The sequence below is a fragment of the Sulfitobacter sp. HGT1 genome (genome assembly GCF_013282155.1).
Taxonomy (GTDB): domain Bacteria; phylum Pseudomonadota; class Alphaproteobacteria; order Rhodobacterales; family Rhodobacteraceae; genus Sulfitobacter.
The window spans coordinates 402319-448580 of sequence record NZ_BLWI01000001.1 but is presented as its reverse complement, the minus strand read 5'-3'; the positions used below and the strand labels follow the sequence as shown (position 1 = coordinate 448580).

General features: G+C 58.3%; 42 protein-coding genes (1 of these 42 running past the window's edge). 14 read left to right on the top strand and 28 right to left on the bottom strand.

Annotated features, from left to right (window positions below):
* Positions 1-646: 646 nt before the first annotated feature.
* Positions 647-1072: a response regulator gene (locus tag HGT1_RS02110; RefSeq protein ID WP_176248314.1), complete on the top strand. Its 426-nt coding sequence runs from the start codon at positions 647-649 to the stop codon at positions 1070-1072.
* An 86-nt stretch (positions 1073-1158) separates the two neighbouring features.
* On the opposite strand, the gene HGT1_RS02105 is transcribed toward HGT1_RS02110, so the two are convergent.
* From HGT1_RS02105 to HGT1_RS02095, 3 genes are all read right to left on the bottom strand, one after another.
* Positions 1159-4074, bottom strand: coding sequence for an ATP-binding protein (locus HGT1_RS02105; RefSeq protein ID WP_217902964.1), 2916 nt, complete (start codon positions 4072-4074; stop codon positions 1159-1161).
* A 257-nt stretch (positions 4075-4331) separates the two neighbouring features.
* On the bottom strand, positions 4332-5048 hold the full coding sequence (locus HGT1_RS02100) for an LrgB family protein (RefSeq protein WP_176248312.1): 717 nt from the start codon (positions 5046-5048) through the stop codon (positions 4332-4334).
* The gene (locus tag HGT1_RS02095) at positions 5041-5388 is read right to left on the bottom strand and encodes a CidA/LrgA family protein (protein ID WP_176248311.1); all 348 of its coding nucleotides are present in this window, start codon (positions 5386-5388) and stop codon (positions 5041-5043) included. Before HGT1_RS02095 ends, HGT1_RS02100 begins: the two co-directional genes overlap by 8 nt.
* A gap of 315 nt (positions 5389-5703) precedes the next feature.
* Between HGT1_RS02095 and HGT1_RS18265 the strand changes: the two genes are divergently transcribed.
* Together HGT1_RS18265 and HGT1_RS02090 are read left to right on the top strand one after the other, a co-directional pair.
* Positions 5704-5832: a hypothetical protein gene (locus HGT1_RS18265; RefSeq protein ID WP_255200061.1), complete on the top strand. Its 129-nt coding sequence runs from the start codon at positions 5704-5706 to the stop codon at positions 5830-5832.
* A 155-nt stretch (positions 5833-5987) separates the two neighbouring features.
* Positions 5988-6269 (top strand): hypothetical protein, encoded by a 282-nt coding sequence (locus tag HGT1_RS02090; RefSeq protein ID WP_176248310.1) that lies wholly within the window; start codon positions 5988-5990, stop codon positions 6267-6269.
* A gap of 65 nt (positions 6270-6334) precedes the next feature.
* Here HGT1_RS02090 and HGT1_RS02085 read toward each other — a convergent pair whose 3' ends face one another.
* The 9 genes from HGT1_RS02085 to HGT1_RS02045 form a co-directional block, all read right to left on the bottom strand.
* The gene (locus tag HGT1_RS02085; RefSeq protein WP_255200060.1) at positions 6335-6850 is read right to left on the bottom strand and encodes a hypothetical protein; all 516 of its coding nucleotides are present in this window, start codon (positions 6848-6850) and stop codon (positions 6335-6337) included.
* Between the two features lie 204 nt (positions 6851-7054).
* Positions 7055-9379, bottom strand: coding sequence for a Tex family protein (locus HGT1_RS02080; RefSeq protein WP_176248309.1), 2325 nt, complete (start codon positions 9377-9379; stop codon positions 7055-7057).
* A gap of 203 nt (positions 9380-9582) precedes the next feature.
* Positions 9583-10497, bottom strand: a complete 915-nt coding sequence (locus HGT1_RS02075; RefSeq protein ID WP_176248308.1) for a sugar kinase — start codon at positions 10495-10497, stop codon at positions 9583-9585.
* A gap of 57 nt (positions 10498-10554) precedes the next feature.
* Positions 10555-11745, bottom strand: coding sequence for an L-dopachrome tautomerase-related protein (locus HGT1_RS02070; protein ID WP_176248307.1), 1191 nt, complete (start codon positions 11743-11745; stop codon positions 10555-10557).
* A 78-nt stretch (positions 11746-11823) separates the two neighbouring features.
* Positions 11824-12474 (bottom strand): RraA family protein, encoded by a 651-nt coding sequence (locus HGT1_RS02065; RefSeq protein WP_176248306.1) that lies wholly within the window; start codon positions 12472-12474, stop codon positions 11824-11826.
* 46 nt (positions 12475-12520) lie between these two features.
* Positions 12521-13507, bottom strand: a complete 987-nt coding sequence (locus tag HGT1_RS02060; RefSeq protein WP_217902962.1) for a C-terminal binding protein — start codon at positions 13505-13507, stop codon at positions 12521-12523.
* Positions 13508-13511: 4 nt separating this feature from the next.
* The gene (gene dctP / locus HGT1_RS02055) at positions 13512-14525 is read right to left on the bottom strand and encodes a TRAP transporter substrate-binding protein DctP (protein ID WP_176248305.1); all 1014 of its coding nucleotides are present in this window, start codon (positions 14523-14525) and stop codon (positions 13512-13514) included.
* 19 nt (positions 14526-14544) lie between these two features.
* Positions 14545-15831 (bottom strand): TRAP transporter large permease, encoded by a 1287-nt coding sequence (locus HGT1_RS02050; protein WP_176248304.1) that lies wholly within the window; start codon positions 15829-15831, stop codon positions 14545-14547.
* 2 nt (positions 15832-15833) lie between these two features.
* Entirely contained in the window at positions 15834-16340 is a 507-nt protein-coding gene (locus tag HGT1_RS02045; protein ID WP_176248303.1) for a TRAP transporter small permease, read from the bottom strand.
* A 122-nt stretch (positions 16341-16462) separates the two neighbouring features.
* Here HGT1_RS02045 and HGT1_RS02040 point away from each other — a divergent pair, with 122 nt between their 5' ends.
* Both HGT1_RS02040 and HGT1_RS02035 read left to right on the top strand, forming a co-directional pair.
* On the top strand, positions 16463-17134 hold the full coding sequence (locus HGT1_RS02040) for a GntR family transcriptional regulator (protein WP_176248302.1): 672 nt from the start codon (positions 16463-16465) through the stop codon (positions 17132-17134).
* 192 nt (positions 17135-17326) lie between these two features.
* On the top strand, positions 17327-19351 hold the full coding sequence (locus HGT1_RS02035) for a PAS domain-containing protein (RefSeq protein ID WP_176248301.1): 2025 nt from the start codon (positions 17327-17329) through the stop codon (positions 19349-19351).
* Positions 19352-19409: 58 nt separating this feature from the next.
* On the opposite strand, the gene HGT1_RS02030 is transcribed toward HGT1_RS02035, so the two are convergent.
* The 8 genes from HGT1_RS02030 to HGT1_RS01995 form a co-directional block, all read right to left on the bottom strand.
* Positions 19410-20936, bottom strand: coding sequence for a class I adenylate-forming enzyme family protein (locus HGT1_RS02030; protein ID WP_176248300.1), 1527 nt, complete (start codon positions 20934-20936; stop codon positions 19410-19412).
* A gap of 7 nt (positions 20937-20943) precedes the next feature.
* The gene (locus HGT1_RS02025; protein ID WP_176248299.1) at positions 20944-22284 is read right to left on the bottom strand and encodes a TRAP transporter large permease; all 1341 of its coding nucleotides are present in this window, start codon (positions 22282-22284) and stop codon (positions 20944-20946) included.
* A 12-nt stretch (positions 22285-22296) separates the two neighbouring features.
* The gene (locus HGT1_RS02020; protein WP_176248298.1) at positions 22297-22791 is read right to left on the bottom strand and encodes a TRAP transporter small permease; all 495 of its coding nucleotides are present in this window, start codon (positions 22789-22791) and stop codon (positions 22297-22299) included.
* Between the two features lie 84 nt (positions 22792-22875).
* Positions 22876-23907 (bottom strand): C4-dicarboxylate TRAP transporter substrate-binding protein, encoded by a 1032-nt coding sequence (locus HGT1_RS02015; RefSeq protein ID WP_176248297.1) that lies wholly within the window; start codon positions 23905-23907, stop codon positions 22876-22878.
* Positions 23908-24060: 153 nt separating this feature from the next.
* On the bottom strand, positions 24061-25038 hold the full coding sequence (locus HGT1_RS02010) for a nitronate monooxygenase family protein (protein ID WP_176248296.1): 978 nt from the start codon (positions 25036-25038) through the stop codon (positions 24061-24063).
* A gap of 21 nt (positions 25039-25059) precedes the next feature.
* On the bottom strand, positions 25060-26214 hold the full coding sequence (locus tag HGT1_RS02005) for a CaiB/BaiF CoA-transferase family protein (RefSeq protein ID WP_176248295.1): 1155 nt from the start codon (positions 26212-26214) through the stop codon (positions 25060-25062).
* A gap of 55 nt (positions 26215-26269) precedes the next feature.
* Positions 26270-26749, bottom strand: coding sequence for a MarR family winged helix-turn-helix transcriptional regulator (locus HGT1_RS02000; protein ID WP_176248294.1), 480 nt, complete (start codon positions 26747-26749; stop codon positions 26270-26272).
* A gap of 70 nt (positions 26750-26819) precedes the next feature.
* Positions 26820-27722 carry an SDR family NAD(P)-dependent oxidoreductase gene (locus HGT1_RS01995; RefSeq protein WP_176248293.1) on the bottom strand — a complete coding sequence of 301 codons (903 nt, stop codon included), beginning with the start codon at positions 27720-27722 and terminating at the stop codon, positions 26820-26822.
* A gap of 121 nt (positions 27723-27843) precedes the next feature.
* Here HGT1_RS01995 and HGT1_RS01990 point away from each other — a divergent pair, with 121 nt between their 5' ends.
* The 3 genes from HGT1_RS01990 to HGT1_RS01980 are packed head-to-tail and all read left to right on the top strand — an operon-like array spanning position 27844 to position 31393.
* Positions 27844-28998: an acyl-CoA dehydrogenase family protein gene (locus HGT1_RS01990; protein WP_176248292.1), complete on the top strand. Its 1155-nt coding sequence runs from the start codon at positions 27844-27846 to the stop codon at positions 28996-28998.
* Positions 28995-30599, top strand: a complete 1605-nt coding sequence (locus HGT1_RS01985) for a long-chain-fatty-acid--CoA ligase (RefSeq protein WP_176248291.1) — start codon at positions 28995-28997, stop codon at positions 30597-30599. Before HGT1_RS01990 ends, HGT1_RS01985 begins: the two co-directional genes overlap by 4 nt.
* Positions 30596-31393, top strand: coding sequence for an enoyl-CoA hydratase/isomerase family protein (locus HGT1_RS01980; RefSeq protein WP_176248290.1), 798 nt, complete (start codon positions 30596-30598; stop codon positions 31391-31393). The genes HGT1_RS01985 and HGT1_RS01980 overlap by 4 nt, the downstream gene beginning before the upstream one ends.
* Positions 31394-31491: 98 nt before the next feature.
* Here HGT1_RS01980 and HGT1_RS18210 read toward each other — a convergent pair whose 3' ends face one another.
* From HGT1_RS18210 to HGT1_RS01945, 7 genes are all read right to left on the bottom strand, one after another.
* Positions 31492-33951: a CoA transferase gene (locus tag HGT1_RS18210; protein ID WP_217902961.1), complete on the bottom strand. Its 2460-nt coding sequence runs from the start codon at positions 33949-33951 to the stop codon at positions 31492-31494.
* Complete coding sequence (locus HGT1_RS01970; protein ID WP_176248289.1) at positions 33944-34729, bottom strand: SDR family oxidoreductase; 786 nt, start codon at positions 34727-34729, stop codon at positions 33944-33946. Before HGT1_RS01970 ends, HGT1_RS18210 begins: the two co-directional genes overlap by 8 nt.
* Entirely contained in the window at positions 34726-35871 is a 1146-nt protein-coding gene (locus HGT1_RS01965; protein ID WP_176248288.1) for a thiolase, read from the bottom strand. Before HGT1_RS01965 ends, HGT1_RS01970 begins: the two co-directional genes overlap by 4 nt.
* Entirely contained in the window at positions 35868-36275 is a 408-nt protein-coding gene (locus HGT1_RS01960) for a Zn-ribbon domain-containing OB-fold protein (RefSeq protein ID WP_255200059.1), read from the bottom strand. Before HGT1_RS01960 ends, HGT1_RS01965 begins: the two co-directional genes overlap by 4 nt.
* Positions 36276-36308: 33 nt before the next feature.
* A complete protein-coding gene (locus HGT1_RS01955; protein ID WP_176248286.1) occupies positions 36309-37169 on the bottom strand; it encodes a MaoC family dehydratase in 861 nt (286 codons plus the stop codon).
* 141 nt (positions 37170-37310) lie between these two features.
* Positions 37311-37859, bottom strand: coding sequence for a YaeQ family protein (locus HGT1_RS01950; RefSeq protein ID WP_176248285.1), 549 nt, complete (start codon positions 37857-37859; stop codon positions 37311-37313).
* 160 nt (positions 37860-38019) lie between these two features.
* The gene (locus HGT1_RS01945) at positions 38020-38961 is read right to left on the bottom strand and encodes a LysR family transcriptional regulator (RefSeq protein WP_176248284.1); all 942 of its coding nucleotides are present in this window, start codon (positions 38959-38961) and stop codon (positions 38020-38022) included.
* An 84-nt stretch (positions 38962-39045) separates the two neighbouring features.
* Here HGT1_RS01945 and HGT1_RS01940 point away from each other — a divergent pair, with 84 nt between their 5' ends.
* The 6 genes from HGT1_RS01940 to HGT1_RS01915 all read left to right on the top strand — a co-directional run bounded on the left by HGT1_RS01940 (position 39046) and on the right by HGT1_RS01915 (position 45235).
* Positions 39046-40230 carry a CaiB/BaiF CoA-transferase family protein gene (locus HGT1_RS01940; protein WP_176248283.1) on the top strand — a complete coding sequence of 395 codons (1185 nt, stop codon included), beginning with the start codon at positions 39046-39048 and terminating at the stop codon, positions 40228-40230.
* Positions 40227-41180, top strand: a complete 954-nt coding sequence (locus HGT1_RS01935; RefSeq protein ID WP_176248282.1) for a hydroxymethylglutaryl-CoA lyase — start codon at positions 40227-40229, stop codon at positions 41178-41180. Before HGT1_RS01940 ends, HGT1_RS01935 begins: the two co-directional genes overlap by 4 nt.
* 25 nt (positions 41181-41205) lie before the next feature.
* A complete protein-coding gene (gene dctP / locus HGT1_RS01930; protein ID WP_176248281.1) occupies positions 41206-42192 on the top strand; it encodes a TRAP transporter substrate-binding protein DctP in 987 nt (328 codons plus the stop codon).
* A gap of 12 nt (positions 42193-42204) precedes the next feature.
* On the top strand, positions 42205-42729 hold the full coding sequence (locus tag HGT1_RS01925; protein WP_176248280.1) for a TRAP transporter small permease: 525 nt from the start codon (positions 42205-42207) through the stop codon (positions 42727-42729).
* The gene (locus tag HGT1_RS01920; RefSeq protein ID WP_176248279.1) at positions 42726-44012 is read left to right on the top strand and encodes a TRAP transporter large permease; all 1287 of its coding nucleotides are present in this window, start codon (positions 42726-42728) and stop codon (positions 44010-44012) included. The genes HGT1_RS01925 and HGT1_RS01920 overlap by 4 nt, the downstream gene beginning before the upstream one ends.
* Positions 44013-44248: 236 nt before the next feature.
* Positions 44249-45235, top strand: a complete 987-nt coding sequence (locus tag HGT1_RS01915; protein WP_176248278.1) for a LysR substrate-binding domain-containing protein — start codon at positions 44249-44251, stop codon at positions 45233-45235.
* 7 nt (positions 45236-45242) lie between these two features.
* On the opposite strand, the gene HGT1_RS01910 is transcribed toward HGT1_RS01915, so the two are convergent.
* Positions 45243-46262, bottom strand: partial view of a TRAP transporter large permease gene (locus HGT1_RS01910; RefSeq protein WP_176248277.1) — the 3' portion only. 237 nt of this gene lie beyond the right edge of the window; the window shows 1020 of its 1257 coding nt (coding positions 238-1257); its start codon lies off the right edge, out of view; it ends in the stop codon at positions 45243-45245.

The window sequence follows — 46262 nt, the reverse complement described above, 5'->3', positions numbered from 1 at the left end:
ATACCCGCAACCCCTTTTTTGCACCTGCAGCACCTTTTTTCGTCTCGGTCAGCTTTTTAAGGTTTTGCGTGGTGATTTTTCAGGCAGGAAGACGCCTGCATGTCATTGCAATAGTGACCGACAGACGCCTCCGGCCACAGATCACGCTATACAGCAGACTAATATATACATCAGACGCGCAGATTCGATGCCAGCGATTCCCCCGACAGGCGGAATCAAAACCGGCTGCCGGACATATCCACCCTGCGCGCCGCGTGGCTTGGCCGCCATAAAGGCATTTCGCCGTTTGCTGCCGCCTCGGAAAGCGCGCCCGCATCCGCTTGGGGCGCGTGGAACCACCTGTCAGATGGCCGACGGGCCCGGGGCCTCTTATCCAACGTCACCCAATACACCCATGGCGATTTCTTAACCGTTTCTATACCAACCTCCCTCAGGGTTCCGGCCAGTCAAAGCAGTCAGGGTATGACGTGACCCAATGCACCATATGGAGTTTCAACCGATTGCGCGTAAGTCAACCAAATCGGGCCTTCGTTGGCCAGCTGCATTCAGCCCGCACATCCTTGGAAACAACAAGATACTTAAATAAAATCATTATACCTGCTATAGTGCTTTCACATAGCGTTTATCTGGTGGTGAGGTGACACTAATGACCACTTTAGCTTCAAGCCGGCGCGATCGAGGTCTGCGGGCCCTTCTGGTCGACGACAATCTGGAATTTCGCACAACCCTGACGCGGCAGCTTGAGAAGATGGGGTGTTGTGTTGACAGCTCATCGGAGGCGGTGGGTTTTCTGTCAAATCTGGTGACGTCAGCGTTGACCTATGACTTTGCTGTGGTTGACCTTCATCTGCCGGACCTCCACGGCGACAAGATCATAAGCTGGCTGCGCGAGAGTGAATTGCGAGAAGTGCAATCCTTGCCCGTGCTTATTGTCACTGGGTTTCCCAATGACCTGTCAGATACATTTTTCATTGATGACGTAAAGATCGCCCTTCTGACCAAGCCCTATCGATATAACCAGCTTGTCGAAGCGGTATCCCGGCTACTTGTGCGCGGCGAAGGGATCAACTGAAGACAATCCGTTGTTCAGTTCATCTGCATGATGCCGACCATGTTCCATGCGGTATCCCCCCTGCCCCCGAAATCCCGCCACTTCACCTATGTGACCCCCCCAAGCTTCAGCACCTCCTGGATCGACTGGACCAAATCTGCCCGGCTCACCGGTTTGCTCAGCTTGATGTCGTCAGGCCGAAGGCCGTTTCCGTGAACCATCGCTTCATCGGCATATCCGGACATGAAAATAACCGGAAGGTCTCTCCGAATATCCCGCAGGGCTTTTGCCAGATGCGTTCCCATCAGCTCTCCCGGCATGACGATATCCGTGAGCAAGAGACTGAAATCAGGATCAGTCTGGAAAATCTTTAGCGCTTCATCCCCGTTTGCAGCCAAGGTGACCGAACTGCCCAGCCGTTCGAGGATCATTGCGATGACCTTTGCCACTTGGATATCATCTTCGGCGAGCAGGATCTTAACCCCGGTCAGGGCATCTTTTGTTTCGGGTTGGGCCTTTAGCAGATTGGGCGCGGGTTCATGCTTTGAGGCCCTGAAGTAGATCTTGAAGGTCGTGCCGATATCCTGCTCTGAGTAGACATGAACGGTGCCGCCCGATTGCTTGATAAACCCACGGATCATCGCCAGCCCCAGGCCCGTTCCCCTGCCTGTCGCTTTGGTCGTGAAAAACGGCTCGAAAATGCGGTCCAGAATATCTCTTGGAATGCCATGCCCCGTATCGCTTACGGACAGAACCACATAATCCCCGTGCAACAGGGTTTCATTGGGGGCCTCAATGATGTCGGCGTCTATCGTTTTGTTGGCGGTTTCTATCGTCAGATCCCCACCTTGGGGCATCGCATCCCGCGCGTTCAGAATAAGGTTCAGGATAAGGCTTTCGGTAGAACTGTGGTCGACCATGATCTCCCACAGGTCGGGGGAAAGCTTTGTCCGGATCGAGATGTTTTGCGGAAGGGTGCGATTGATCCAGCTTTGAACACCAAGGATATTCTCGTTCAGGTCAAGCGCCGCCGGCTCTAGCCGGGCTTGTTGCGCAAAGTTCAACATCTTTTTGGTCAGGTCTGACCCGCGTAGGGTCGCTGTAATTGCCGTATCGACAAAATCGGTATGAAGCGGATCATGCAATTCGTCCCTCAACAACTCCAAATTCCCCAAAACGACGGCCAGAAGGTTGTTGAAATCATGCGCAATGCCGCCTGTCAGCTGGCCCACGGCGTCCATCCGCTGGCTTTGAATAAGCGCCTCTTGGGCCGCGTGCTTTTCGGTGACGTCAATCAAGACGCCTTCCAGCTCGTATTCTCCGTCCGCGTTCAAAATGGGGCGACCGCGCTCGAACAGCCAGACCGGTTCAGTAGCACCCTCACGGAAAACGGGGTATTCGAACTCGTAGGGGCTCCCGTTCTTGATGGCTTGGGCGACCTTTTCCTTCACGTTCTCCATGTCGGCATCACGCAACACATTTTGATATTCCAGTCGCGCGGCTGCGGGGCCTTCATCGCCCGGCGATTTAAACCCAAAGAGTTCGTCAAACCCCGCACTTTTGTAGATCGGCGTCCAGTTTTCGTCGTTTTTCACACGATAAAGAGCGCCTGGAATGTTATCCATGAGGTTGGCAAGCTGTTCGCGGCTTCGCTTGAGCTCATTCTTTCGGGTTTCGGTATCCGTCATATCGATCAAGACACCGGTGGTCGCCACGAAACGCCCATCATCACTGAATACAGGCTCGGCCAGTTCATGTAGAACTCGGATCGACCCGTCATCGCGCACGATACGGGTTACCGTCTCGTACCCCGTCGCCATTTGGTGGGCACGTTCAACCACCTTCCGGTAATGCTCTCGGTCATCGGGGTGGACCCAACTCAGGTCTTTTTCATAAGGCGGCACCCCTGGGTCTCGGACCGTATCCTCCGGCAGGTTAAAGGCGACGGTCCGCTCGATCAGTTCTTCGGGTGTGATGCCGTAAATATCGGCCAATTCGGGAGAACAATAGGTAATCCGCCCTTTGACTTCGTCCCAGACCCACGACCCCACTTTGGCAAGCCTCGCGGCGTTACTGTGAATCTTCAGGATGGATTGCAGTTCGTTCTCGCGTTGCAGCTTTTCCGTGATGTTCTTTGCAACGCCCCAATATCCCGAAAATTTATCATTCTCGTCAAAAATAGGACGGCCCGAAAGCTCGCTGTAGATGATTTCACCGCCGCCCAGCTTCATAGAGATAATAAAGTGGTCCAGCTTTAGCCGATTGTCGAAATTCGCCTTAAGGTCATCCCAAGTCGTATCGACTGGCGTGATCCAGTCGAGTTCCCAGATGGGTCTGTTCCAAACCTCTTGGTAATCGCGCCCGATATCCAGATCATGCCCCAAGACCTCAATGACGTCATGGTTTACATCGGTTTGCCACTGCCAGTCAGACACAAGGTTTCTGTAGAACTGGAGCCGCTTCGTCTGGCGGCTCGTCTCTGCTTCCGCCTTGATCCGCTCGCGGTTTTCGAAAGCCAGAGCAATCAGGCTCGCGATCGAACCGGCAAAATTCTGCTCTTCTTTTGTCCAGCTTCGTTTCGGACCCACATGTTCAATGCACAAAACACCGATCATCCGGTTGATATCGTTGATAGGACAATCAAGCATCGACGTGATGCCATACTTCGGAATATAGGACTGCGCGAGTTCCGAACATCTCGGGTCGTTCATGGCATCGTCAAAGCTAAGCTGGATATTGCCTTTGATGGACTGAAGATATTTGTCGGCCTGCCCCGCGCCCAAAACAAATTTCGACTGCGCCACACCATCTGACGCGCTCCATTGCACGACCGCCTTCAGTTCAGTCTCTGTCGCGTTGAGTTCCCAAATGCCAACTCTTTCGACACCCAGTGCTTCAGTGATTGTATTGCAGAAGAATTCGAGCGCTTCGTCAAACTTGAGGTAGGAAAACCGGCGTTCAGCGATCAACTTCCGTAACAGCTCATCATAACGTGCGTTATAGGGTTCCAAAAGATAGTCCAATCATACGGAGTTTCTGGCGACGTGTACGGTTTGGCCCGGTCGATAGCTTTGAACTATCTTTGATCCATCATAACAGATCAAGATAAGTCACACCAATACTTCTGTTAACCCTTTGTGATTACAGGGGATGCTTACTTTTTCAACATGCACAATACTGATGTTTTTTTGTTGCAGATGACCGCCGGGCACGCCGTATCGAAGTTGTAATTCATGCAGGCAAAGCGAACACCGTATCTGGCGTGCTTTGATCCGCCGTCTTAAAACAAGAGGCCCCATAGAATTGGGACAAGCAAAGCTGTGGCCACCGCATTCAAGCCCATTGCGAGACCGGAAAATGCCCCGGCTGTTTCATTGACCTGCAACGCCCGAGCCGTTCCAATACCGTGGCTTGCGGTGCCGATGGCCAGACCGCGCGCGCTCCAATCCGTTACGCCGATCAGGTTCAACAGGATCGGTCCAAACATCGCCCCCAAGATACCCGACACAATGACCAGCACAGCCGTCAAGGACGGCACGCCGCCCAATTCTTGTGAAATGGCCATTGCGACGGGGGCTGTGGCCGATTTTGGGGCGATGGACGCCAGCAATATTTCTGACCCGCCCAACAGCCATGCCGTTCCGACAGCCGTCACAATTGCAACGACCGACCCCGTCAAAAGGCTGATGCCGATTGCCAGCACCGACCCGCTGACCCGGCCCCACTGGCGATACAGCGGGATGGCCAAAGACACCGTCGCCGGACCCAGCAGGAAATGGACGAACTGCGCGCCCTGAAAATATGTGCCGTAATCGGTCTTGGTGAAATACAGGACCGAAACCACCAGAATAACCGCGACCAGAACCGGGTTCAGCAGCGGGTTCCGCCCGCCCTTTTCAAACAGCCAGTTTGCCGCCTGAAACGCAACCAAGGTCAGCGTCAGGTGAAAAAGCGGCGAGGCGTTCAGATAGACCCATGTTTCCTGAAGGTTACTCATCCGCTTCTGCCTTTTTCAGCCACCGCATCATCAGGGCGGTCACGGTTATCGTCATCGCCGTACTTACCACAAGCGCCGCGCCAAGCGGCAGCAAGGCTTCTCCCAGCAGTTTGAAATGCATCATGACACCCGTCCCTGCTGGCACAAAAAGCAGCGACATTGCACGGAGCAGACCATCTGCCGTTTGCCCCAAACCGGCTGGCAGGTCCCCGCGTATCAAAAGCAGAAGAAACAGAATTAACATGCCAAGGACGGGCCCCGGTATCGAGATAGACAGGGTGCCGACGATCAGTTCTCCGACCAGTTGGCAGACCAATATGATTGTCAGATATCCGATCATTACTTCCTCGGGGGCGCTATGGGATTTGGGCTTTTCCCCGCCACGATAACGTTCAACTGCACAATTACGACAGTTATTTCGAAACCTGCCCCTTCCCCTGAAGGCCAGAGGACCGTTTCCGCCCAAAGCCCCCCCGTTCATGCCCATTTCGCACCGCCCGCAATGAGCGATGGACGAAGCACCCGAAATAGCGGTTAAGCTAAGGGTAGCGCGTCAGATCAAAACCGCTTTTGCCCAAGACCGGCAAAGGCGTAAGACCGCAGCCAAGCCCCTGCCATTCCGGCTCCGGATCGCTGCATATTGGAAGGACATCCCATGGCTAAAGGCAAAAATAGTAAAAAAGAGGTCAAAAAACCAAAGCAGGAAAAGCCCAAAGTTCTCGCAACGGCGAATTCTTTGACAGGCAGGCCTGCGATGGCGATTGGCGGCAAAAAAGTGAAGTAACAGCCGATGGCGCATATTGGAATAACACGCTAATCATGCGCTCTGGTTGAGCCGTCAGTTCAACCGGGGCGTATTCCGACCGGGGCGACAGGCCGCATTCATCACCCCCGCGAAACGCAGTGCAAGCGTCCCATTATTCAGATCAGGAGACTGACATGAGCCAAGAAAACGAAAACGGCCCCAAGGTGCATTACATCTGCCAGACCTACATCGAAAAAAAGACCGGCCGCGACGGGCAGGTCAGCCTGAGCATTGATAAACAAATCAAGTATTCCACGTCTCACGAGGCGCAATTACGCGCGGAACGTGAACACCTCTCTGACAGCTGCGTGGGTGTCGATGCCTATTCGGTGACCGAAGATCCCGATTCCGGTGAGGTCAGCGACCCCAGTTTCATCGTCAGGCTCGGGTCCGTGCCTGAAGTAGAGCCGTCTTAAAACCTGCGACAGATCGGGGCCGTTCGGGCATTGCGCATACCATCTAGCCGCGAAAGTTCAGAACCCTATTTCTTCTCAAGGAAGTCGTAAGCCTCGAGAATTGTTGCAGTCAGCCCGTCAAAAAAGCCCGGAACCGCGATTTCGATCAGGCTTTCGGACGTGTCCGCGTCTTCCGCGATGATGTCTTCGGCTGGCTTCACACGAAACTGTGCGCTTGGGGTATTCAGCAACTCGCGATAGCTCGCGCCTTTGCCGTGTTTCAGCACGTTGATGGCAAGATAATATTGGTGGATGCTGTCGGCGAGATCGGCCTGCGCTGCCTCTTTGAGCAACGCTTCCAACTTGCGCGAAAACGGGCCGCGGCGAAAATGGTGCTGCATCCGTGCCTCGAAGACGGTAAAAATATCGACGGCCTCCGCCTCAAGCGCAGCCGTCGCAATGCGAAGCTCTTCAAGTTGGGCGTCAGACGGGGTCTGTCCGTCCGCATGCTTGAGAATTTCGGAAACCTGGTCTTCGTACTTCTTTGCATTGGCTTTCGCGACAGCAACCAGTTCAGGTACGCTCTGTGAAGCTTCCATCATTCATTCTCCAAAAGGTGTCACCTTCCTTTAAGCTATGCTGCCAGGAATGATAGTGCCGGGATTGCCAAACTCGGGTCGCAGCCAGGGGGGGCGGATATGCAAAGCCGGTTCGCCTATGTCGCCCGCCCCGAAACCTATCCGTAGATAGATCTCAGAGACAGCGCATTGAGGCCGGGTTTCACGCGCAGTCATTGCCCGATCCCGCTAGGCTTTGGGATCAAGCTGGCGTCTTAACGCTTCGGCAAGCGCCGAACCGAGCGCCCCGTCAGTGCTGGCCGCGGGCTTTGGGGCTGCCTTGGGCTGGTTTCTGACCTGGGGTTTCGGCGTTGCGGCGGGGCGCGGCCCCTTCGACGGCTCTGCGCTATTGTCCTTGCGCATCGTCAGGCCGATCCGTTTGCGGGGCACGTCGACTTCGGTCACACGCACGCGCACGACGTCACCCGCTTTGACAACCTCATGCGGGTCTTTGATAAACCGATCGGCAAGCTGGCTCACATGCACCAAACCATCCTGATGCACCCCGATATCGACAAATGCACCAAAGGCCGCGACATTCGTCACCGTCCCTTCCAGCGACATCCCCGGTTTGAGGTCGGTAATACTGTCGATGCCTTCGGCAAAGCTGGCCGTTTTGAACGCCGGACGCGGGTCGCGGCCGGGTTTCTCAAGCTCCTGCAAGATGTCGCGCACGGTGGGCAGCCCGAAATTGTCATCGACGAATTGCTCGGCGCGTAAACCGGCAAGCGCGGTTTTGTCGCCCATGATCTCCCGAACATCGCGCCCGCAGGCCTGCACGATCTTGCGCGCAATACCGTAGGCTTCGGGGTGAACAGAGGACGCATCAAGCGGTTCGGTCCCTTGGGTGATGCGCAGGAAACCCGCGCATTGCTCAAAGGCTTTCGGCCCCAGTCCTGCGACCTTCAACAGGTCTTTGCGGCGGGCAAAAGCCCCGTTCGCGTCACGGTGCGCAACGATGTTTTGCGCCAGTGACGGCCCTAGCCCCGCAATATGCGCCAGCAACGGCCCCGACGCCATGTTCAGATCAACACCGACCGCGTTCACCGCGTCTTCGACAACGGCGGCCAAAGACTGGGCAAGCTGCCGCTGGTCAACGTCGTGCTGATATTGCCCCACGCCAATGGCTTGCGGTTCAATTTTCACCAGTTCGGCAAGCGGGTCCTGCAGCCGCCGGGCGATGGATACGGCCCCGCGGATCGACACATCGACATCCGGGAATTCCTGAGATGCCAGCTCCGAAGCGGAATAGACCGACGCCCCCGCTTCGGACACGATCACCGGGGTTGGACGGGCAACGCCATTGGGCAGACGTTTCAGGATATCCGCGATCAACCGTTCGGATTCACGGCTGGCCGTTCCGTTGCCAACCGCGATCAAGGCGACCTGATGCTTTTTGATCAGATGAAGCAGCGTTTCTTCTGCGCCGCGCAGATCGTTGCGGGGCTGGAACGGATAGATCGTTGCGGTGTCCAGTAACTTGCCCGTCTCGTCCACGACCGCGATCTTGCAACCAGTCCGGATCCCCGGATCAAGGCCCAGCGTCGCACGCGCCCCAGCCGGAGCGGCAAGCAAAAGATCCCGCAGGTTGCGGGCGAATACGTCGATTGCCGTCGCATGGGACCGCCGCCGCAAATCGGTCAGCAGGTCCGTGAACATCGACAGGCTCAGCTTGATCCGCCATGTCCAGACGGCGACATCGCGCAGCCACAGATCGCCCGGCGCGGTGCCCCGTATGCCGATTTCTGCGGCAATGATCCCGATCACCCGCGCAAGCGCATCGTCGTCGGCAGGGCCGATATCAACGGTAACGATGTCTTCTTTCGACGCGCGCAGAATCGCAAGGGCGCGGTGTGACGGGATCGTGGCCCATTTTTCGCTATGGGCAAAATAATCCGAGAACTTGGCCCCCACCTCTTCTTTGCCCTTGATGACACTGGCCGTCACATGGGCTTCTTGTTGCATCACCTGCCGCAGGCGGCCCAACAATGCTGCGTTTTCACCCAGTTCTTCGGTCAGAATATCGCGGGCACCGTTCAATGCGTCTTTTTCGGTTGCCACTGCCTCTGACAGATAGCCCCGCGCCAGTTCAACGGGCTCAGCGGCACGCTGGTCCAGAATGGCGCGCAGCAAGGGTTCCAGCCCGTTTTCGCGGGCAATCATCGCCTTTGTGCGGCGCTTTGGTTTGAACGGCAAATACAGGTCTTCAAGCACGGCTTTGGTGTCGGCATTCGCGATGGCACGGGCCAGCGTATCTGTCAGTTTGCCTTGCTCGGTGATTTCACCAAGGATGCTGGCACGGCGTTTTTCCAGTTCACGCAGATAGCCCAGCCGTTCGGCCAGACGGCGCAGTTGCGTGTCATCCAAACCACCGGTCACTTCTTTGCGGTAACGGGCGACGAATGGAACGGTGTCACCGCCATCCAGCAGGGCGACCGTGGCCGTGACCTGTTCGGGGCGTGCATCAATATCGGTGGCGATTATACGGGCAATGCGATCTGCGACGGCGTTCATGACTGGCTCCCCAAACTATCCGGATCGCCGTGATAGCGCCGGAACCCCTGCGCGCCAAGCCCCGGACTTCAATTGACACACCAACATGCGCAGCATTGGGGGGTTCGCCTGACGGCCTAAGGCCGCCCTGAGCTGGGGTATTCACGGCAGAACATGTCGACCTTGGCGCGGTCAACGCCAGCAACCGCCGTGATTTCTTCTTGCTAACCCTGCCTCAGAAACGCCTCGACCGCATCTTTTCGCGGCATTGGGGCGACGGCACCATAACCCTGAGTGGATAATGCCGCTGCCGCATTGGCGTATCTTGCCGCGTCAAAGGCGGTGTCGCCCGCCACCAGTCGCGCAAGAAATGCCCCGTCAAACGTATCGCCGGCTGCGGTTGCATCAACGGCTTCGACCTTGCGGCCCTTGATGCGCTGGCGGTCCTGATGCGTGGCAACCAGCGTGCCTTCGTGGCCCAAGGTCAGCGCCACAACTTCTGCCCCGAGGCCAAGGTAAAAATCCGCGATGGCATCGGGGGCGGTCAGTCCGGTCAGTTGCGTTGCGTCCTCCAACCCGGGAAGGGCGATCGTGCACCGCGCCATTGCGGCATGTGTGATGGCGCGGGCGCGGTCCAATGGCCAGAGTTTAAGGCGCAGGTTGGTGTCGTAAGACACTTGCCCGCCAGCATCCCTGACCAGGTCGATGGCAGCAAACACCGCGTCCGTCGCGCTATCGGATATGGCCTGACTTATACCCGAAACATGCAGTATGTTTGCCGAACAAAGCGCTTTGCATGGCAGGTCATCCGCTGTCATCCGGCTGGCTGCCGATCCTGCCCGAAAATAGCTGAATTGATGGCCGTCAGCGCCGTGGGTCACAAAGTAGACCCCCGTGGGGGCGTCTGTCACCTGCTTCACGGTGGAGGTGTCTATCCCTTCGGCCTGCCAAAGATCCATGAACGATTGGCCGAAGGGATCAGCGCCGACATGGGTGACATAGCCGACGGCTGCGCCCTGCCGCGCGGCAGCGACTGCGCAATTTGACGTATCGCCGCCATGTCCGGGAAGGTAATTGCCGTCAACCTGCTGGTTGAATTCCAGCATCGGTTCGCCAAGGCAAAGAATGTCAGGTGTCATGTTTTCTCGCATTTTTAAAAGCGGCCGCACCCGCAGGTGCAGCCAGTCAGGAGATTGTTATTGCGTTGTGTAGCTGCGACCGACACCGGGAATTTTCCAGATGCGGAAGTTCGGAATTTCCGGGTCTTTGAAATTCATATCGCCATCCACCCAAAGATGCAGGTGGTTCGACACGACATAAAGCGCCTCGTCCGGCCCCCACGCCAGGGTGTCCGGCCAGTTCATTTCAGGGTTATGGGCAAATCGCGTCACACGACCCGTCGCTTCCTCAAAGCGCATCACACCATCAAGCGAAAGCGCGGTCATATAGATATTGCCGGCATTGTCGGCGGTCATCCCGTCGGTGTTTGAGGGCAGCACGGCCTCAACTTTCACAGCGTTTTCGATATCAGTACCCGTGGCTTGCGCATCGCGCATCACAACCGTCGGAAGGCTGTACAGGTGGTTGCCCGTCAGGTTCGTCCAATACAGCGTTTCCTTGTCGCCCGACAATGCGATGCCGTCCGCGCCGGTCTGCATACCACCGTTCTTGAGCACGCTCCGGTTGTCGATGTTGAAAAAGAAGTTCGGCTCGTTGTTGGTGAACTTGCTTTGGTCAAGAATGCGACGGACGGTGTTGGTGTTTGAATCATAGACGATCAGCCCGCCGTGCAGCGGATTACAGAAAATGCCGCTATCTGCGATATAGGCAAAACCGGTGTCATTATCGACGGCCAGATCGTTCAGGAACGAACATTTCTGATCAGCTTCTTCGTTGGTAAAAACATAACGCTGGAGCTCTTTATCCGCCTTTATGTCCCACAACACCAGCTTGGCGTCGCCCGCTTCCATGCTGCCCCCGACATGCCCCTGATCAAGGATCCACATAACGTCGTTGCGGTCGATCTCGAAACCCAAGACCGCTTTGAGACCTGCCTTGTTTGCGATGTAGTTCATTTCTTCGGACGGGTATGCCGCCAATTCCCAGTTGTCTCCGGCTTTGACAAGCTTTGACAGCGTGGACGGGATTTCCTTGCCACCCCAACGGGCGGTCGACACATAGATGTTGCCTGCGCTGTCGATCTTGGCACCCTGCATCAGCGCCGTGCCAAAGATGTCGCTTTGTTCCCAAGCGGTGCGTGTCGCCGCGTCGGTGACCGAGTATGGGATCGCGTTCCATTCCGCGACGATTTCGATCTTGTCCTGTGCGGCGGCTGGCAGGCCGAACGCGAAAGTTATCGCGCTGAGGTGAAGCAATTTCTTTATCATTATCTTGACCTTTCTGTTGGTAGTTTGCGCCGCTGGCCGATGACCCAACCAACGACAGATGGTTTTTTTGATTTTCGTTCAGATACGACCGTATTTCGCCAATCCCTCGCGCAGGGATCCGCTGGCAATGATCAGCTTGGCCTGTTCGGCCTCACGCTCGTCTATTTCCTTGGCCATCGCCAAAATCTCGGGCGCATGATCGCGCGGGATGCAAACAATGCCGTCGATATCGCCAACGATGATGTCGCCGGGGCGCACGATGACATCGCCCATGGCCACCTCGACATTCGACGCCAGGGTCTTGATCCGCCCCAATGTGGTGCCCGGTGACACGCAGCGCGAAAACACCGGAAAATCGAAATCGCGCTTGATCTCGACAAGGTCACGCAGACCGCCATCCAGAACCGCGGCTTCGTGTTTGTTGGCAATGGCACCCGCCGTCATCAACCCGCCCCACAAGGCCACATCGGTGGTGCCGTTGGTCGAGATCACGATGACCGATCCTGCATCCGCCTCGTCAATGGCATCCAATGCATGTTGTGGCGGCAGGAATTCTTCGGTCGGGCCTTCCAACACGGTAACGGCCGGGCCCACGATCTTGGCCTCGTTGATGCGCGGCTTGAAGGCTGCGGGCAGAAATCCGGTGCGGCCCGCGACCTTGTCCACAGCGTCGGCTACCGATGCGGTCGCAACCGTGCGAAAGCCTGCGATAAGTTGTTCTAATGTCATGTGACTGTCCTTTATTGGTTTGTTTGACGGTTGTTGTGCAGATGGCTCACCAACAGTTGACCCAGTTTTCAGGCACGGCCCCGCGCAGCACCCGCTGCACCTCGAGGGCGGCGTTGCGTTGCAGAACCTTGACTGTCCGCTCGGAATACCAGGCGGTGTGATCCGAAATGATTGTGTTCGGTGATGAAAAAAGCGGGTTCGTGGCAGCGATGGGTTCCTGCTCGAAGACGTCGATCCCGGCTCCGAAAATGCGCCCTTCGTGCAAGGCCCGGGCCAGCGCCCCCTCGTCAAGCAGCCCGCCGCGTGCGACATTCACCAGAATTGTCGTCGGTTTCATCAGGGCGATATGCGCGCTGTCGATGATGTGATGTGTCTGCTCCGTCAAAGGCGCATGAAGGCTGATGACATCGGCGCTGCGGCAAATATCTGCCAGGCCGGCCAGTTCCAAACCCGAAGCTTGGGCCGCCGCTTGCGAGAGGAAGGGATCGGTGACCATTACCTTGGCAAATCCCAAAGCGCGGAACTTGCGGGCGGTTTCCAATCCGATGCGCCCGCCGCCAACCAGCCCCAGAATGGCATCGGTCCGGTCAGGAATGATCGCGGCCTGGCCCATGCCCCAAAGCCCGCTGCGCACTTCAAAATCGCGCGTCACCAACCGGCGCTGAACGGCCAGATACAGCGCGACAGCGTGCTCGCTTACTTCGATCTCGGCCCCGTAATCGGGCACATTGGCGACGTAGATGCCGTGTTTTGTTGCATGGGCAAGGTCGATGTTATCGACCCCCACCCCATAACGGACGACGACCCTCAGGTTCGGGCAGGCTTCCATCAGGGGGGCGGTCACGGCGCGTTCGCGGACCATAAGGGCAACCGGGTCAAGCGCCGTGACCTCTTGGACCGCATCAACATCTTCGCCAACAGGAACGAGGTGAACATTGTCATCCGCCAATACGTCTTGTTCCGTCACATAGGCGGCATAGCCCGGTTCAAGAACGGCGATGGTCGATGGTTTCATGATGCGGTCCGTTGTCATCGGTTTATTCCGACCGGTAAGCGGCAACAGCCGCGTCAAGCTTGTCGGGCCACTCTTCGCCGATCTCGCTTACGATGAATGCGCGAACAGCGGGTTGGGCCGCTTCGCGGAACATGGCTTTTTGCTCAGGGCTGACCTGAACGACTTCCATGCCCTTTTCCGACAGGATCGCCGTTGCATTGGCGTCTTGTGCGGCGGTCATCCCACGGTGGATCGTTTTGGCGATCTCGGTGCATTGCAGCAGTGATTTCTGCTCGTCTGCGGTCAGCCCTTGGTAAAAGGAATCTGAAATCAGATAGGCGTGCCAGCTGAAAACATGCCCGTCCAAAGACACATATTTCTGGTTTTGATAAAGCGAGGCATCCACGATATTCGTGACACCGTTTTCCTGACCGTCAACAACACCTTGTTGCAGCGCGCCGGGCAGTTCCGGCCATGGCACGGGTGTCGCCGATGCCCCAAGGCTTTCGACCAGCGCAACCCAAACCGGCGAGGTCATAACCCGCATCTTGAGGCCCTTCATGTCAGCAGGTTCCGCGACGGGGCGCACGTTATTGGTAAAATTGCGCACGCCGTTGTCGGCAACACCCAACATCCGGATACCGGTCTGGGCCAGCATATCCTCGGCCAAGGCCTGCCCGAATTCCCCATCCATCACGGACCAGGCCATTGCCTGATCGTCGAAAAGATAGGGCATCGCGAGAACAGAAAACGGTTTGTAAGCCGCCGAGATCGGGCCGTCATGGATAACCGCCATCTGAACGGTGCCCAGCTCCAGCCCCTCCATAATGTCGGAGCCGCCGCCCAGTTGCGACGCTGGGAACACCTGCACGTCAATGGCAGCTGAAGTCTTCCCCTCAAGGCAGCTTTCAAACGCCAAGCCAGCGGCATGTTTCGGCGCGCTCAGATCAGCGGCTTGGAAATGCGCATATTTCAGGTCCTTTGCCATCGCGCCCCCGGCGGCGGCGATCAACGCGAATGACGCGGTTGTCACAAGAGCATTTGATACGATTGTCATGTGGTTCCTCCCATACATGTCAGTTTGCAAACCCAAAGAAATTGGGCACGAAAGTGCTGATGCCGGGGATGGTAATCACCAGCAGCAGCACAATGAGCTCCGCCAGAAGCAGCGGGATAATGGCGCGGGACAGCGCTTCGATGCGCAGTTGGCCGACCGTGGCTATGACAAACAAAACCGGACCGATCGGCGGCGTGACCATGCCGATGGTCAGGTTCAGCACCAGCATCATGCCGAATTGCAGCGGGTCTATGCCGGCCGAATAGGCAATAGGGCCAAGGATTGGCGTCAGAACGATCAGGGCGGGCAGCGTGTCGATGAACAGGCCGCACACCAGCGCAAATCCGGCCAGAATAAAAAGGATCACCAGCTTGTTGTCGGACATCTGGGTGATCGTCTGTGCCAGCGCCTGCGGGATTTGCAGATATGTCAGCAACCACGCAAAGATCGATGCCATGGCGATAATCAGAAAGACCGAAGACGTCACAATGGCGGCGCGTGCAAATGCGTCGTAAAGCCCGCGCAAGGTGAACGCCCGCAAGACAGCACCCAGAAAAAGCGCATAGGCAGACGCGACGGCACCCGCTTCGGTCGGGGTGAAGATACCGAACAGGATGCCGCCCAGAATGATGCCCGGCATCACAAGCGCAGGCAGCGCCGCAAAACCCGCGCTGCGCAGTTCACTGAAACTGGCCCGTGTGTCGCGACCGCGATAGCCGTTGCGGGTGGATACGATGTGGTTTGCGACCGCCAGCGAGGCCCCCAACAGCAACCCCGGCACAATGCCCGCCAGAAAAAGCCCGGCAACCGTGACGCCCTTGGTCGAAATCGCAAAAATCACAGCGAGAATGGATGGCGGTATGATCGGCCCGATGGTTGCAGTCGCCGCTGACAATGCACCGGCATAGTTTTTCTCGTAACCCGCCTCTCGCATCATGCGCATCACGATGGCAGACGGCCCCGCCGCATCGGCCAGCGCCGACCCGCTGATCCCCGCAAACATGATCGAGACAAGAATATTCACATGGCCAAGGCCGCCGCGCAGATGACCGACCAGCGCATTTGCAAAACGCAGCAAGGCGGTCGTGAGACCACAGGCCGTCATCAGCTCTGAGGTCAGGATAAAGAATGGCACGGCCATCAATGGAAAGCTGTCGATACCGGCAAACATCCGTTGCGCGGCGATCAACGGGTTCAGGCTGCCATCCACATAGATCGCGACAAGACCGGCAAGCCCCATCGTAAAGGCAACGGGCACGCTTAGGATAAGGCAGCCGAAAAACAGCAGGATCAGGGTTTTCGCCATGATTATTGCCCGTCCGTATCGGCCATATGGCCGGCATCGAATTCAAAGTCTTGCGCAACAAAACGCCGGGCAAAAAAGCAAAGCTGGATCAGGAACAAGGCGCAACCGACGGGGATTGCCAGATACGGAATGCCGCGCGAAATGCCGGTCGCCATTGTCTCTTTGTTCCAGCCGAACTGGACGAATTGAATGCCCAGCCAGCAGACCAGGGCCATGAACAAAAACATAACCACGACGACAGCCCAACGCAGGATCAGGGCCAATCGCGGGGGAAGCAAATCAGGAAGGGTGCCGATGGCAACAAGCCGGCCCTCGCGCAACGCAAGGCCTGCACCGCTGAACGCCGCAAGGATCATCAGGTGGCGGGCCGCCTCCTCTACCCATGCAAAGGAAGATCCAAAGCCGTAGCGCCCGATGACGTTGACGAAAACCATTGCAAAGGTGACCGCCAAAAGCCCGGCAACCAAGGCGCGGTTAATCGCAACGATGTATGATTCTATCTGGCGCAAGAACGCTCCTCCCAAAGCTTTTTCCATCTAGCTTTCGCAAACTGGCATACGGTATGCCAGTTGTAAAGTGCCATATTGTATGCCAGTATTTTTGCAGCTAAAGCTAAGTCAGGGAGAGCAGCATGAAATCATTTGACCGGCCCAAGTCGTTAACCGAACTGGTGACTGAAACCCTGCGCGAGTGGATCATTTCGGGGGAGTTGGACTTAGGCAGCCAATTGTCAGAGGCGCGCGTCGCCAAGGAGCTGGACGTGAGCCGGACCCCCGTCCGCGAGGCCATCAACCGGTTGGAGATGGAGGGAATGCTGGTCGTCGAGCCGCAGCGCGGCACCTATGTATTCAACCTCGAAGCGGATGAATTGGCCAAGCTGTGTGATGCACGTGTGTGCCTTGAGACAAATGCGTTAACCACTGCCATCCACGCAAAGCCCGAGGCGCTACATGCGCGTTTGTCGGACTGTGTGAACCGGATGAAAGCCGCGCGCGACAAGGGCGATGACAGCGCATATCTCGCGCTTGATACGGAATTCCATCAACATTTCTTTGACTGCTCGGACAACCGGTTCCTTGATGAAGCATACCAGACAATCGCGCAAAAAATGGCCGCTGTTCGCAACAGGTTGGGACGCCATCCAGAGCATATGGCCAAGTCCTTTAGGGAGCATGGCGTGTTGGTCCAAGCCGTTGCAGACCGTGACCTTGATACTGCGATCGCGACGCTTCGGTCCCATATCGACCGCAAAGAAGGGTCATACTGGGAAATCGTGACAAAGCCCGCAGCAGAGCAGACATAAGCTGACCATCAGTGGATAGCCGAGCAGACAGCGGAGCCCATCGGTGGTGGTGGCTCCGGACACGGATATTTACGTCTCTACCGCCAAGGGACCGCCCTTTGGCAAGTCATTGCAATTGTTAATTCTAAGCATAATACTGGCCAGGCTTTACAACTCAAAGTGGCGCAGCAGGTTAAGATCGATGGGAACAAAATGTCTTCCTCAGATGAAAACAGACTTGGTATCGTTAAACATCGTGACATCTATGATCTAGTTCAGGGGTTTATAGGTCTGCTTTCGCCCGACGGCACTGTCCTGGATGCGAATAAAAGCGCGCTTGATTTGATCGGTGTGCAGCTTGATGACGTTGTGGGCCTTAAATTTTGGACCACTCCATGGTGGCGCGTCTGTCAAAAATCACGCCTCGCGCTAAAGGATGCCATCCGGCGGGGCGCATCCGGTCAACCGTCGCACTTCGAAGCGCGGGTTGGTGACAAAAATGGCGAAATTGTCGACATCAACTTTTCACTCACCCCCATCATCAACAAAGCCGGCGTTGTGGTTTCCCTGGTACCTGAAGGGCATGATATTACAGCAAGAAAACAGGCGAAAACTGCGCTTCAGGAAAGCGAAGCCCGTCTGCACCTGGCCTATGACGCTGCCGAAATGGGAACATGGGACTGGGATTTCGCGGAGGACTACCTGCACTGGAGCGACCGGCAATTTGAACTGTTTGGAATGCCAAAAAAAAGCAGGCATTTGCGTCTCGAAGATGCGCTGACAACCGTCCACCCCGACGATCGTGAACGTGTAAAGACCGCAGTTGCGATGTCGGCTGAAAACGACCTGCCGTTTCGCGAAGAGTTCCGCGTGGTTCACAACACCGGAGAGGTTCGCTGGCTTGTCGGTCAGGGGAACATCCTGCACCATAGTGAAAGCGGCAGACCTAAATCATTGATCGGGGTGAACTACGACATCACCGAACGAAAGCGTCTGGAGATAAAGCTCGCCCAATCCAATTCAGAGCTGGAGGCACGCGTTGCCGACCGCAGCCGCGCATTGGAAGAGGAAATGCGCGAGCGTCAAAAGGTTGAAGGGGCGCTTGCCCACTCGCAGCGCTTTGAATTGATCGGGCAACTCGCGGGCGGTGTGGCGCATGACTTTAACAACTTTCTAGCCGTTATCGGTGGCAATCTCGAGCTTGCGGCGATGCGCACGGCAGACAAAAGGATCGTTGAGCTGATCAATGAGGCGATGGAAGCCGTCGAGGCCGGCGCAAGTCTCAACCGGCGTTTGCTGTCCTTTGCGCGAGAGCACGTTCTTGAGCCTGTGGCACTGGCCGTCAATGACCGGATCACAAAGACCAGACCGCTATTGGAACGAACCCTTGGCGCAAATATCGAGTTGGTCACGGAGCTTGAACCAGACCTGTGGCAGACAACGGCCGATTCCGGAGAGTTTGACAGCGCAATTTTGAACCTTGCCCTTAACGCGCGCGATGCAATGGCGTCTGGGGGCAAGCTGCGCATCTCTACGCGAAATCTGACCCTGAGCGACCAAGATGCAAAGTTCATCCCAGATGCACACCCCCACGAGTATATCGAGATTTCGGTTTCCGACACCGGCGTGGGCATGTCAGCCGATGTGAAAGAAAAAGCAATCACGCCCTATTTTACCACCAAAGAAGAGGGCAAAGGCAGCGGCTTGGGGCTCAGCTCGGTGTACGGTTTTGCCGCGCAGTCCAGTGGTTTTGTCAGGATCGACAGCAGCCAGGGGATCGGCACCACAGTTGCGATCTGGCTGCCGCGCGCGTCTTCCCCCGCAACGGCGAGCAAGGTGGAGACGTCGGTAAACAATCTGCCGCTGGGGCAGCGTGAATTGATCCTGTTGGTCGAAGATGACGACCGGCTCCGCAGAATTACGCATAAACGTTTGGTCGAACTGGGCTATGAGGTGATCGAGGCATCGACAGCCACACAAGCAATCGGGCACCTCGAGGGCAACGCCCCCGTGACCTTGGTGTTTAGTGACATCAAGATGCCCGGGGGCATGTCGGGCTATGATTTGGCAAGATGGGTGCTTGAGAACCGCGCCGGTACGGGGGTTTTGCTCACCTCCGGCTACAATGATTTCGCCAAAGAAGGCCTGCAAGATGTCGAACTGCTGGCCAAGCCTTATACCTTGCCAAAACTGGCCGACGCGCTGCGTGACGCAGTGGCGCAGGTCAACGCCCCCTAGCGCGTGGAATAGCCCCAGATCTGCTCGTGAGGCGAAGCAGACCTGGGGCGTCGTTTTGTCAGCCGGGCTGGTAGGCTTCGCGCAGATCCTTTTTCAGGACCTTGCCGATTTCGCTGCGCGGCAGATCGTCCAGCAAAACGATGTTCGACAAGCGCTGCGTTTTCCCCAGCTTGGCGTTGGCGAATTCAAGCACCTGTTGGGCATCCGCAGTGGCCCCCGCACGCAGCACGACAAAACCAAGCGGCGTCTCGCCCCAGGCATCGCTGGGGATGGCGATGACAGCCGCATCGGCGACATCCCCATGCTGGCGCAAGACGGCCTCAAGATCGGCAGCATAGATGTTGAAGCCCCCCGAGATGATCATGTCTTTCTTGCGGTCCATCAGATGCACAAACCCGTCTTCATCAATCCGGCCCATATCGCCAGACCGGATAAAGTGATTGCCGTGCGCGTCGGTCCAAAGCAGTTCTCGGGTTTTCTCCGGCGCGTTATGATAGTTCCGCATCATCGACGCAGACCGGCCGATCAATTCGCCAAAGGATCCTTTGGGCAATTCCTTGCCCTGATCGTCGATCACCCGCATGTCGACGCCTTCGCCCAAGCGCCCGACCGTGTCCCATTTGTCGGGGAATGCTTCGCAATTCAGCGCGGTGGAAATACCGCCTTCGGTCATGCCGTACACTTCGATCAGGTTGCCGGGCCAGCGTTCCATCACCTGTGCGATCAAGGTGCTGGGCAACGGGGCCGAGGTCGAGAATTTGCACCGATAGCTGGTCAGATCAAAGTCATCGAACGTTGGCTCTGCCATCAGGCGCATCAGTTGTACCGGTACCAGAACCGCGTGGGTCGGCTTTAGATCAGCGCTGAGTTTCAGAAACCCTGCGGCGTTGAACTTTGGCATCACGATCAAAGTCGCGCCCAAAGACAGGGTCGGCAGCATCCCGAACAGCGTGGTGTTGGAATAGATCGGCGTCGAGATCACCAGACGGTCGGCCCCGGTCAGGCCGAAGTTGGTAATTCTGTTCAACTGGCGCGACCGAAAGCGGTGGTCGTGAATGATGCCTTTGGGTGTTCCCGTGGTGCCCGACGAATAGATGATGTTGAACAGATCATCGGGATTCACTTGCGCTGGCTTAGCAGGGGCCGCATCCGCCGCCCATGCCATCAACCCGTCCAGATCGACACTCTGTTTCACAGGCAGACCGCGCCCGATATCGGCCTGCGTCGATGACACAAACAGCAGGTCCGCGTTGCTGTCGGCCATCATCAGCGCCAGCGCGTCGGGTGTGGCGGAAAACGGCAGCGGCACGATACAGGCACCGCTGGCCACCACCGCGCAATACAGCACAACATGCTCGACCGAATTTTCAGACAGCGACGCAACCGTATCGCCCTGCCCCACACCCTGGGCCACAAGCTGCCCCGTGACCTGCGCCACCATCGCCCCGAATTCGGCCCAGCTAATGGTCCGGTCCCCGACGATCAAAGCGGGTTTTTCACCGTGTGTTGCCGCATTTTCCTGAAGCGCGGCCCCGAAATTCAGGAGCTTTTCACCATCAACGACGGGTGGATTGAAATGCATCATACGGTCCTCAATTCATCGACATGGGAAGGATAAGCGAGATGGCCGGGATCATCACCAAAAGCGCCAGAACAACGATATCGATTGCCAGAAAACGCCACAGACCTGCGAAAATCTCGCCGATCTCGACCTTTCCTTCCAGCACGCTTGCCAGCACAAAGACGTTCAGCCCGACCGGAGGGGTGATCAACCCGATCTCGAGCAGTTTGACGATCACCACCCCGAACCAGATCAGGTTCATGTCAAAGCTTTCGACCATCGGGATCATCAAAGGCAAGGTCAGAACCATGATCCCTACCGGGTCAAGGAACATCCCCAGCACCAGATAGATCAGGCAAACAAGAGCGATGAACATCCAGGGCCCGATGCTTGAATCCCCCAAAGCCGAGACAAGGCTGTTGGACAATCCGGTCAAGGCGATCAGCGACACAAAGATCTTCGCACAAGCCGCGATAAAGAAGATCGCGCCCGTGGTGGCCATCGTCTCGCGCAGCATCGGTATGATGTCCTTTACCTTGATAAAGCCCCGCACCATCCCAAGAAGCGTGGCAAACAGCAGCGACAGGGCCGCGGCTTCGGTTGCGGTAAAGATGCCGCCATAGATACCGCCGATAACGACAGTGAAAAGCAGCACAGCCGGCCATGACCGCAATGCCGCCCGGACTTTCTCTTTCATCGAAAAGACCTGATCGGGCACGGGTGCAATTTCGGGCGAACGACGCACCCAAAGCACAATCACCAAAGCATAGCCAAGCATCGACAAAACGCCCGGCAGGAAGCCCGCCATAAACAATTCGCTGATCGAGCTTTCTGTGAAAATGCCGTAGATGATGAACAAGACCGACGGCGGGATAAGCGACCCCAGCGTGCCGCCCGCCGCCACACATGCAGTGGCAAGACGCGGGTCATAATTGAGCTTCAGCATTTCGGGGGTGCAGATCCGCCCCATGGTGGACGCGCAGGCAATGGACGACCCCGAAATCGCTGAAAATCCGCCGCAGCCTGCGACAGACGCGATCGCGACCCCGCCGGGCAAACGCACCAGCCAGACACGCGCGGCCTCGTAAATCTCGGTGGTGATGCCCGCTTTGTACGCCACGTGACCCAATGCGATGAACAAGGGGATCATCGACAGGTCATAGCTGTGGACCAGATCGAAACTGGACGAAAACGCGAGCGACAAGGTTGTCCACATCGCGCGCTCTGGCATGAATGTGCCGGTGCGCGTTGCGAATACGATAAAGATTGCCACGACGGCGACGCCGCCAATGGCATAGGCAATCGGAATGCGTATTGCCAAAAGGAGAAGCACAATCGCACATGCGATATAGCCGATGGTTGCCGGATCCATAATGGTAATTCCTTAAAGTTCTGCCGGTGCCGGCGTACCCGTCACTGCGGCTTTCAGATCGACCCAAAGCACGTGGATCAATCGCAACCAGAATGCGCCAATCGCCAGCACGAACAGGGCGCGGCTTGGCCATTTCGGAAGCAAAAGCTCTCCGCCGTAATGCGCACCGCTTGCGAAATTCTTGGCCAGTTCGAACCAGCCGGCGGACAGAAGGATTGTCACGATGGTCAGACCGATGACGGTGGCCAGCACGGCAATCCAGCGGTTGACCCCGTCGGGGAAGTGATTGGCGATGAATTCTACGGCGACATGCGCGCGTTTCGCCGTGGCTGCGGCCAGCGGAAACAGGATCGCAGGTACCATCAGCTCGCGGACCATGATGATGCTGTCGGGGATGCCGACCATCAGGAATTCGCGGGCGATAATGTTGGCTGTAATAAGCAAGCAAAGCAGCACCACGGCCACCGCTGCAAGCGTATCGAGCGTAAACTCAAGACGTTTCAACATGATGTTCTCCAGTGGAGTATGGATAAACGCTGCCCTGCCCCCCAAAGGGACAGGGCAATCGTCACGCGACCGTGCAGACGATCATTAACGCTTCCAAGGCAGACCTTCGGTCTCCATGACCAGTGTCCACTTGTCCATCAGCCCGTAAAGTTCGGCCAAAAGCGCCTTACCATCGGTGCCAACTGCTTCGGCGTCAGCGTACCAGTTGTCAAACATCGGCGCACCGGCCACGTCCATCGCATCATAGTCGGCATCCGACAGTTTCACGAAATCAACAGCATCGTCGCCCGTCGAAAGGGTCACAAGCGCCTTTGCATCGGCTTCTTCCAGCTTTTCGCCGTAGAAATCCATCATGTCCGGACCGATCCCCAGGATCGCTTCTTGCTGTTCGGGCGTCAGGCGCTCGAAAGTGTCCTTGTTGATGACCGTACCCAGGCTGGTAATCGTCGAATAGCGCAGTTCGGTCATCGTATCGATTTCTTCGTTCAGCTTCGATGCGACAGCGTAATACGCATAGGTAACCGAGCAATCGACAAGGCCGGTTTCCATGGATTGGTAAACATCATAAATCGGCATGCTCACCATATTGCCACCCAATGCGGCAAGCACGTCACCGGACGAACCGGTATGGGCAATCTTGGCCCCCTTGATATCCTCGATCGACCGGATGCCATCGCCGCGACAGGCCAGAATGGCCGGCGACAAGGAAAACGGCGCAAGATAGACAAGGTTCATCTCGTCAAGGCGCTCTTGAATGCGTTCATTGGTCGTGAACAATTCATAGACGGCCTGCATCATCACCCAAGGGTGACCGGGCTTGTTCAAAAGCAGACCCGCCATTTGCAGCTCGGGGAATTCCGAGGCGACATAGGCCCCGATCAGCACGCCCATGTCGGCAACACCAACCGAAATCGACTGAAGCGCGGCATTCGTCTTGAACAGGGCTCCGCCCCAGTTCTGCTCGACCTTCACTTCGCCATTTGTGCGCTCGGCGATCTGATCTGCGATGTAGTTCACGGCCTCGGCGCGCACGCCGCGGTTCGGGCCAGGTTCGTTTGCGATCAGCGTCGTTTCCGCGTGGGCCGCCATGGCCAAAACCGAAACTGATGCAGCCATTACGGCCCCTAGAATAGATTTCTTCATAGTCTCTCCTCCCTTATGTTGCGGGTATGATGTCACCCGACTTGTATTAAATATTAAATAGCATGGTAACTATTATCTAGCAATCTATTTATTCGGACGCCTCCCAGCAAAGCCCGCTAAATAGTGTCAGTAGGTGCTAAGCGTTTTGTCCAGTCGCTGGCGTGCCGCATCAAATTCACGCTTGAGCCGGGCGACCATTTCCGACGTTGGTACCACATCCGAAACCGCGCCAATGCCCTGACCCGACCCCCAGATCTCTTTCCAGCTTTTGGGTTTTTCGCGATCTTCGGCAAAGTTCATTTTGGACGGGTCGGACTGTTCCAACGCATCCGGATTCATCCCCGCTGCCGCGATTGACGGTTTCAGATAGTTGCCCCAAACGCCGGTAAACAGGTTTGAATAAACGATGTCGTCGGCACCGCTCTCGGCGATCATCCGTTTGTAGCCCTCAGCCGCATTCGCCTCATCCGTGGCGATAAAGGCCGAACCTGCATAGCCGCCGTCCGCCCCCATCGCGAGCGCTGCCAGAATGGAATCACCCCGTGCAATCGCACCGGACAGAAACAAGGGGCCATCGAACCAGCTGCGGATTTCTTGAACCAACGCAAAAGGCGACAGCGCACCGGCATGGCCACCGGCACCGGCAGCCACAGCGACCAGACCGTCGGCCCCTTTTTCGATGGCTTTATGGGCAAAGCGGTTGTTGATCACATCGTGCAACACAACACCACCGGCGGAATGTGCGGCCTCGTTGACCTCGACCCGCGCCCCAAGCGAGGTGATCCAAACCGGCACTTCGTGCTTCACGCAAATCTCGATGTCACGATCGAGCCTGCTGTTGGACTTATGAACGATCTGGTTCACGGCATAAGGTGCGGCAGGGGAATCCGGGTTCTCCTGGTTGTGGCGGTCCAGCGCCTCTTTGATCTGCGTCAGCCAGGCATCCAGACTGTGCCCGTCCTTTTCGCGCGCATTCAGCGCAGGAAAAGACCCGACAATGCCCGCCTTGCATTGCGCGATGACAAGATCGGGGTTCGAGATGATGAACAAGGGGCTCGCAATCAGCGGCAGCCGCAGGTTTTGTAGAATTGCAGGCAAAGTCATGAGGTTTCTCCCTTATGTGATTTACGTCACCGCGCCGCCACTAAAGAGCGCGTCGATTTCATCGGCAGCCAATCCCAAATCCGTCAGGATGGCGCGGCTGTCGGCACCGGGGGCGGGCGGCGTTGTGGGCAACGGGGTGTTGGCATCGGTGAAACGCGGCGCAGGCATCGGCTGCACCACCCCTTCCGAGAATATCCCGCGGGCTTGGTTGTGCGGATGGCCGGGGGCTTCGGCCGGGCTTAGAACCGGGGCGAAACACGCATCGGTATCTTGCAACAGGGCAACCCAATGATCGCGGGGCTGGCTTTTGAAAACCTCGGTCAGCCGGGCACGCATCGCAGGCCAGGTGCCCCGATCCGCGCGGTCGCCCATTTCCTGCGCCGTCAGGCCAAGCCGGTCCAGCAACACCGCCCAGAACTGCGGCTCAAGGGCACCGATGGTCACCCATCCGCCATCCGCACATTCATAGACGCCATACCAAGGCACGCCGCCATCCAACGCATTGGACGCACGTTCATCACGCCACAGCCCCATGGCGCGGCGGCTGTAAATCATGCTCATCAGCGCGGCGGTGCCGTCAACAATCGCCGCATCAACAACGTCGCCCGAACCGGTTCTTGCGGCCTTAAGCAGCCCCGTCACCATACCAAAGGCCAGAAACATGCCACCGCCGCCGAAATCACCCAAAAGGTTCAACGGAAAGCTCGGCGCACGGCCGGCTTCGCCAGAGGCCCAAAGCGCACCAGACAGGGCGATGTAATTCAGATCGTGACCAGCAGTTTTGGAGACCGGCCCCTCCTGCCCCCAGCCAGTCATCCGACCATAGACCAGACGCGGATTGCGGGCGCGGCAAACGTCAGGGCCAAGGCCCAAACGTTCCATCACGCCGGGCCGGAACCCTTCGATCAACCCGTCTGCCGTTTCGACCAGACGCAAGGCCAGATCGACAGCACCGGGTGTCTTCATGTTCAGCGCGATGGACTTGCGCCCACGGGCAAGGAAATCCAGCTCGTGCGCGCCTTGCCCTGTCGGGGATCCGGCATTGGGGCGTTCAATCCTGATCACTTCGGCCCCCATGTCAGCAAGCATCATGCCCGCAAAGGGACCGGGACCGATGCCGGCGAATTCAATAATGCGCAGCCCCGCCAGCGGGGGTGCGGATGCCTCTTGCTGCATCTCACGGGTCCTTTCAGGAATATTTAACCAAGCGCGGGAAACCCGCTGCTTGTTTTTATCGCTTGCTCAAGCCGCGCCGCAGATTGTTGCGCATCTTGCGCAGCACCTTGAGGGTCGTCTCAAGCTCGGCTTCCGAGATGCCTTCGTTTGCGATCTCGTCCACCTCAAAAATGGTGCGGGTCATAATCTTGACCAGCGACTTTGCTTGGGGCGTTGCGTAGACACGGTTGGACCTGCGATCTTCGGGGTCTGCACGGCGCTCGACATAGCCGCGCGCCTCGAGCCGGTCGATCAGCTTGGAGGTGGTAACCGTTGCCACCTCGAGCCGTTCGGCCAGTTCAGACTGACGCAAGCCGTTCTCGCGCACCAGATGCACCATAACCCAGCCTTGCGACATGGTCATGTCATGGGGCTTCAACATCGAGTCGAACAAGATCGCACGAAAACGCGCGATATCCTGATAAATAGGATTGTTATCCTCGCTCAACGAAGTCTGTTTGTGCACTGGTGTCGCAACTTCTTCCAAGCTCAGCATACCCTTCTGTCTATCGGCGTCCAAAGTCCGTACGCCAGTCTAGTGCTTTTGACCGCTCTCGCCAACCAAATCAAATCGGATCCCACGTAAACACATCGCTGGACCGGTCAAGATCGTAAAAATCGGCCTTCATCGCTGGCAAGGCATGATCACGCACTGTCTCTGGTGTCCAGCCCTCTGACCGGTGCACCGACCGGATCGGACGTGGCTGGGACATCAGGAAAATCTCGTTGTTGCGGATGCAAAAGATCTGACCTGTCGTGTCACAGGTCGGGTCGGCCAATGCCACACAAAGCGGTGCGATCTTGGCTGGTGTCATTTCCTTGATGCGCTCGACACGGGCTTTTTCAGCGTCGGTCTTGGCCTGAATGGTGCCAATCAGGCGCGACCATGCAAAGGGCGCGATACAGTTGGACCGCACGTTAAAGCGCGACATATCCAGCGCCAGTGATTTCGACAGCCCGACGATCCCCATCTTGGCGGCGGAATAGTTGGCCTGCCCAAAGTTCCCGATCAAACCGGAGGTCGAGGTAAAGTTGATAAAGCAGCCCGACGCCTGCATCTTGAACTGCGCAGCCACGGCATGGGCCATGTTAAAGCTGCCCTTGAGGTGAACCGAGATCACCGAATCCCAATCGTCTTCGGTCATCTTGTGAAAGATCACGTCGCGCAGGATGCCTGCGTTGTTGACGATCACATCGATCCCGCCAAACACATCCATCGACTGTTCAACCATGGCTTTTGCATCTTCGGGCTTTGCCACGTTGCCAAAATTGGTCACCGCTTCGCCGCCTGCCGCGATGATTTCATTCACGACCTCTTGCGCCGGGGTCGCATCCGCGCCTGCGCCATCCGATGCCGCACCCAAATCGTTTACGACAACTTTTGCACCATGGCTGGCCATCATAAGCGCAATATCACGGCCGATGCCACGACCTGCCCCGGTTACGATGACTGACTTACCTTCCAACATACCTGTCTCCTCCAGATGATTTATGGCAGTTATAATTAGCTTGATTATAATATGCAAGCTAATTAGACTTTCCTCATACCGTCAAAGTTTTTGACCCACGACATGAGGGAGGAACCACACGATGTTCAAGCGCACCGTATTCAATGAAGACCACGAGATGTTCCGCGACCAGGTCCGGCGCTTCGTCGCCGAGGAAATCACACCGCACCACGCGCAGTGGGAAAAAGATGGCCGTGTCAGCCGCGACGCCTGGCGCAAGGCCGGGGAAAACGGTCTTTTGTGCGCGGCGATGCCCGAAGAATATGGCGGGGCCGGTGCCGACTTCCTTTTCTCGATGGTGGTGATGGAAGAACTGGCCGCCGCTGGTGCGATGGGGCCTGGGTTTTCTCTGCATTCCGACATCGTGGCCCCCTATATCCTGCATTACGGCAGCGACGCGGTGAAGCACGAATGGCTCCCCAAGATGGCCGCAGGCGAGGCGATCGGTGCCATCGCCATGACCGAACCGGCTGCCGGATCGGATGTGCAAGGCATCAAAACCACCGCGATCCGTGACGGCGATGATTACGTCATCAACGGCCAAAAGGTGTTCATTACCAACGGCGGCAATTGCGATATTCTGGTCCTTGCCTGCAAGACCGATCCGACACTTGGCGCAAAGGGCACGTCGCTGCTGCTGGTTCCCGCTGATACGCCGGGCTTTCGCAAGGGCAGCCAACTGTTGGAAAAAATCGGCTGGAAGGCGCAGGACACCGCTGAACTGTTCTTTGACAACGTCCGCGTCCCCGCAACCAACCTGCTGGGGGCCGAAGGACGTGGTTTTTACCAACTGATGGAGCAGCTTCCCCAGGAACGTCTGTTGCAATGCGTCCGCGCCACCGCAGCACTTGAGGCCGCGCTGCAATGGACCATCGACCACGTCACCGAACGCAAGGCCTTCGGCAAAACCATCGCCGATTTCCAGAACACGCGGTTCAAACTGGCCGAGATCAAAGCCCAATCGGTCTTGATGCGCGTGTTCACCGATAAATGCCTTGAACTGCATGTGGCGGGGGAACTGGACGCCGTTGATGCCGCGATGGGCAAGATGCTGACCTCGGAAACCCTGTGCCGCTGTCTTGACGACTTGCTGCAAATGTTCGGCGGCTATGGCTATATGTGGGAATATCCGATTGCCCGCGCATGGGCCGATGCCCGCGTTGGCCGCATCGCCGGTGGGACCGGCGAAGTGATGCGCGAGATCATCGGGCGTTCGGTGCTTGGAGGACGGAAATGATCCGTTACCCCGATTTCATACGCAAATACGCGTATCAACGCCCCAACTGGCGCGCCACCCATTTCGAGGGCCGCGATTACAGCTGGGCACAGATGAACCGCCGCGTGCATGCCATTGCCTGGCAGTTGGAAAAGCTGGGCGTCAGGCCGGGTGACCGTGTTGCCTATCTGGGTCTGAACTCGCATTGGATCGTCGAGATGTACGTGGTTCCGTCGATGATCGGCGCGATTTCGGTGCCGATCAATCACCGTCTGTCGGTCGAGGAAATGGTCGGCGTGATCGGCGATGCGAGCCCCGCCATCTTGATCTTCGACCGTCATTTCCGTGAACAAGCCGCTGACCTGTTGGCGCTATGCCCGTCGCTGCACACGCTGATCCTTGCCGACTGGGATCAACCGGCCGACGATCTGCCCGACGGCACGCTGCACTATGACACCCTGATCGCCGAGGCCCCCGAAGTCGCCGACGATGCCTTTGACGAGAGTGCCAGCCGGTCTGACGACACGATGATCCTGTTCTATACGTCAGGCACCACGGGTCAGCCCAAAGGCGTCATGCTCAGCCATTCGAACTTTCTCGTGAATGCCACCGGATCGGGCCATCTGTATGGCTACCGGCAGGATGATGTTTTGCTGCTGTCGGGGCCGTTGTTCCACCTTGGCACGGGCAGCCGTGTGTTCACGGCGCTGGCTTACGGCACCACGATGGTCGTGCAACCGAAATTCGAAGTCGTCGATACCCTGCGCATGATCGAAGCGCAAAAGATCACCACGATGACCATGGTCCCGACCATGCTGAACATGGTGATGAACCATCCGCGCTTCCCCGAGTTTGATTTTTCGTCGATCCGCGTGCTGACATATGGGGCGTCCCCGATGCCCGTCACCTTGATGGAGCGCGCGATTGCAGCCATTCCGGGCATCACCTTTTGTCAGGGCTATGGGCTGACCGAAACATCGCCAGTCCTGTCGGTTCTTGAACCGGCGGATCATATTCCGGGCAATCCGATGCTGGACAAGCTCAGCACCGTGGGCCGCCCGATTCTCTATTCGGATTTGCGCATTGTGGATGCCGACGACACCCCCGTGCCTGTCGGAATGCCCGGCGAAATTGTGGTGCGCGGGCCGCAGGTGATGAACGGCTATTGGAACCGCCCCGAAGAAACCGCCCATGCCATGCGCGGCGGGTTTTTCCACACGGGCGATGCGGGCGTGATGGACGCAGACGGCTATCTGACCATCGCAGGCCGCACCAAGGAAATGATCATCTCGGGCGGTGAAAACGTCTATCCGATCGAGACTGAAAACGCGCTGAGCAAACACCCAGCAGTCGCGCAGGCCGCCGTTTTCGGTGTGCCGCATGCGAAATGGGGTGAAATGGTCTATGCCGCCGTCGCCCTGCACGATGGCAAGACCGCAACCGAAGCCGAGCTGATCGCCTTTTGTCGCGACCGCATCGCCCATTACAAGGCCCCGCGCGGCATGACCATCTGGCAAGGGCAACTGCCCCTGTCCGCGACCAACAAGCTCGATAAAATGACGATCAAGGCACAGGTTCTGCAAAGCCTGGGGTCCGAAGACACAAAGGAAGCTGCGACATGACCGACGCTTTGCAAATCACCCGCGATGGCGGCGTCGTGACGCTGACCATGAACGAACCCGCCTCTCGGAACGCCTTGTCTGACGCAATGCGCGAAGGTCTGTCCAGCGCCGTGCAGGACCTGTCGGTCGATGCCGATCTTCAGGCCGTCATTCTGACCGGAACAGGCGGCGTATTCTGCGCCGGCGGTGACCTGAAAAAGATGCTGGCCAACCACAAGGCCGGGCTGGTGACAGGGGCCGAAGACATCCTGCCCCGGATGAAATATCTGCATCGCTGGATCACGCTGCTGCGCGACTTGCAGGTGCCTGTCATCGTCGCGGTCGATGGCCCTGCCTATGGCGCGGGTCTGGGTCTGGCGCTGACCGGCGACATTATTCTGGCGTCCGAGAGGGCGAGCTTCAATGCGTCCTTCTGCAAGGTCGGGGCGGTGCCGGATGGCAACCTGTTCTATTCGTTGCCGCGGATGATCGGCCTGCAACGGGCGCGTGAATTGTTCTACACGGGCCGCACCGTTCACGCAGAAGAAGCCCAACGTCTGGGCATCTGCATGGAAGTGCTTGCCGCAGATGACCTTTTGCCCCGTGCCCAAGCGATTGCGCGGATGATGTGCGACACCTCGCGCACCGCCTTTGCGATGACCAAGGCGATTTCGGCACGGTCGATGGAACTGGACAGCAACGCGTTGCTTGAGCTTGAAGCACAGGCGCAAGCCATTTGCCTGTCGAGCAGCTATCACAAAGACGCAATCGACCGCTTTACCAAGAAGCAGGCCCCACGCTTTGACTTCCGCTAAGCGGTGCATGTGAGACGCATTAGGGCCACGGATTTCCCCGTGGCCCTAATGCAGAAGTTGTTTATCGGTTCGCAAAGGTTCCTGTTCGGGTCAGCCGTTCAGGTCAGAACCCCGTCCCGTTCCAGCGCATCAATCTGCGCTGCATCCAGCCCCAGATAGTCTGCCAAAATCTGACGGTTATCCCGCCCGTATTCCGGTGCCGCGCGCCCTGTCTTGGCGGGCGTCAGACCCAGTTGAAAACGGCAGGCCTCGTGATGGGCCGGCGTGCCATCGGTTCTCGGCAAGGTCTGGAAATGCCCCCAAGCGCCAAGCTGCGCATCGGCTGCCAAATCCGCAGGCGACGCGACAACATGCGCCGCCACACCCCGCCCTTGGAGGCGCAACTCCACCGCCTCGGGGGGTTGACCCCGACACCAATCGGCAAGGATCGTGTCAATCTCCGCCTCGACCGCGCGGCGGCCTTCCAGCGTCTCGAACGCCGGATCAGCCAGCGCCGCCAGCCCGGTTTCGTCACGCAGGGCGATCCATGCGGCGTCTGATGTGGCAGATACGGCAACCCATGCAGTTTCGCCCTCGGGCGCGATGCAGGGGTAGACTTCGTTCGGGACGCAGTGCGGATCGCGGTTGCCATCCGCAACCGGCACCCGTCCGGTCGCGGCATAATCGGCAAAGGCTTCGGCAATGAACTGCATCCCCGCCTCGGCCTGGCTGACATCCAACTGCCTGCCCCTGCCTGTCAGGCGCTTCACCTCCAAGGCTGCCAGCAAAACGGGAAGGGCCAGACGCGGGGCCACGAAATCGGTGTAGGGTCCGTAGGGGCCAATCGGGGCCGATACATCGCGACCGGCAAGCACCTGAAGCCCCGACATTGCGGCACCGATATTGCCGAAACCCGCCAAGGCAGACCAAGGCCCCGACTGCCCCATCAGCGATGTCGACAGCATGACCAAGCCCGGATTGTCCCGGGACAAGGTGTCGTAATCCAACCCCCATTTGTCCATCTGACCGGGGGCAAAGCTTTCGACCAACACGTCGGCTTTTCCCGCCAGTTCCTTGACCAACGCCCGCCCTGCATCCTGGGACAGGTCAAGCGTCAGACCCGACTTTCCTGCATTGCAGTTTTCATACAACCCCGACCGGTTCAGATCGCGCACCCCTTCGGGATAAGGGCCGGTCAAACGCGCAACTTCGGGTTTGCGGGCGCTTTCGACACGGATCACCTGCGCGCCGAAATCAGCCAGATTGCGCCCAATCATCGGGCCTGCGACCACCCAGGACAAATCCAGGACGGTGATATTTTCAAGGGGCCGCACGACTTTGGTCACCGTGCGGGCCACGGCAAAGGGTCTGACGGCATCACGATTGGCAAGCCAACCTGCCTCGACCTCTGCACCGCCCTCGCCCAGACCAGGTGCGGGGCGCAGCGGGGCAAACCCTTCGTCAAAGCCAAGCGCAAGTTTTCCCGGCAAGGACAACGCGCCGACCTGTTGCAAAAAGCCGCGCGCCTTGCCGTGGGGGCTGCTGGCCAGATCCGCGACGGTCATGATGGGGGCCAGCATCAGACGGTGCTGCAACGCCATCTCGACGGCTTCAAGCTTGGTCATGGTGGCAAGGAAATCGGCGACCTCCGTGCGGGCCTGCTCCATTTCCTCGTCCGTGATTTCATCGTTTTCGATCTTGGGAGGAAGCGTGACCCAATCCCACGCGGCGAATTTGGGCGAACAGGCCCCGCGCGCGGCCATCAGCGTAAACAGCGCATTGGTGAACCGCCCCGCCGCCGGACCAAGGGCAAGGTGCATCTCAACGATCCCGTCCTTGACCGGCCATTTCGACCGCTGCGTTCGTGACCCCGACCCTGACAGGTCAAGCTCGCGCTTCTTCTTTGATTTCACCTCGGCGCGGAAGACGTAATTGGGGTGACCGATCACCGACGCCATCGACAAACTCAGGGTGCATTGCGTGGCCGACGCCTGTGCGCTGGTCACGACCCGCTGGCCCTGCCCGCCGCGCCTGCGCGCCTCAAGCGCGACCATGATCCCGCAAAGCGCATCTGCCGCCGCATGATGATAGGCTTGCGGCAGGGTCACGCGGGTCGGGATACCGGCCTGACTTTCGGTTGGCTTAAGCGGCCCGCCCGCAGCCCAAAGCGTGAGATCGCTATCGGCATAGCCCGCTTTCGGCCCGTCCAGACCAAAGGGCGTCACGATGGAATGCACCACACCGGCGTTGGCCTGCAAAAGCGCATCCGTGTCCAAGAATACGTCCCGCCCGGGCACTCCGCTTTCCAGAACCACATCGGCAACAGCCGCAAGCGCCATCAGCCGCGCGGGGTCGCTGTCACGGTCCAACACCAGCGACCGCCGCCCTGCGCCATAGGCGGCCCAGAACAAGGACGCCCCGTCCGTGTCAAATGGGGCCATGGCGCGGGCAGTCGACCCTGTGGCGGGTTCAACCTGAAGCACATCCGCGCCCATGCACGCCAGCATCCGCCCCGTCAAAACGCCGCGCTGGTCGGTCAGATCCAGAACCCGCAGGCCCGCAAGCACCCCTTTATCCATCAATAAACGCCTCCATCCGTGTAGGCATGGGGTTCAGGATAGCACCGCCATCCACAGGGATCACAGTGCCGGTAATATATCCCGCCCTGTCCGAGCATAGAAAATCACACAGATCAGCCACGTCTTGCGTTGCCCCCATGCGGCGCAGCGGAATGGACTGTATCTTGGCCTCCAGCGACGCGGCATCGGGCATCAATCGTTTGACGCCTTCGGTGTCGCCAATCGGCCCCGGCACGATGGAATTCACCCGCACACCATGAGGGCCCCATTCCAGCGCAAGGGTTCGTGTGAGCATGTCCACGCCTGCCTTGGCCGCGCAAACATGGGCCTGCCCGATCATCGCGACACTGGCCTGACCGGCAGACAGGTTGATCACCGCGGCCCCCGGTTTGCGCAGATGAGGCCACGCGGCGTGCATGACGTGATGGGTGCCCAGAACGTCAATCTCCAGCACCGCGCGAAACCCGTTCGACGAAATATCCGCCGCCCTTGCGACAAAGTTTCCGGCAGCACCGGACACCAGAATGTCGATCAGTCCAAAGGCATCAACACATTGGCCAACCGCATCCGATACCGCGTCAGCGCTGCGCACATCAGCCGAACAGCCCTGCGCCTCTGCCCCCAAGCCACGCAACTCGGCAACCGCCGCGTCGACCTTGGCCGGATCGCGCGAAAAGACAAAGACCTTGGCCCCTGCCCGCGCGAAATGCCTCGCGATGCCCAGATTGATGCCACTGGTGCCGCCCGATACGCAAACCGTCTTTCCGGCAAAGCTCACCACTGGTCCTCCGTCGTCAGAACCGCCGTTGACGCCGCCGAGAACATCCCCCCGACCCCGTGTACCAAAGACAACTTTGCGTCTTTGACCTGCGCTGGCGACACGCCGCGCATCTGCCGCACGCTTTCTTGCAAGGCGAACATCCCGTACATGCCAGAGTGCATATAAGACAACCCGCCGCCATTGGTGTTCAACGGCAATGCGCCACCCGGGCGGGTATGACCCTCGGCGATGAAAGCCCCGCCTTCGCCCGGTTTGACAAAGCCAAGATCCTCAAGCCCGTAGATCGGGAGATGCGCAAAGGCGTCATAGATCATCAGGTGATCGACATCCGAATGGGTGATGCCCGCACTCTCGAACGCCATCTTGCCAGAGACGCGGAAGGCCTTGGAGGACGAAAAGCTTTCCATCTGCGAGATCATCGGCCCTTCGGCGCTTTCGCCGCCCATGCCGCGTAGGTAAACCGGTTTGGTCGGGAAATCCTTGGCCCGTTCCGCGCTGGTCAGGATCAACGCGCCGCCGCCATCGCTGACCAGACAACACATCAGTTTGCGGAACGGATATGCGATCATTTTAGAGTTCAGAACATCATCGACCGTAAGCGGGTCATGTGCCGTTGCGCGCGGGTGAAGTGCGGCCCATTCGCGTTGCACCACGGCGACCATCGCGATTTGTTCCACGGTCAGACCATCGTCTTTCATCTTGCGCATCACCGGAAGCGTGAAGCGTGATGGCGGGAACAGCGGGCCGTAGATCGATTCAAATTCCTGCTGCTGCATCGACGGGAACAGCGGGCGATGGCTGCGATTGTTAGACCGCCCGCTTTCGCCGTGGGTGATCAGAACCGTCTTGCACAGCCCCGTTTCAATCGCCGCCGCCGCATGGCGCACCAGCGTGATAAAGGAACAGCCCCCCACCGATGTGCCATCATACCACGTGGGCGTGATGCCAAGGTATTGAATGATTTCGGCCACGTCATGACCAGCGGTCGCAACGCCGTCGATATCCGCAAGGGTCAAACCGCAATCGGCCAGGGCATTCAGCGCAGCATCGGCATGCAGGCCGGTCTGGCTAAGTTCGGGGACCTTGCCCATGCGCGTGGTTTCGGCGGCACCGACGATGGCTATGGATGCACGGGTCATGCGACACCTCCTGCGGGCTTGAACTGGGGAATGGCAACATCGCCGCGCTGCTCGAAGGTGACCTCGAGCGGCATATCAAGAACCAGCGCCTCGGGGTCGGCGGGGCAGTCCAGAACATTCGCGACCATTTTCACGCCTTCGTCCAGCATGACGACAGCGACGGTAAAGGGGGGCTCGTAGCCGGGGGCAGGCAGGTGGTTGATGATATAGGAATACAGCCGGCCCTTGCCGCTGGCCTGCTTGATTTCAACATCGCGATTGCCGCAAACCGGGCAAAACGGGCGCGGCGGAAAATACGCCTTGTCACAGGACGGGCAGCTGTTCAGCAACAGCTTGCCCTCTTTTGCACCGTTCCAGTAGAATTCCGTTTCTGGATAAATGGTCGGCAGGGGCCGGTCAGCCATCATCTCTCTCCTTGATTTCAAACGATTTTCGGATCAGCCAAGCCGCGCCAGGCCGTTATTCAGAACAACGATATCCCGCTCCACCACACGGGCGCGGAAACTGACGGCATTGCCGTCGCGCCACATCTCGGTGCGGATGGTTTCGCCGGGATAAACGGGGGACGAGAACCGCAATTGCAGATGCGTTAGCGCTGCAAAATCACCGTCCGCCAAGGCTTCGGTGATCGACCATGATGCAACGCCAAGCGTACAAAGCCCGTGCAGGATCGGGCGGTCGAACCCGGCTTGCCGTGCAATTTCAGGGTCCGCGTGCAGCGGGTTCATGTCCCCCGACAAGCGGTACACCAGCGCTGCATTTTCGGGCGTCCGGAAATCAAAGGTGGCATCCGGCGCGGTTTCGGGCATGGGATGGACCGGACGAACGGTATCGTCTGACCCGCCAAACCCGCCATCGCCCCGCGCAAAGGAGGTGCTGACGATCCTTGCGATCTTGGCACCTGTGGCCTTGTCGCTGACGATACGTTCGGAATAGATCAGCGCACCCTTGCCCGCCCCTTTGTCCACAATGCCGGTGATCCGCGTTTCCCCCAGCAGCACACCGGACGCAGGCAGCGGCGCGTATAATGTCAGGCTTTGCTCTCCGTGAAGGATTTTCTGCCACGTCAGGCCGGTGCTGGGGTCCATCGCCCAGAAACCCGGATAGGCCAAGACGTTGACCATGGCAGGCAAAGCGCCGAACCCCGGCGCGTTTTCATAGGTCGCACGCAGATGCGACGCGGACAGCGGATCGGTTCCAAGGCCCAGACCCAGCGCATAAAGGATCGTATCCTTTTGCGTATAGGCATGTTCGGTAACAGGGAACGTGCGCCCCATAAGAGCGTCATAGTCAATCATTACAAGTCCTCCTCTTGCATTGTGATTTTATGTAGCTTGATAATGATTTGCAAGCTAATTAATTCACGCAAAAGGATTGCTTGGCACTGGCTTCGGTTACACCACCCCCCGGTGGCCTAGCCTAGCGGCATTGCTCAGACATCAATAACCGGCGTCTTTCCATTTGGTCGGAGTCACGTAAACGATGCTGTCATCAACGCTGACCATCACTTCGCTGTCCTGAATATTGACCTGCAACTTCATCGACCGGCTTGCCAGTTTAGCCAGATCACCTGTGTCTTTCTCTGAGAAGTTCATCACCTGAAGATTGTCAAAACGGGTGGTGCTGTTTTTGATCTTGTCCCACCACGTCTCGGCCGTCCTGCCGCCATAGCTGTAGACAATCACCTTGCCGGATTTGCCGCTGGATTGACGCACGACCTTTTCGCTCGGAAGCCCTAGCGCCACCCACAGCTCCAGCTCGTCACTCAGGCTTTTCTGCCAGATATCGGGCTCGTCATCCGTGGAAAGACCCTTGGTCATCTCCAGATGCTCGTGCGCATTCAGCGCAAAAGCCAGAAGCCGCACCATCAGCCGTTCGTCAGTTTCAGACGGATGTTTGGCCACCGTCAGTTTGTGGGTCTCGTAATAGTGACGATCCATATCGGAAACGGAAAGTTCGACTTTATAAATGGTGGCTTTTTGCGCCATGACAGGTCCTGGAGTTGGGAAGATAGGGTTGCCTAGTGTGTCTGGCCCCCTTGTGAAAGCAGATAAGGAAAGCCCGTCGCATTAAAGCGGCCCTGAAGGCGATGGCTGCACCTGCTGGCGCGGACATCCATGAAAACCCGCGGATGTGATTCCACGCTACCTAGGGGTCTGAACGATCCAACAGTTGCGCATCCCATACCCCCGACAGGACGGCATCGCGCACGTGGTCGATCAAGAGTTGCCGGATGGCTTCGGATGCAAAGGTCGGCGGCCGGGAGGCCAGACGACACAGGTATAGGGTTCGTGACAATTCTGGCGCGATGATCGGACGGGCGCGCACGGTGCCGCGTTCAAGCTGGTCGTGCATGAAAAGCCGCGTACCGATGACGCACCCAAGGCCCGCCTCGATCGACCCTGCGATGGCCTGAACGGAATTCATCTGAAGGATCGCTTTTGCCTCGATCTTTTTCAACAATGCCACATCATCCATGATCGCACGGGCGGAAACACCCTGCCGTAGCAGGATGATCGGCAGGTCCAGCAGTTCGGCAAAGGTGATCGGATCATCGGTATCCCCGATGATATCAGTGCGCCCCACGCAGAACATCTTTTCCTCAAGCACCGGTTCTGACTCAAAGGTCGGATCGGCAGGCGGGTTATAGATCAGCGCAAGATCAACGTCAGAGGCCAGAAGATGCGGAAGCGCCGCGCCGGACAGGCTCTCGGTCAGGGCCAGTTGAACATTGGGGAAATCGCGCACGACCTGCGTGATGAAAGCCACCCCGATCGCCTTGACTGCGGAAAAGGACATGCCCACCGATACCGGCCCCGAAATCTTGTTTACCGCATCGGTCAGATCAGTCTCGGCTGCGGCCATGGCGCGCAAGATCGAGCGGGCGTGCCCGTAAAGCCGGTGCCCGGCGGCCGTTGGCTCCATACCTCTTGGCTTGCGCCGAAAGAGCGGCTTTCCGAATCGCGCCTCCATCTGGGCAAGATGATGACTAAGGGCTGATGCCGCGATCCGCAGATGGGTCGAGGCGCGCGCCAATGACCCGTGTTCGTAAATCGCGTTGAAATATTGAAGCTGGCGCGTATCGAGCATTCTGTTTTCCAGAAGGGTTTATTCGAAACATTATAATATTCCGTTCACACGACTTTGGCTATGATTGTTTCAGGAGGAATTTTCATGACCACAGACATTAGGCCACTTGCCGGACTACGCGTTGTCGAAATGACGCATATGATCATGGGGCCGTCTTGCGGCATGTTTCTGGGGATGCTTGGTGCCGAAGTCATCAAGGTCGAACCGCCCGAGGGTGACAAGACCCGCGCGTTGACCGGCATGGGGCGCGGCTTCTATCCCACCTTCAACCGCGGCAAAAAGAGCATCACGCTCGACTTGAAATCGGATGCCGGAAAAGATGCACTGCACCGGCTTCTTGAAGGCGCGGATGTCTTTGTCGAGAATTTCCGCGATCAATCCCTCGCCAAGATGGGGTTCGCCCCTGACGTGTTGCAGGCCCGCTATCCCAGTCTGATCGTTTCATCCCTCAAGGGGTTCCTCAAGGGCCCCTACGAGAACCGGACCGCGATGGACGAGGTCGTGCAGATGATGACGGGCATGGCCTATATGACCGGCCCAACCGGACGTCCCTTGCGGATCGGATCATCGGCGAATGACATCATGGGGGGCCTTTTTGGTGCCTTCGCGGTTCTGGTTGCGCTTTTGCAACGCGAAAAAGATGGCAAGGGTCACGTGCTGCGCACCGGACTTTTTGAAAACTGCCTTTTTCTTGTGGCCCAGCATATGGTGCAATTCGACATCGAAGGCCGCGAGGCCCCGCCGATGCCCGAACGGGAGTTTTCTTGGCCGGTCTACGACATCTTTGACACCTCGGATGGAAAGCAGATGTTCATCGGTGCCGTCACCGAAGGCCAGTGGGTAACCCTGTGCAATATTCTGGGGCTGCAGGTGTTGCTCGATGATCCCGATTTGCAAACCCGCATGAAGCAGATCGACGCCCGCGACCGCACCATACCGGTGGTCGCTGCGGCTGTGCGCAGCCGGTCCTTTGCCGATCTCCTCGAAGCCTTCGAAGACGCTGGCATCCCCTTCTCGCCGATCCATCGTCCGGCCGAGATGTACGACGATCCGCATGTGACACGCCCCGGCGGGCTTTTCACGTCCTCCCTGCCCGAAGGCGGGACCTACCGTGCGCCCGTCATGCCCTTCGAGATCGACGATCAACCGATGGTGGGTGAAAACCTCGACATCGCCGCAATCGGCGCGGATACCCACGCCGTTCTTTCGGCTGCCGGGCTCAGCGAGGCTGAAATCGCAGCGGCCTGCGGTGTGGAGGCGGCAGCGTGAGCCGGGCGAGCACCATTTACCCCGCCGACCGCGTGATCCTGCGCGAAGTCGGTCTGCGCGACGGGCTTCAGATTGCCAAGTCGCTGCCCTCGACCGAGGCCAAGATCGCCTGGCTCGAGGCAGAATGCGCCGCAGGTGTGGGTCATTACGAGGTCGGATCATTCCTGCCCGCCAGCCGTTTCCCCCAATTCGCCGATATCGACGCGGTGATTGCTGCGAGTGAACGGCTCGACGTCCACTCGGCGGGGCTGACCCTGAACGAACGCGGGGCCGAGGCCGCAGTGCAAAGCGCGATCCGCGAGATGGTCTGCGTTGTTTCCGCGACCGAAGAACACAGCCAGGCCAACATGCGCCGCTCGCGCGATGCCGCGGTGGATCTGGTGCGCAACGTCGTCGCGATGCGCGACCACCACGCCCCCGACAAGCTGGTGAACGCCGGGATCGCAATGGCGCTTGGCTGTTCGATCTCTGGAAATGTCGACCCCGAAGAGGTTGTCCGTCTGGCCGCTGACTGTCTTGAGGCAGGTGCCGATATCGTCGGGGTCGCGGATACGGTCGGCTATGCCGGACCAAAGGCTGTTGGCGCGCTTTGTGCGCGGATGGAGAAGCTGTGCGGCGGGCAGCCTTTCATCATCCATCTTCACGACACGCGGGGCATGGGCGTGGCCAATGCGGCGGCGGCGCTGGAAAGCGGCGCGCGGGTGATCGACGCCTCGCTTGGCGGATTGGGCGGATGCCCGTTTGCGCCCGGTGCCACCGGCAACGTCGTGTTCGAAGATATCGTATATTTGTCCGAGTCGATGGGTTTCGCCACCGGAATCGATCTGGACAGACTGAAAGACGCCCGGCGCATCGCGGAGGAGGCGATGCCGGGTGAAATGTTCCACGGGGCCCTGCACCGCGCAGGTCCGCCAAAGAACGCAAATTGGCAGGCCAAATCCTTGGTCTGAGTTTTAACTGGGAGGAGAAACAACAATGAAATATATCACATCAGCAGCCATCGGGGCTGCAATCTTTGCGGTTTCCGCGCCGGCATCACAGGCCGCTACGGAAATGCGCTGCAGCCACCAGCTGCCCCCTGCGCACCACATCGCCAAGGTTGTCGATCGTTGGGCCGCCGAGGTCGAAAGCCTGTCCGAAGGCGAGATCGACGTGCAGATTTTCGGTGCGGACAGCCTTGTTGGCGCGCGTGAAAACATCGTCGCAACCGCCAAGGGCGACATCGAATGCGCATTCTCGCTGAACTTCCAGTGGGGCAAAACGCTGCCGATCATGAACGTCACCGTCGCGCCCTATGCTTTTGGTGACATCGAAATCTGGAAGAAATGGCCAACTTCGGAGGCCGCGACCTTCCTTGAAGGCAAGCTGCTGGAGAAAGGCGTCAAGAACGTCGTCTGGTTGTTCCAGACCAACACCTCTGTCTTCACCACAAACGGTGCGCCGCTGGTCAAGCCGGAAGACTTTACCGGCCTGAAGATGCGCGGTGTGACACCGCCCTTTGATGCCGCCCTGTCCGCGCTTGGCTCGACACCTACGGCAATGCCCGGGTCCGAAGTGTATCAGGCACTGGCAACCGGCGTCATCGACGGAGCGATCACTGACGTCGCTGCCGCCGTATCGCGGAAATACTACGAAGTGCAGGATGCCTTTACCGTCGTGCCTGTCTTGTCGGCCTATTTGCACGGCTACCTGAACCCAGATTTCTACGACGGGCTCTCGGATAAATCCAAGTCCGCCCTCACGCAGGCAGGCATGAAAGCGTCGGAATGGGCCATCGAAGCCTCGACCCAAGCCGCCGCAGAAGGTCCGGGCCAGCTCGAGGCGAAAGGCGTAAAAGTGCATATCGCCACACCGGAAGAGAACGCGGCACTTGAAGCGGTCATGCGGCCTGCTTTCGACAAATCGTTCGGCGAAGGCGATGCTGACAGCCAGACGCTTCTCGATCTGATAGCCAAGATGTGAGCCGGTCGGATCATGATTGACCACAAAAAGGTGGGAGCAGCCAATGCTCCCATCTTCCCAGACCGCATCATCACCTGGCTTGTCCGCTTTTGCGGCATGCTCAGCACGGCGCTGATCCTTGTGATCCTTGCCCAGATCGTAATTGCCGTAATCCGGCGCTACCTGTTCGACAGTCCGCTGCAATGGAGCGACGAAATGATTGGCTATCTGCTGGTGACGCTTATCATGCTCGGCTCGGCCGAGGCGTTGCGGCGCGGGGATCATATCGCGATCGACCTTGTGTCGGCCCAGTTGCGCCCCGGTCTGGCCCGCATGCAAAGGGTCTTGGCAAACCTGTCGGTCATGGCATTTGCCACCATCGTTGGCGTGTCGATATGGGACAGCATCGCTTTCGCCCATAGCTTCGGGTCGTATTCTGTCGGCTATATCGAAATCGCGACGTGGATTCCGCAGGTGCCGGTCGTCCTTGGGATGGCCCTGCTTTTCCTGACCGCAGCGCTTGGCCTTTACCGCTCTTTACGGGGGCTGCCTCAATGACCCTTTTCTTTGTCTTTGCAGGGCTGATCCTGCTTCTGCTCACGGGCATTCCGATCTTTGCCGCCCTTGGCCTGTCCGCAAGCGCCATCATGATGATCGTCGAAGGGGATATCGACGGATTGGGCGATGCTGTTTTTACCCAGCTCGACAAACCGGTCCTCAGCACCATCCCGCTTTTCGTCTTCATGGCGCAGGTGATGATCCGCGCCAAGGTGATCGACGACCTCTATACATTCGCCCACACCGTTATCGGTCACGTGAAGGGCGGCCTTGGCGTCGCCACGGTGCTGGCCTGCACCATATTCGCGGCGATCTCCGGTTCCTCCGTGGCAACGGCGCTTTCCATCGGCTCCAGCGCGATCCCGCAGATGAAGCGCTTTGGCTATGCCGAACGGGATGCCTTGGGCGTCGTGGCAGCAGGCGGCACCTTGGGTATTCTGATCCCGCCGTCCGGGCCGATGATCCTCTATGCGATCGTGTCGGAGGCGTCGATTGGTGCGTTGTTTCTGGCCGGGATCATCCCGGGGCTGATGCTGGCGCTGATGTTTTCGGCCTATTGCATGATCCAGGCCCGTGGACGTGACGGGATCAACACCCCCGACTGGGCCGGCTGGCCTGCCGCGGTCTCGGCCTTTCGCCGTTCGGTCTGGGCTTTGCTTGCGCCGCCGGTGGTGATGGGCGGTATCTACTTTGGCATCTTCACCGCATCCGAGGCCGCCGCCGCCGGTTCCCTTTATGCGCTGCTGGTCGCGGTGCTGGTCTATCGCAACTTCGGGTTCCGTGACTTGTGGGCCTGTGCCTATTCGACAATGCGCACGTCGATGATGGTCTTTATGATCATCGCGGGTGCCGCAATGTTCGGCCATGCGATCACGCTGGTCCGTCTGCCCGTCGGCGTGACCGAGGCCGTGGCAAGCTTTGGACTTGGTCCGATCGGTTTCATTCTGGTGGTGATGGTCCTGATCTTTGTGCTTGGCATGTTCCTTGAATCCATCGCGATCATCCTGATTACGACACCGATCCTGTTGCCGACGATGATTGCCCTTGGCATTGATCCGATCTGGTATGGCATCTTGCTGATGATCAACCTCGAACTGGCGATGATCACCCCTCCGGTGGGCATGAACCTTTTTGTGATCAAGGGCATTTCGAACGCGCCGCTCGCGACGATTGTGCGGGGTGCGGCCCCGTTCGTGGTCATCATGATCGCTGGCCTTGCACTGCTTATCGCGGTACCGGAACTGGCCACATGGCTGCCAACGGCGGCCGGATTTGGCCGCTAGCAAAACAGGCCCCCGTCCCGTCCATCTTGGCGTTTCGGGGGCCCGTTGAAAATTGCCAATGGTGTCGTAAACAGTACCAGCCCCCATGGCACCGCGACGGGTCACTTGCCCGCTATTATCCCGTTTCGCCCCTCAAAGCGGTAGGATCACAACGGGGATGGCTCTGATCGTCAGCCACACACCTGACGTCCCAATACCTGTTGGCACTTCCGCCGGACCGGGTCTAATGTCCGTTCATGCGGGACATCAATTTCAAAGCAACCGAATATTTCGAAGCCGTGGCCCGGTTGGGGACCGTGACAAAGGCAGCCCATGAACTGGGCGTGTCGCCCTCTGCCGTAAGCCAGCAATTGACCTCGCTTGAGGCACAGTTCGGGGTCAAACTGTTCCGGCGTGAAAAACGGCGGCTGATCCTGACACTGGACGGCGACCGCTTGTTCCAGACAACGACGCAAGCATTCAGAGCGATCAGAAACGCAAGCAGTGCCATCGGTCGCCAGCGCGATATGCGCAGTCTCACAATCAGGGTCAGCCCGAGCTTTGGCGTCCGGTGGCTTGGGCCCCGCATCGCGGCATTCGCAGAACAAAACCCGGACTGGAACATTCGTGTCGATGCAACGCCAGACTACAGCGCCTTTGAAACCGAAGCCGTTGATCTTGACCTGCGCTATGGTCTGGGCAACTGGTCGGGGCTGACCGTTGAACCGGTCGTGAACGACCTATCCTTGCCGATGTGCAACCCCGACTATTTGGCCCGCCTTAAAAGCCTCAGCGACGATCCGATCGAGCAGCTCAAAAACGCCCGCCTGATCGACAGCGTCAAGACGTTGTATCGCTGGGACATCTGGCTTGCCGCCAATCAGGTTGAACTGCCCGATCTCGCCTACCCGTTCCGCTTTGACCGTTCATCCATGTCGATAGAGATGGCCAAACAGGGCGGCGGCATTGCACTGGACAGCGCGATCTTGTGCCGCGCAGAGCTGGAGCGCGGCGAATTGGTGCCGTTCTCGCCTTTGTTTCCGGTGATGGACTTTGCAGCCTACTGGATCGTCTGCCCGCCCCGCCATCTGAACCGCCGGATCGTAAAACGGTTTGCGCAATGGGTGGTCAACGAGGCCCGCGAACACGAAGAGCGCACGCGCGAATTGCTGACCACCGCAGGCTGTCATTTCCAGCCCGGCGCAGATCTGGAAATGAACGAAGTCGCACCCTGGGCACTGTGACGGTGCGTCAGTAGATGGTCAGCGCGGGGATGAACGAGATCGCCATCAAGACCATGAGCGCCACCAGATAGAACGGCAGCAACGCCTTGACGGTTTCCCCGATCCCGACCCGCGCAATGGCGGCGGATATGAACAAGGTCGTACCCACCGGCGGCGTGTAAAGCCCGATCGACAGGTTGACGACCATCATCAGACCCAGCTGGACCGGATCAAGGCCGATGGAATTGCCGATGGTCACAAAAAGCGGCCCCAGCAGCAGCACGGCGGCTGGAAGGTCAAGAAACGCCCCGACAATCAGCATCACCACATTCAACGCGAGGATAATCATCCACGGGTTCTGGATGGTCGCCGCGACCCATTCCGCCAGTTCTTGTGGCACACGCTCAGCCGTCAGCACCCACTGGATCGTCGAGGACGCCATGATGATAATCATCACAGCGCCGGTCATCATCGCGGTATCCACGCTGGCGTCCCAGATGCCCTTGAACGTCAGGTCGCGATAGACGAGGCCCGATATCAGCAGCGCATAGGCGACGGCCAGAACCGAAACCTCGGTCGGGGTGGCGATGCCGAAGCGCAGGGTGCCGATGATGAACACGGGCATCAGCATGGCCGGAAACGCGATCATAAGCTGACCACGGAATTCCTTGAACCCGCCCGGCAAAGGCGAGCGCGGCAGCTTTTTTCGATGTGCGACCAGCCAGACGGTGGCGAACATCCCGACCCCCAACATCAGGCCCGGCAGAATACCCGCGACGAACAGGTCCACGATTGAGACGTTCGAGACAAGACCGTACAGGATCAGCGGGATCGACGGTGGGATCAGCACCGAAACCGTCGAAGAGGCCGAATTTATCGCAGCGGCAAAACCACCCGGATAGCCTTCCTTTTGCTGGACCGGGATCAACGCATTGCCCAGTGCCGACGCATCCGCCACGGCGGAACCGGACACGCCGCCGAACATCACCGACCCAAGGATCGACACCTGCCCCATACCGCCGCGCATGTTGCCCACCAGCAGTCGCGC

Coding starts and splice junctions, on each gene's coding strand:
- HGT1_RS02085 (WP_255200060.1), bottom strand. CDS start 6,850: ATGATGGAAGCTTCACAGAGCGTACCTGAACTGGTTGCTGTCGCGAAA.
- HGT1_RS02100 (WP_176248312.1), bottom strand. CDS start 5,048: ATGAGTAACCTTCAGGAAACATGGGTCTATCTGAACGCCTCGCCGCTT.
- HGT1_RS18265 (WP_255200061.1), top strand. CDS start 5,704: ATGGCTAAAGGCAAAAATAGTAAAAAAGAGGTCAAAAAACCAAAGCAG.
- dctP (WP_176248305.1), bottom strand. CDS start 14,525: ATGACAATCGTATCAAATGCTCTTGTGACAACCGCGTCATTCGCGTTG.
- HGT1_RS01940 (WP_176248283.1), top strand. CDS start 39,046: ATGACCACAGACATTAGGCCACTTGCCGGACTACGCGTTGTCGAAATG.
- HGT1_RS01995 (WP_176248293.1), bottom strand. CDS start 27,722: ATGTTGGAAGGTAAGTCAGTCATCGTAACCGGGGCAGGTCGTGGCATC.
- HGT1_RS01980 (WP_176248290.1), top strand. CDS start 30,596: ATGACCGACGCTTTGCAAATCACCCGCGATGGCGGCGTCGTGACGCTG.
- HGT1_RS18210 (WP_217902961.1), bottom strand. CDS start 33,951: ATGGATAAAGGGGTGCTTGCGGGCCTGCGGGTTCTGGATCTGACCGAC.
- HGT1_RS01965 (WP_176248288.1), bottom strand. CDS start 35,871: ATGACCCGTGCATCCATAGCCATCGTCGGTGCCGCCGAAACCACGCGC.
- HGT1_RS01950 (WP_176248285.1), bottom strand. CDS start 37,859: ATGGCGCAAAAAGCCACCATTTATAAAGTCGAACTTTCCGTTTCCGAT.
- HGT1_RS01985 (WP_176248291.1), top strand. CDS start 28,995: ATGATCCGTTACCCCGATTTCATACGCAAATACGCGTATCAACGCCCC.
- HGT1_RS01990 (WP_176248292.1), top strand. CDS start 27,844: ATGTTCAAGCGCACCGTATTCAATGAAGACCACGAGATGTTCCGCGAC.
- HGT1_RS02005 (WP_176248295.1), bottom strand. CDS start 26,214: ATGCAGCAAGAGGCATCCGCACCCCCGCTGGCGGGGCTGCGCATTATT.
- HGT1_RS01915 (WP_176248278.1), top strand. CDS start 44,249: ATGCGGGACATCAATTTCAAAGCAACCGAATATTTCGAAGCCGTGGCC.
- HGT1_RS01920 (WP_176248279.1), top strand. CDS start 42,726: ATGACCCTTTTCTTTGTCTTTGCAGGGCTGATCCTGCTTCTGCTCACG.
- HGT1_RS01955 (WP_176248286.1), bottom strand. CDS start 37,169: ATGATTGACTATGACGCTCTTATGGGGCGCACGTTCCCTGTTACCGAA.
- HGT1_RS02000 (WP_176248294.1), bottom strand. CDS start 26,749: ATGCTGAGCTTGGAAGAAGTTGCGACACCAGTGCACAAACAGACTTCG.
- HGT1_RS02060 (WP_217902962.1), bottom strand. CDS start 13,507: ATGACAACGGACCGCATCATGAAACCATCGACCATCGCCGTTCTTGAA.
- HGT1_RS02025 (WP_176248299.1), bottom strand. CDS start 22,284: ATGGATCCGGCAACCATCGGCTATATCGCATGTGCGATTGTGCTTCTC.
- HGT1_RS02050 (WP_176248304.1), bottom strand. CDS start 15,831: ATGGCGAAAACCCTGATCCTGCTGTTTTTCGGCTGCCTTATCCTAAGC.
- HGT1_RS01925 (WP_176248280.1), top strand. CDS start 42,205: ATGATTGACCACAAAAAGGTGGGAGCAGCCAATGCTCCCATCTTCCCA.
- HGT1_RS02010 (WP_176248296.1), bottom strand. CDS start 25,038: ATGACTTTGCCTGCAATTCTACAAAACCTGCGGCTGCCGCTGATTGCG.
- HGT1_RS01945 (WP_176248284.1), bottom strand. CDS start 38,961: ATGCTCGATACGCGCCAGCTTCAATATTTCAACGCGATTTACGAACAC.
- HGT1_RS02080 (WP_176248309.1), bottom strand. CDS start 9,379: ATGAACGCCGTCGCAGATCGCATTGCCCGTATAATCGCCACCGATATT.
- HGT1_RS02020 (WP_176248298.1), bottom strand. CDS start 22,791: ATGTTGAAACGTCTTGAGTTTACGCTCGATACGCTTGCAGCGGTGGCC.
- HGT1_RS02065 (WP_176248306.1), bottom strand. CDS start 12,474: ATGACATTAGAACAACTTATCGCAGGCTTTCGCACGGTTGCGACCGCA.
- HGT1_RS01960 (WP_255200059.1), bottom strand. CDS start 36,275: ATGGCTGACCGGCCCCTGCCGACCATTTATCCAGAAACGGAATTCTAC.
- HGT1_RS02030 (WP_176248300.1), bottom strand. CDS start 20,936: ATGATGCATTTCAATCCACCCGTCGTTGATGGTGAAAAGCTCCTGAAT.
- HGT1_RS02075 (WP_176248308.1), bottom strand. CDS start 10,497: ATGACACCTGACATTCTTTGCCTTGGCGAACCGATGCTGGAATTCAAC.
- HGT1_RS02035 (WP_176248301.1), top strand. CDS start 17,327: ATGTCTTCCTCAGATGAAAACAGACTTGGTATCGTTAAACATCGTGAC.
- HGT1_RS02015 (WP_176248297.1), bottom strand. CDS start 23,907: ATGGCTGCATCAGTTTCGGTTTTGGCCATGGCGGCCCACGCGGAAACG.
- HGT1_RS02040 (WP_176248302.1), top strand. CDS start 16,463: ATGAAATCATTTGACCGGCCCAAGTCGTTAACCGAACTGGTGACTGAA.
- HGT1_RS02070 (WP_176248307.1), bottom strand. CDS start 11,745: ATGATAAAGAAATTGCTTCACCTCAGCGCGATAACTTTCGCGTTCGGC.
- dctP (WP_176248281.1), top strand. CDS start 41,206: ATGAAATATATCACATCAGCAGCCATCGGGGCTGCAATCTTTGCGGTT.
- HGT1_RS02090 (WP_176248310.1), top strand. CDS start 5,988: ATGAGCCAAGAAAACGAAAACGGCCCCAAGGTGCATTACATCTGCCAG.
- HGT1_RS02110 (WP_176248314.1), top strand. CDS start 647: ATGACCACTTTAGCTTCAAGCCGGCGCGATCGAGGTCTGCGGGCCCTT.
- HGT1_RS02095 (WP_176248311.1), bottom strand. CDS start 5,388: ATGATCGGATATCTGACAATCATATTGGTCTGCCAACTGGTCGGAGAA.